Annotated in this window: 53 protein-coding genes and 1 pseudogene (1 of these 54 only partly in view); 18 read left to right on the top strand and 36 right to left on the bottom strand. The window is 69.4% G+C overall.

Annotation, left to right across the window (positions count from 1 at the left end; translation table 11 throughout):
- Nucleotides 1-813, bottom strand: the 5' portion of a protein-coding gene (locus IEY88_RS00275) for a LacI family DNA-binding transcriptional regulator (RefSeq protein WP_189152510.1). 183 nt of this gene lie to the left of the window's left edge; 813 of the gene's 996 nt are visible here — the first part of the coding sequence; it begins with the start codon at nt 811-813; its stop codon lies beyond the left edge, outside the window.
- Between the two features lie 265 nt (nt 814-1078).
- Here IEY88_RS00275 and IEY88_RS00270 point away from each other — a divergent pair, with 265 nt between their 5' ends.
- Nucleotides 1079-1618 carry an MOSC domain-containing protein gene (locus tag IEY88_RS00270; RefSeq protein WP_189152509.1) on the top strand — a complete coding sequence of 180 codons (540 nt, stop codon included), beginning with the start codon at nt 1079-1081 and terminating at the stop codon, nt 1616-1618.
- A 576-nt stretch (nt 1619-2194) separates the two neighbouring features.
- On the opposite strand, the gene IEY88_RS00265 is transcribed toward IEY88_RS00270, so the two are convergent.
- The gene (locus IEY88_RS00265) at nt 2195-2932 is read right to left on the bottom strand and encodes an alpha/beta fold hydrolase (protein WP_189152508.1); all 738 of its coding nucleotides are present in this window, start codon (nt 2930-2932) and stop codon (nt 2195-2197) included.
- Nucleotides 2933-3078: 146 nt separating this feature from the next.
- Between IEY88_RS00265 and IEY88_RS00260 the strand changes: the two genes are divergently transcribed.
- From IEY88_RS00260 to IEY88_RS00250, 3 genes are all read left to right on the top strand, one after another.
- A complete protein-coding gene (locus IEY88_RS00260) occupies nt 3079-4011 on the top strand; it encodes an anti-sigma factor RsbA family regulatory protein (protein ID WP_229692963.1) in 933 nt (310 codons plus the stop codon).
- A 61-nt stretch (nt 4012-4072) separates the two neighbouring features.
- Nucleotides 4073-5371, top strand: coding sequence for a wax ester/triacylglycerol synthase family O-acyltransferase (locus IEY88_RS00255; protein ID WP_189152507.1), 1299 nt, complete (start codon nt 4073-4075; stop codon nt 5369-5371).
- Between the two features lie 22 nt (nt 5372-5393).
- Complete coding sequence (locus tag IEY88_RS00250; protein WP_189152506.1) at nt 5394-6059, top strand: HAD family hydrolase; 666 nt, start codon at nt 5394-5396, stop codon at nt 6057-6059.
- 40 nt (nt 6060-6099) lie between these two features.
- Here IEY88_RS00250 and IEY88_RS00245 read toward each other — a convergent pair whose 3' ends face one another.
- The 4 genes from IEY88_RS00245 to IEY88_RS00230 all read right to left on the bottom strand — a co-directional run bounded on the left by IEY88_RS00245 (nt 6100) and on the right by IEY88_RS00230 (nt 9792).
- Nucleotides 6100-7368 carry a serine/threonine-protein kinase gene (locus IEY88_RS00245; protein ID WP_189152505.1) on the bottom strand — a complete coding sequence of 423 codons (1269 nt, stop codon included), beginning with the start codon at nt 7366-7368 and terminating at the stop codon, nt 6100-6102.
- 70 nt (nt 7369-7438) lie between these two features.
- On the bottom strand, nt 7439-8674 hold the full coding sequence (locus tag IEY88_RS00240) for an ATP-grasp domain-containing protein (RefSeq protein ID WP_189152504.1): 1236 nt from the start codon (nt 8672-8674) through the stop codon (nt 7439-7441).
- Between the two features lie 93 nt (nt 8675-8767).
- Complete coding sequence (locus IEY88_RS00235; RefSeq protein ID WP_189152503.1) at nt 8768-9385, bottom strand: ScbR family autoregulator-binding transcription factor; 618 nt, start codon at nt 9383-9385, stop codon at nt 8768-8770.
- Entirely contained in the window at nt 9385-9792 is a 408-nt protein-coding gene (locus tag IEY88_RS00230) for a nuclear transport factor 2 family protein (protein ID WP_189152502.1), read from the bottom strand. Before IEY88_RS00230 ends, IEY88_RS00235 begins: the two co-directional genes overlap by 1 nt.
- A 206-nt stretch (nt 9793-9998) precedes the next feature.
- Between IEY88_RS00230 and IEY88_RS00225 the strand changes: the two genes are divergently transcribed.
- Nucleotides 9999-10325, top strand: coding sequence for a helix-turn-helix transcriptional regulator (locus tag IEY88_RS00225; RefSeq protein WP_229692962.1), 327 nt, complete (start codon nt 9999-10001; stop codon nt 10323-10325).
- 197 nt (nt 10326-10522) lie between these two features.
- Here IEY88_RS00225 and IEY88_RS00220 read toward each other — a convergent pair whose 3' ends face one another.
- Nucleotides 10523-10981: a MarR family winged helix-turn-helix transcriptional regulator gene (locus IEY88_RS00220; protein ID WP_229692961.1), complete on the bottom strand. Its 459-nt coding sequence runs from the start codon at nt 10979-10981 to the stop codon at nt 10523-10525.
- Nucleotides 10982-11091: 110 nt separating this feature from the next.
- Between IEY88_RS00220 and IEY88_RS00215 the strand changes: the two genes are divergently transcribed.
- Together IEY88_RS00215 and IEY88_RS00210 are read left to right on the top strand one after the other, a co-directional pair.
- Nucleotides 11092-12237, top strand: coding sequence for an FAD-dependent monooxygenase (locus tag IEY88_RS00215; protein ID WP_189152500.1), 1146 nt, complete (start codon nt 11092-11094; stop codon nt 12235-12237).
- A gap of 65 nt (nt 12238-12302) precedes the next feature.
- Nucleotides 12303-13097: an intradiol ring-cleavage dioxygenase gene (locus tag IEY88_RS00210; RefSeq protein WP_189152499.1), complete on the top strand. Its 795-nt coding sequence runs from the start codon at nt 12303-12305 to the stop codon at nt 13095-13097.
- On the opposite strand, the gene IEY88_RS00205 is transcribed toward IEY88_RS00210, so the two are convergent.
- The gene (locus tag IEY88_RS00205) at nt 13071-14330 is read right to left on the bottom strand and encodes a PucR family transcriptional regulator (protein ID WP_189152498.1); all 1260 of its coding nucleotides are present in this window, start codon (nt 14328-14330) and stop codon (nt 13071-13073) included. The genes IEY88_RS00210 and IEY88_RS00205 overlap by 27 nt on opposite strands.
- 81 nt (nt 14331-14411) lie before the next feature.
- On the opposite strand from IEY88_RS00205, the gene gabT reads away from it, so the two are divergent.
- The 4 genes and pseudogenes from gabT to IEY88_RS00185 all read left to right on the top strand — a co-directional run bounded on the left by gabT (nt 14412) and on the right by IEY88_RS00185 (nt 20926).
- A complete protein-coding gene (gene gabT / locus IEY88_RS00200; RefSeq protein ID WP_189152497.1) occupies nt 14412-15695 on the top strand; it encodes a 4-aminobutyrate--2-oxoglutarate transaminase in 1284 nt (427 codons plus the stop codon).
- Between the two features lie 14 nt (nt 15696-15709).
- Nucleotides 15710-17002, top strand: a pseudogene (locus tag IEY88_RS00195) (aldehyde dehydrogenase family protein); the annotation flags it as partial.
- A gap of 36 nt (nt 17003-17038) precedes the next feature.
- Entirely contained in the window at nt 17039-17998 is a 960-nt protein-coding gene (locus tag IEY88_RS00190) for a LacI family DNA-binding transcriptional regulator (RefSeq protein ID WP_189152495.1), read from the top strand.
- Between the two features lie 1632 nt (nt 17999-19630).
- A complete protein-coding gene (locus IEY88_RS00185) occupies nt 19631-20926 on the top strand; it encodes an amino acid permease (RefSeq protein WP_189152494.1) in 1296 nt (431 codons plus the stop codon).
- Here the strand turns inward: IEY88_RS00185 and IEY88_RS00180 are convergent, their stop codons facing one another.
- The 4 genes from IEY88_RS00180 to IEY88_RS00165 form a co-directional block, all read right to left on the bottom strand.
- Complete coding sequence (locus tag IEY88_RS00180) at nt 20927-21433, bottom strand: hypothetical protein (RefSeq protein ID WP_229692960.1); 507 nt, start codon at nt 21431-21433, stop codon at nt 20927-20929. It abuts the gene before it with no gap.
- A 166-nt stretch (nt 21434-21599) separates the two neighbouring features.
- Nucleotides 21600-21857 carry a helix-turn-helix domain-containing protein gene (locus IEY88_RS00175; protein ID WP_189152492.1) on the bottom strand — a complete coding sequence of 86 codons (258 nt, stop codon included), beginning with the start codon at nt 21855-21857 and terminating at the stop codon, nt 21600-21602.
- 301 nt (nt 21858-22158) lie between these two features.
- Nucleotides 22159-22785 (bottom strand): UdgX family uracil-DNA binding protein, encoded by a 627-nt coding sequence (locus IEY88_RS00170; RefSeq protein ID WP_189152491.1) that lies wholly within the window; start codon nt 22783-22785, stop codon nt 22159-22161.
- The gene (locus IEY88_RS00165) at nt 22763-22942 is read right to left on the bottom strand and encodes a CsbD family protein (protein WP_189152490.1); all 180 of its coding nucleotides are present in this window, start codon (nt 22940-22942) and stop codon (nt 22763-22765) included. The genes IEY88_RS00170 and IEY88_RS00165 overlap by 23 nt, the downstream gene beginning before the upstream one ends.
- A gap of 162 nt (nt 22943-23104) precedes the next feature.
- On the opposite strand from IEY88_RS00165, the gene IEY88_RS00160 reads away from it, so the two are divergent.
- The gene (locus IEY88_RS00160; protein WP_189152489.1) at nt 23105-23473 is read left to right on the top strand and encodes an ANTAR domain-containing protein; all 369 of its coding nucleotides are present in this window, start codon (nt 23105-23107) and stop codon (nt 23471-23473) included.
- Here the strand turns inward: IEY88_RS00160 and treZ are convergent.
- The 7 genes from treZ to IEY88_RS00120 all read right to left on the bottom strand — a co-directional run bounded on the left by treZ (nt 23392) and on the right by IEY88_RS00120 (nt 33712).
- A complete protein-coding gene (gene treZ, locus IEY88_RS00155) occupies nt 23392-25080 on the bottom strand; it encodes a malto-oligosyltrehalose trehalohydrolase (protein ID WP_189152488.1) in 1689 nt (562 codons plus the stop codon). The genes IEY88_RS00160 and treZ overlap by 82 nt on opposite strands.
- Complete coding sequence (treY, locus tag IEY88_RS00150) at nt 25077-27155, bottom strand: malto-oligosyltrehalose synthase (RefSeq protein WP_189152487.1); 2079 nt, start codon at nt 27153-27155, stop codon at nt 25077-25079. Before treY ends, treZ begins: the two co-directional genes overlap by 4 nt.
- Nucleotides 27155-29260: a glycogen debranching protein GlgX gene (gene glgX, locus IEY88_RS00145; protein ID WP_189152486.1), complete on the bottom strand. Its 2106-nt coding sequence runs from the start codon at nt 29258-29260 to the stop codon at nt 27155-27157. Before glgX ends, treY begins: the two co-directional genes overlap by 1 nt.
- Nucleotides 29261-30044: 784 nt before the next feature.
- Entirely contained in the window at nt 30045-30347 is a 303-nt protein-coding gene (locus tag IEY88_RS00135; protein ID WP_189152484.1) for a hypothetical protein, read from the bottom strand.
- A gap of 94 nt (nt 30348-30441) precedes the next feature.
- Nucleotides 30442-32256 carry a 4-alpha-glucanotransferase gene (locus IEY88_RS00130; RefSeq protein WP_189152483.1) on the bottom strand — a complete coding sequence of 605 codons (1815 nt, stop codon included), beginning with the start codon at nt 32254-32256 and terminating at the stop codon, nt 30442-30444.
- A gap of 105 nt (nt 32257-32361) precedes the next feature.
- Complete coding sequence (locus IEY88_RS00125; RefSeq protein ID WP_189152482.1) at nt 32362-32787, bottom strand: RidA family protein; 426 nt, start codon at nt 32785-32787, stop codon at nt 32362-32364.
- A gap of 13 nt (nt 32788-32800) precedes the next feature.
- Nucleotides 32801-33712 (bottom strand): LacI family DNA-binding transcriptional regulator, encoded by a 912-nt coding sequence (locus tag IEY88_RS00120; RefSeq protein ID WP_189153455.1) that lies wholly within the window; start codon nt 33710-33712, stop codon nt 32801-32803.
- A 31-nt stretch (nt 33713-33743) separates the two neighbouring features.
- On the opposite strand from IEY88_RS00120, the gene IEY88_RS00115 reads away from it, so the two are divergent.
- Complete coding sequence (locus IEY88_RS00115; protein WP_189152481.1) at nt 33744-34193, top strand: peroxiredoxin; 450 nt, start codon at nt 33744-33746, stop codon at nt 34191-34193.
- Here IEY88_RS00115 and IEY88_RS00110 read toward each other — a convergent pair.
- The 10 genes from IEY88_RS00110 to IEY88_RS00065 all read right to left on the bottom strand — a co-directional run bounded on the left by IEY88_RS00110 (nt 34180) and on the right by IEY88_RS00065 (nt 46180).
- Nucleotides 34180-34683: an MmpS family transport accessory protein gene (locus tag IEY88_RS00110; protein ID WP_189152480.1), complete on the bottom strand. Its 504-nt coding sequence runs from the start codon at nt 34681-34683 to the stop codon at nt 34180-34182. The two genes, IEY88_RS00115 and IEY88_RS00110, sit on opposite strands and share 14 nt — an antisense overlap.
- Nucleotides 34684-34725: 42 nt before the next feature.
- A complete protein-coding gene (locus tag IEY88_RS00105; protein ID WP_189152479.1) occupies nt 34726-35640 on the bottom strand; it encodes a TIGR03619 family F420-dependent LLM class oxidoreductase in 915 nt (304 codons plus the stop codon).
- Nucleotides 35637-36209 (bottom strand): TetR/AcrR family transcriptional regulator, encoded by a 573-nt coding sequence (locus tag IEY88_RS00100; protein WP_189152478.1) that lies wholly within the window; start codon nt 36207-36209, stop codon nt 35637-35639. Before IEY88_RS00100 ends, IEY88_RS00105 begins: the two co-directional genes overlap by 4 nt.
- 3 nt (nt 36210-36212) lie before the next feature.
- Nucleotides 36213-37163: an LLM class F420-dependent oxidoreductase gene (locus IEY88_RS00095; protein WP_189152477.1), complete on the bottom strand. Its 951-nt coding sequence runs from the start codon at nt 37161-37163 to the stop codon at nt 36213-36215.
- Nucleotides 37164-37224: 61 nt separating this feature from the next.
- The gene (locus IEY88_RS00090) at nt 37225-37881 is read right to left on the bottom strand and encodes an O-methyltransferase (RefSeq protein WP_229692959.1); all 657 of its coding nucleotides are present in this window, start codon (nt 37879-37881) and stop codon (nt 37225-37227) included.
- Nucleotides 37882-37894: 13 nt separating this feature from the next.
- Nucleotides 37895-38653, bottom strand: coding sequence for a 3-methyl-L-tyrosine peroxygenase-related protein (locus IEY88_RS00085; RefSeq protein ID WP_189152476.1), 759 nt, complete (start codon nt 38651-38653; stop codon nt 37895-37897).
- Nucleotides 38653-40161 (bottom strand): HAL/PAL/TAL family ammonia-lyase, encoded by a 1509-nt coding sequence (locus IEY88_RS00080; RefSeq protein ID WP_229692958.1) that lies wholly within the window; start codon nt 40159-40161, stop codon nt 38653-38655. Before IEY88_RS00080 ends, IEY88_RS00085 begins: the two co-directional genes overlap by 1 nt.
- Nucleotides 40162-40701: 540 nt before the next feature.
- Complete coding sequence (locus IEY88_RS00075; protein WP_229692957.1) at nt 40702-41493, bottom strand: M23 family metallopeptidase; 792 nt, start codon at nt 41491-41493, stop codon at nt 40702-40704.
- Between the two features lie 1431 nt (nt 41494-42924).
- Complete coding sequence (locus IEY88_RS00070; protein WP_229692956.1) at nt 42925-45042, bottom strand: transglycosylase domain-containing protein; 2118 nt, start codon at nt 45040-45042, stop codon at nt 42925-42927.
- Nucleotides 45043-45139: 97 nt separating this feature from the next.
- A complete protein-coding gene (locus tag IEY88_RS00065; protein ID WP_189152474.1) occupies nt 45140-46180 on the bottom strand; it encodes a carbohydrate kinase family protein in 1041 nt (346 codons plus the stop codon).
- Nucleotides 46181-46230: 50 nt separating this feature from the next.
- Between IEY88_RS00065 and IEY88_RS00060 the strand changes: the two genes are divergently transcribed.
- Complete coding sequence (locus tag IEY88_RS00060) at nt 46231-47421, top strand: MFS transporter (protein WP_189152473.1); 1191 nt, start codon at nt 46231-46233, stop codon at nt 47419-47421.
- A 48-nt stretch (nt 47422-47469) separates the two neighbouring features.
- Here the strand turns inward: IEY88_RS00060 and shbA are convergent, their stop codons facing one another.
- The 5 genes from shbA to IEY88_RS00035 all read right to left on the bottom strand — a co-directional run bounded on the left by shbA (nt 47470) and on the right by IEY88_RS00035 (nt 52105).
- On the bottom strand, nt 47470-48072 hold the full coding sequence (gene shbA / locus IEY88_RS00055; RefSeq protein WP_229692955.1) for an RNA polymerase sigma factor ShbA: 603 nt from the start codon (nt 48070-48072) through the stop codon (nt 47470-47472).
- A 230-nt stretch (nt 48073-48302) separates the two neighbouring features.
- On the bottom strand, nt 48303-49529 hold the full coding sequence (locus tag IEY88_RS00050; RefSeq protein WP_189152472.1) for an SAM-dependent methyltransferase: 1227 nt from the start codon (nt 49527-49529) through the stop codon (nt 48303-48305).
- Nucleotides 49526-50206 (bottom strand): DUF1365 domain-containing protein, encoded by a 681-nt coding sequence (locus IEY88_RS00045; protein ID WP_229692954.1) that lies wholly within the window; start codon nt 50204-50206, stop codon nt 49526-49528. Before IEY88_RS00045 ends, IEY88_RS00050 begins: the two co-directional genes overlap by 4 nt.
- Nucleotides 50203-51441, bottom strand: coding sequence for an NAD(P)/FAD-dependent oxidoreductase (locus tag IEY88_RS00040; protein WP_229692953.1), 1239 nt, complete (start codon nt 51439-51441; stop codon nt 50203-50205). Before IEY88_RS00040 ends, IEY88_RS00045 begins: the two co-directional genes overlap by 4 nt.
- Nucleotides 51434-52105, bottom strand: coding sequence for an alpha/beta hydrolase (locus IEY88_RS00035; protein WP_229692952.1), 672 nt, complete (start codon nt 52103-52105; stop codon nt 51434-51436). The genes IEY88_RS00040 and IEY88_RS00035 overlap by 8 nt, the downstream gene beginning before the upstream one ends.
- A gap of 91 nt (nt 52106-52196) precedes the next feature.
- On the opposite strand from IEY88_RS00035, the gene IEY88_RS00030 reads away from it, so the two are divergent.
- Entirely contained in the window at nt 52197-53021 is an 825-nt protein-coding gene (locus tag IEY88_RS00030) for an alpha/beta fold hydrolase (protein ID WP_189152469.1), read from the top strand.
- Here the strand turns inward: IEY88_RS00030 and IEY88_RS00025 are convergent.
- A complete protein-coding gene (locus IEY88_RS00025; protein WP_189152468.1) occupies nt 52954-54402 on the bottom strand; it encodes a DUF1349 domain-containing protein in 1449 nt (482 codons plus the stop codon). The two genes, IEY88_RS00030 and IEY88_RS00025, sit on opposite strands and share 68 nt — an antisense overlap.
- A gap of 85 nt (nt 54403-54487) precedes the next feature.
- Between IEY88_RS00025 and IEY88_RS00020 the strand changes: the two genes are divergently transcribed.
- From IEY88_RS00020 to IEY88_RS00010, 3 genes are read left to right on the top strand one after another with little or no spacing between them, the layout of a single operon-like run.
- Nucleotides 54488-55606: a sensor histidine kinase gene (locus IEY88_RS00020; protein WP_229692951.1), complete on the top strand. Its 1119-nt coding sequence runs from the start codon at nt 54488-54490 to the stop codon at nt 55604-55606.
- Entirely contained in the window at nt 55603-56265 is a 663-nt protein-coding gene (locus IEY88_RS00015) for a response regulator transcription factor (protein WP_189152467.1), read from the top strand. Before IEY88_RS00020 ends, IEY88_RS00015 begins: the two co-directional genes overlap by 4 nt.
- Before the next feature lie 10 nt (nt 56266-56275).
- Nucleotides 56276-56851: a nucleotidyltransferase family protein gene (locus IEY88_RS00010; RefSeq protein ID WP_189152466.1), complete on the top strand. Its 576-nt coding sequence runs from the start codon at nt 56276-56278 to the stop codon at nt 56849-56851.
- On the opposite strand, the gene IEY88_RS45770 is transcribed toward IEY88_RS00010, so the two are convergent.
- The gene (locus tag IEY88_RS45770) at nt 56826-56999 is read right to left on the bottom strand and encodes a hypothetical protein (RefSeq protein WP_505744039.1); all 174 of its coding nucleotides are present in this window, start codon (nt 56997-56999) and stop codon (nt 56826-56828) included. The two genes, IEY88_RS00010 and IEY88_RS45770, sit on opposite strands and share 26 nt — an antisense overlap.
- Between the last annotated feature and the right edge of the window lie 4 nt (nt 57000-57003).

The raw sequence follows: 57003 nt of genomic DNA, 5'->3' as shown, positions 1-57003 counted from the left end.
GACCACGGACACGTCGTCGGGGACGGTCCTGCCGGACTCCCGCAGCGCCCGCAGCACCCCGACCGCCGAGAGGTCGTTCTGCGCGAACACGGCGTCGAACGGGATCCCGCTCGCCACGAGCTTGTCCACGGCGACCTCACCACCCTCGGTGGTGAAGTCACCGTCGACGACGAGATCCGGGTGCAGCGTCAGGCCCGCCTCCGCCAAAGCGAGCCGGAACCCGTCCAGCCTCGCCTGAGTGCACCCGAAGTGCGGAGGTCCGGTGACGACGGCGAACCTGCGGCGGCCCGCCGCGACGAGATGCCTCGCGACATCCGCGCCTCCCTGCCGGTTCGTCGTCGTCACCGAAGGGAACTCCGGGTGCGAGCCGCGGTCGTCGATCATGACGACCGGCAGGCCCGCCCGGTAGAGCGTGGAGATGTAGTGCAGCGCGTCCGGCGGCTCGACGACCAGCAGCCCGTCGAAAGCGTTGGCGGACACGTGGTTCGCGAACTGGTTCAGCGACTCCGGCCCGCGGTTGAGCGTGTAGAGCAACAGCCCGTACCCATCGGCCTCGAGGGTGTCGACGATGCCTTGCAGCACCTCACCCATCCACGGCCACGTGAGAGAGGGCGCGAGCATCGCGACGGTCCGCGTACGCCCCCGAGCAAGACCAACCGCACGTGCGCTGGGCACGTACCCGATCTCGTCGATGACCTTGCGAACCCGTTGCGCCGTAGAGGCGTCCACGTCCGGCTTGCCGTTCAGCACGCGTGACACGGTCGCTTTGGACACCTGGGCGCGTTGGGCGACCTCTGCGATCGTGACACGCATGCCGAACTTCCTTCCGCCGCCTCCTGGAACCGGTTCCGTAACCGGTTCCGACGAGGTGTGACGGAGTCAACAGCCTTACCTGAGGATTAGTCAAGACTCTTGCCGGAAGTTCGTGAGAGCGTTTCCACAGCAACGTGCATCGATGCAGGTAGAACACCATCGAGTGACTCGAATTGATACACCTTGATCGATTCGCCCTTCCGTGTTCCACTACTCCGTTCGGCGCACCCCCCAGCGTCTCAACTTATCGTGCACAATCGGGACCATGGGGGTTGTCACGGCGGTAAGCCGCAACGAGGAGTACACGTTCACCAAGCCCACCCGCGACAGCATCACGCTGCTCGCCGGCCTGGGCATCGAAGGCGACGTCCACCAGGGCGTCACGGTCAAGCACCGATCCCGGATGGCCCAGGACCCGACACAACCGAACCTCCGCCAGGTGCACCTGATGCACTCCGAACTCTTCGACGAGCTCCGCTCGAAGGGCTTCCCCGTAGAACCGGGCGAGATCGGCGAGAACATCACCACCCGAGGCATCGACCTCCTCGGCCTCCCCACCGGCACGCTGCTGCACCTCGGCCCCGAGGCCGTCGTGGAAGTCACCGGCCTGCGCAACCCGTGCATCCAGATCGACAGGTTCTCGAAGGGCCTGCTCAAGGAAGTGGTGGGCAAGGGTCCCGACGGACAACTGGTGCGGCGCGCGGGAATCATGTCGATCGTCCTGGTGGGCGGCGTCGTGCGCCCCGGCGACGAGATCCGCGTGGAACTCCCGGCAGAACCGCACCGCCCACTGGAAAAGGTCTGACCAGGCAACCATCACCCGCACTCGCTCACGCAGGCCAACCTCGGACCAAGCCCGGCGCGCGCCACCACCCGCACTCGCCAACGCAGGCCAACCTCGGACAAAGCCGGGCGCGCGCCACCCGCACTCGCCAACGCAGGCCAACCTCGACGCAAGCCCGGCGCGCGGTGCCAACCGGAAGCCGCAATCGCAGGCCAACCTCGACGCAAGCCCGGCGCGCGGTGCCAACCGGTCAGCCAGCAACGCATCCCAACCACCTACGGGTCCTGGCGTGGCGATGCGAAGCGAGCCGTCTGAACCTGCTCATCCATGGGTACCGGTAGGCACCTCACATGGCGATTGGGGCTTTACCTTGAGGGGGCGGGATGCCACCCTCACGGGCACGGCCGGGCGCTTCTCAGCCCGGCCTTTTTCCGGCCGTCACGCATCCCGCCAGAGGCTCAAGGTCAAGCCCCAATCGCGGCCCCTTGATCCGTCATGACCCGCCGGACCACCCTCGCAAGGCGACCGTGCCCCAGGTACGCGACCAACCCCGCTGGAACCGGCACCAGCCAACGCAAGTCGACCCGCGCGAGGCGCCTACTCATTCCCAAAGTGATCATCAAGAATCACCGAAATGGTCCGAGGCGCCTCCACCACAGCCAAATGCGCCGCATCCCCAACCACATACAACTCAGAATCCGGCAACGCATCAGCGATCTGCCGCACCAACTCGGTAGGCGTCGCCTGATCCTGAGCCGCAGCCACGACCACAGTGGGCACATCGATCTTCACCAGATCAGCCCGAAGATCCATCTCCCGCACCGCTTCAACACAGGCGAGGTACGAAGCCGGATCAACCCTCAACAACTCAGCCCGGAACCGAGCAACCACATCCGGCGGGCACAACGGCGTGAACCACCGCGACAAAACAGCATCCGCCGCCGCCTCCATCCCCAACCCCCGCACAACCGAGATCCGCTCGTCCAACCGCCCCTTGTCCGGCACCCAGGCGGTAGTGCACACCAACGCGAGCCGAGACACACGATCGGTGTGCGCCGCGAGCCACATCCCGACCATCCCGCCCAACGAGACCCCGCAGTAGTACACCTGGCGCAATCCCAAGTGGTCCAACAGCTCCACAACATCCCCGGCCAGGTCAGCGATCGAACACGCCCCGGGAACGGCCGGGCTCAGCCCGTGCCCCCGGTGGTCGAAGCGCAGCACCCGGAACCGCAACGAGAAGTCGTCCCACAGCGAAGTGGTCGTCCCGAGTGCGTTGCCGAGCACCAGGACCGGCGCGTTCTCCGGCCCGGTCAGCGTGTGGTGAGCGAGCACGGCGCCACCTCCTAGCGAGACCCCGACAACCGCGAGTCTGCCTGGGCTTTTCCCCGTCCGCACGGCGAATTCCGTTCACACCTTCACGCCTACCGACAACCACCGGCCTGGCCCCCGCCGAAACACTGTTACGGGGAGCAGAATGGATGCCTGCCGCAGCCGTCGACCGCACCGGGAAGCCGATGAACGCCGTTGCTCCGTTCGCGCACGAAGCCCTGTTCTACCGGGACGAGGACACCTTCCTCTCCGGTACGGCGAGATTCGTGGCGGACGGCGTCGACAACGGCGAGCCCGTGCTGGTGGCGGTGCCCGAGGTGAGCATCGCTCCGTTGCGCGCACGGCTGGGAGCGGTCGCGGACCAGGTGCACTTCATCGACATGACCGAGGCCGGCCGCAACCCCGGGCGGATCATCCCGGGTGTGCTGATGGCGTTCAGCGCGAGCACCCAGCGCCGGTTCCGCATGGTCGGGCAACCGATCTGGCCCGGCCGCACCGAGCTCGAGTACCCGGCGTGCGTGCAGCACGAGGCGTTGATCAACACCGCGTTCGAGGGACGGCACGGCGTCATCCTCTGCCCGTACGACGCGACGGCGTTGCCCGGTCACGTGCTGGACGACGCGCGGCGCACCCATCCCGTGGTGATCGACGGCGAGCGGCGGGTGGCGAGCGAGTGGTACACCGACCCCACCGCGCTCGCCGACATCTACAACGTGCCGTTGCCGCCGCCACCGCCCGGCGTCGAGGAGCACCAGTTCTCCGTCGGCACGCTCGCGCACATGCGCAAGCTCGTGTCAGCGCACGCGCACTGGTTGCGTCGCGAGCAGGTCGAGGACCTGGTGCTCGCGGTCAACGAGCTCGCGACGAACAGCATCCTGCACGCGTCCGGCCGCGGGGTGCTGCGGTTGTGGCGGGAGGACGACACCGCCGTGTGCGAGGTGAGTGACGCGGGCGCCGGCTTCCCGCCGTCGTTCACCGGCCTGTCGGGCTTCGGGATCGTGATGGTGAACCTGTTGTGTGACCTGGTTCGCACCCACACGAGTCACAGCGGTACCACCGTTCGAGTGTACTTGGGGCGGTAGGGAGTCACCGCCATCTCATCGCAATGCGCGCGACACGAGTACCTGTTTTCCTTGCACGGATATGACAGACCACCTCTCCCCCCTCGACATCGCTTTCCTCGCGATGGAGGGCGACTCCAATCCGTTGCACCTCGGTGCGGTCGCGACCTTCGCACCGTCCACTCCGGTGCATCCGGCCCGCATCGCCGCCGTGCTCTGCGAACGGGCGCAAGAGATCCCGCGCCTGCGTCAGCGCGCCCGCACCTCGATGCTGGGCGGCGCGCGCTGGGTCGAGGACCCCGGCTTCGCACCCGAGGACCACGTCTTCACGCACCACGTGCGCGGCCGTGATCGCTTCGCCACCCTGGTCTCCCACCTCATGGCACAGCCGCTCGACCTCGCCCGCCCGCCGTGGGAGCTGCACGTCGTCACCGGTCTCGCGGGCGGCAGGTTCGCCGTGGTCGCGAAGCTGCACCACTCGCTGTGCGACGGCATGAAGGCCGTTGGCCTGGGAATCCAGCTCTTCGACCCGTCGCGGCTGTCCATTCCGGACGCTCCGGAACCGGCGGTGAGGTCGATCATCCCGTCGCTCCCGTCGCTGCGCGGGATCAAGGACACCCTCGACATCGCGTCGAGCGTGCTGATGAACACGCGCCCGCCGACGCTGAACTCGCCGGTGCTCACCGCGTCCACCCGGCCACGCCGCGTGGTGATGTCGCGCCTGGATCTCGCGGACGTGCACCGAATCCGCCGCGCGCACGGCGGCACGGTGAACGACGTGCTGCTCGCCCTCGTCACAGGTGCGTTGCGCCACTGGCTTTCCGCGCACGGCAGCGCGGGCCCCGACTCGGTCGTCCGGGCCCTGATCCCGGTTAACCAGCGCTCACGCTCCGGCGACGGCGCCTCGGGCAACCAGATCTCCGGCTTCCTCGTCTCACTGCCGGTCGGCGAGCCGGACCCGGCGCAGCGGCTGCGGAACATCCGCGCGCAGATGGAGTCGGCGAAGGCCGCGGGCCCGGACCGGGGCGCGGGCGCGTTGCCGCTGCTCGCCGACAAGGTGCCGCCGCTGGTGCACCGCCTGGCCGCGCCGGTCATGGGCCGCTGCGCTCCCCTGCTGTTCGACACGCTGGTCACCTCGGTGCCGCTGCCGTCCGTCCCGCTCGCCCTCGACGGCGCGTCGCTGTGCGAGATGTACCCGGTCGCGCCCGTCGCCCCAGGCCACGCGGTCGGCATCGCGCTGTCGGTCTACAAGTCGTCCGTGCACGTCTGCCTGAACACGAACCAGTCGTGGATGTCGGACGCGCACTGGCTCGACAGCGTGCTGCGCCGCGAGCTCTCGGCCCTGCAGGGCACCAGGGAGCTGGTGGGTTTGCCGAGGTAGGGACGCGGGCAAACCTGACTTCATGAGCAACACCCTGGTCCTCGACGTGGACGGCACGCTGGTCGACACCAACTACCACCACACGGTGGCGTGGCTGCGCGCCTTCCGCAGCGTCGACGTCACCGTGCCCGCGTGGCGCGTGCACCGCGCGATCGGCATGGGCGGCGACAGGCTCGTCGCCGCCGTGGCGGGCGACAAGGTCGAAGAGGACCACGGCGACAAGCTGCGCGAGGCCTGGGAGCAGTACTTCGACGAGATGCTGGACGAGATCCAGCCGCTGGAGGGCGCGCACCGCCTCATCCGCGCCGCCACCGACCTGGGCCTGGCCGTGGTGCTCGCGAGCTCGGGCAAGAGCAAGCACATCGAGCACTACCTGAAGCTGCTCGACCCGGGCGACGTCCCCTGGACGACGTCCGACGATGTCGAGGACAGCAAACCGGCGCCGGACATCATCCAGGTGGCGCTGCGCGAGGTGAAGGGCGAACGCGCCGTCGTCGTGGGCGACTCGGTGTGGGACTGCGAGGCCGCCGCACGGGCGGGGCTGCCGTCGATCGGACTGCTCACGGGCGGGTTCGGCGAGGACGAGCTGACCGGCCGCGGGGCTTCGGCGGTGTACCCGGACCTGGACACGCTGCGCGCGGAACTCTCCGACCTGCCGTTCGCCGTGGTGGAAGAGCCGAACGCCTGAGACTCCCCGGCGGAGCCGCCGTAGCAGCCCGGGACGACTGCTACGGCTGAGGAACCGTCGACGGAGCCGGGACCTCCGAAGACTTCTTCTTGTTCTTCTTGTCCTTGCTGGTCGTGGTCGTCTCCCCGACCGGCACGACCTCGCTGGTCTCCACGACCTGCGTGGACGTCCCGGCGACCACCCCACCGGACCCGGGCTGCGGCGCCCCCGGCACACCGGGCGCCTCCGAGACCCCGGACGACGTCTGCACCACGGTCACCGTCGACTGCGTCACCGTCACCACGCGGGTCTGTGCATCCGGCGCCACCGGCTTGTCCGCGGCAGGAGCCTCACCCCCACCGGCGAAGTTCACCACCACCGCGGCCACCGCGGTCGCCGCGACGGCAGCGGCCGCGATCGCCCACCGCTTGCGGGACCGGGGCTCCGGCACGACCGAGGGCGCCGAGGCGGCGAACGTGACCGCCGCGTCCGGCAGCAGGGCCGGTAACCCGCGACTGGCCTCGTGGGCCGCGTTCAACGCCTCCGCGGCCTGGGCGGCGGACGGACGGCGGCTGGGCACCATGTCCGTCATCGCGGACAACAACGACACCCAGGCCGCGGGCAGGTCGACGGGGATCCTGGGCGGACGCGCCAGCCTGGCCAGCGCGGCCTCGGCGTCCCCGCCGGGGTACTCGGGCCGCCCGGTCAGGCATTCCAGCAGCACCAGCCCGAGCGCGTACACGTCGGCGGGCGGCCCGACCTCGACGCCGCGCACCTGCTCCGGCGAGAGGTAGCCCGCGGTGCCGACCAGCACGCCGGACGTCGTCACCCGCGTCACCTCCGCCACCAGGGCGAGGCCGAAGTCCGCGAGGTACGCCTGCTTCTCGGTGTCGTCGAGCAGGATGTTGGACGGCTTGATGTCGCGGTGCACGACGCCCAGGTCGTGCACGTGGTCCAGGACCGCGGCGATCTGGCCGCCGATCCGCGCCACGAACCTCGGGGGCAGCGGTTCGCGCATGCGCTGGCGCAGCGTGCCGCCGGTGATCTCGCGCATCACGAAGTACGGGCGCCGCGACACCGTTCCCGAGGCGTAGACCGGGATGATGCCGGGGCAGTCGAGCGAGACCAGCATCGACGCCTCGCGCTGCAGGCGCAGTTCGTCGTCGGGCAGGCCGGGACCCGCGAAGATCTTGATCGCCACCGAGGACGTCGTCGATCGGTCGTACGCGCGGTAGACCTCCGCCATGCCGCCGGAACCGAGGAGCGTGCCGACCACGAAGCGGTTGTCGATCACCGCCCCGGTCAGATCGCCGTCCCAAGGTGCGCTCATGGGCCTCCGCTCGCCTGCACAGCAACCTAGCGGGTCACCTGGGGTCCCAGGTACCCGCCCGTCCTGAAGATCAAACTACGATCAGCCCGGCTTCGATCTCCCGGACCACCGCCACGTCCCGTTCCAGCTGGCGCGGGTCGGTCGTCGCCAGCACCACCGATCCCAACGACGTCCCCAGGTCATCGGTGCGCGGCACCCTGGAACCCTCCCGATACGCCAGCGCATCGCTCCGGTAACTCGGCAGCAGCGAGGCCAGCTCGTCGAAACGCACTGAGTTGCCGAGCTCACCGGCCGCCGGTGACGACAGGTACACCGCCTTCACGTGCTGGCGCCGCTCGTACCGGCCGGCCGTCTCACCGTCGACGCGGTGCCGCACCATCCGCGTGATCTGGCTCTCCCCGGTGCCGAGCAACGTGAGCTCCTGCTGCTCCGCGCCCGCGAGCCGCGCACCGACCTCGATCAGCCGCGGCCCGTCGGGAGTCGTCATGACCTCCACGTGCGCGGGACCGTTGCGGACGCCGGTCGCGTCGAGCACCCGGCACACGTACTCGAACAGCGCGCCGACCACGGGCTCACCGGGCGCCACCAGCGTGTTCGACAGGTAGATGCCGAACCGGTCGCCGCGGCGCCCCTTGGCGTAGCGCCACACCGCGACCAGTTCGTGCTTCCCGTCGATCGAGTAGGTGTCGACCTCGTACTCGGTGCCCACCGCGAGTTCCCGCACGAGCACCTTGTCGTCGCGGACGTTCCGCTTGTTAACGCAGCCGAGGATCCAGTCGAACCCCACCCGCCAGTCGTCGCCGGGCATCGCCACGAACACGTCGTTCGCACCACCGCCGGCCTGCGGCTTCAGCACGATCGGCGAGTCCTCGAGGTGCTCCCGCCGGATCCAGGCGCCGACCTCGTCGACGGAGTCCGAGCTGATCTGACGCAGGTGCGGCACCTCGGCGGTGCGCAACGCGACGGCCATCTGCCACTTGTCGCGGCGGGCCGACGAGAGCGTCAGGACGTTCGACCGGCCCGGCGCGATGAGCTCCGACAGCGTCTCCGCGGCCTCGACACCGGTCTCGTCGCCCGGCACGACGGCGATCGGGTCGTGCGCGGCGAGCTTCGCGGCGAGTTCGTCCAGGTCGTGCAGCACGTGGATCTCGCGGAAGTCGTAGGGGTTCCAGGTCGACGTGAGCCCCGCGAGCGGTCTCTCGGTCGTCAGCACGGCGATCGCACTGACGCCGCGCCGCGCGAACGCGGGGGCGATGGCTCCGCCCGCCGAGAACGGATCCACCACCACGATGCTGCGTCCGGTCACCGTTGTCCTCCACGTTCGTGCCCGCGCTGAACGAGGAGGACAACCGCAGGGGCCTGAGCAGCCATTCCTGTCTCGATTGGGTCGAGACGCCCGTCACTCGAACCGCAACCTCTCCCGGACCGGCGCCGTGACGAGACAGCCGGAAGTCGCCCGCCAGAGCCTGCTCAGCCGGACGCGGAGATCGGTGCCGCCGGTCAGCGCCTGGGCCACGAACTGCAACCCGAGCAGTTCGGCCACTATCTGCTCGGCCGCGTGCCGCACGTTCACCTCCGGCCGCAGCTCGCCGTGTTCGCGCGCCAGCGACAGCAGGTCGCGCACCACGGTGACCCAGCCGATCACCTGCGCGGCGGCCGCGACGTCGAAGAACACCGCCTCCCGCAACAACTTCGCGCTCACCCGCACGGTCAGGTCGGTCTCGAGCCTGCTGACGAACTCGAACGACATCGCGATCAGCGCCTGCACCGGCGACGGCTCGACGGCGAGCACCTCGTCGCGCAACCGGTGCCACAGCAGCGACTGCTCCTCGATGATCGCGACGCCGAGCGCTTCCTTGGAACGGAAGTGGCAGTACAGCGCACCTTTCGACACATCAGCCCTGGAGCACACGGCGGTGAGGCTGGAACCGGCGAACCCTTCGCGGTCGAAGACCTCCGCGGCGGCCTGCAGCAGTCTCGTCCTCGTGTGCACGGCTCTCTCGCGTTGCGCGCTCATCACCCGGTCCGCGCCAGGCCGGTCGAGACGGCCGCGGCCAGCGTGTCGGGCATGTGCCAGTACTGCTCTATCTCTCCCAGGTGCACGGAGAGCACGGTGGTGAAGCGGGTCTCCACCGTCTCCCCGGTGGCCTGGACCCGCCAGCGCGCCGAACCGATCACGGCCGCGTCTCCTCCGTCGACGATCACCTGACGGGCCGATAGCTGCTCCAGGCCGTAGGTGGCGAACAAGGTCAGGAACTGGGCCTCGACCTCACGACGGGAGCGCGTGCCGAAAGTCCAGCGGGCGCCGTTCGGTTCGGGCGCCTCCCATTCCACGGCCGGTGCGCACAACCGCGCGATGCCCGGTGCGTCCTGCGCCGCGAGTCGCGCGAGGAACACCTGCACCACTTCCACCGTAGAGAACATTTCCCCACACTAACCAGCCGCTGGAAACGGGAGTGCGCACACCCCATTGGACCAGTTTGTTTCCTCCGAACATCCGATCAAGTGATTGCATAGGTGTCTGAACTTTCAACGACCGCCGGTATCACCGCAATGCACGGCACGAAACCATCGACTTTGAGGCACTGTGGATGTCGTCCCCCGTCATCGCAGTGAAACGGAGCAGAACCGTGCTCAAGGCAGCCCCCCAAGCCAGAGAGCACCTGGCCACCCCGCCGATCACGGCCCTGATTCCCCAGGCACGGCGCGAGCAGGGCCTCACCCAGCGGGAACTCGCGGACCTGTTGTGCGAGATCTCACAAAACGACAGCGTCACTCGTGAAGAAGTGTCGAGGTGGGAACGCGGCAAACGCATTCCCGGCCCCTACTGGCGCGCCTGGATCAGCGCGGCACTCGACGTGCCGCACGCGGAGGTCGACCGGGCGGCGGTCGCCGAACGCGAATACCGCAGGACCAAGACGGACGACCGTGCCGACCACCGGGTGAATACTTTGTGATAGTGAGCCGGCCATCGCAAGAATTGTCCTGAATTCGCTTTCGGCAACAACCTCCACTCAGGCCCGAAGCGAACTCGCAGACATCCGAGGCCGCACCTCACCGGCAGCGGACCTCAGCCGCAACCCGCACGCCGGCTTCGAGCAGCCGCTGACTCGAAGCCGGAGCCGGGGGCAGACATCGGCTCAATGGCCCTGGATCACTCCCGGACGAGGTGGGCTTGGAGGTCCTCCACGAACCGGCCGAGGAGCCGGCCGAACGTCTCCCTGTCCTCCTCGGACCAGTCGGCGACGGCCTCGGCGAACCAGCCGAGGACGGCTCCCAGATACCGTCCGGCCGCCCCGGCGCCCTTCTCCGTGAGCTCGACCAGGCGCGCACGCTGGTCGTCGGGGTCGGTGACGCGACGGACCAGGTCGGCGCGCTCCAGTTCGTGCAGGTGCCTCGTGACGTGCGGGCCGACGACCTGCATCCGTGCGGCGATCTCCCCCACCCGCAACGGCTGACCGGCCATGCGCAGGGTGATGAGCACGGTCAGGCCGGGCCGGTCGACCGGGATGCCGACCTGCTCCGCGGCCCGCTCGACGAGCCGGCTGCGGTTGAGCACGGTGCCCAGTTGCATCAGGTGCGGCACCATCGCCGCGGGGTCCAGCGCGCTCATCTCACACCTTACTTACCTAACTTAGGTATACGCTTGCCTCAGTCGCTCGCCACGGTAGCGATCATCGCGATCCGAAAAAGGATACCTAAGTTAGTTATCTGGAGGGAACCATGAGCTCAGTCCTGATCTCCGGCGCCAGCATCGCCGGCCCCGCGCTCGCGTTCTGGCTGCGCCGCCGCGGCTTCGACGTCACCGTCGTGGAGAAGTCCCACACCCTGCGCGGCGGCGGCTACCCGATCGACATCCGCGGCACGGCGCTGGGAGTCGTCGAGCGGATGGGCCTGCTCCCCCGCCTGCGCGAGGCCCACGTGGACACCCGCCGGATCACGTTCCTCGACGCGGGCGGCGCCCAGGTCGCGTCGATCAGGCCGGAGACGATCACCGGCGGGACCGGCAGCGACCTGGAGGTCCGGCGCGGCGACCTGGCCGAGATCCTCTACGACGTCGTGCGCGACGACGTGGAGTTCCTGTTCGACAACACCGTCGTCACGACGAACGAGCATCCGGACGGCGTGGACGTGACGTTCCGCAGCGGCCTCCAACGCACGTACGACCACGTGATCGGCGCCGACGGCCTGCACTCGGTGGTGCGCGAGCTGACCTTCGGGCCGGAGGAACAGTTCCACCGCTACCTCGGCTACTGCTTCGCGGGCTTCACGATGCCCAACCACCTCGGCCTCGAACAGGAAGCCCTGCTGTGGAACGAACCGGGCCGGGCCGCCGCGCTGTACGCCGTGGGCACGAACGAGACCGTGCACGGCTTCCTGAGCTTCACGCGCGCCGAGGCCCCGTTCGGCGCGTTCCGCGACCCGCAGGCCCAGCGCGACCTCGTGGCGTCGGTGTTCGCCGACGACGGCTGGGAGGTGCCGGGGATGGTCAAGGCGATGCACGAGACCGACGACCTGTTCTTCGACACGGTCAGCCAGATCCGCATGCCGCGCTGGTCGTCCGGCCGCGTCGTCCTGGTCGGGGACGCCGCCTACGCCCCGTCGTTCCTCACCGGGCAGGGGTCGAGTCTCGCGCTCGTCGGCGCCTACGTGCTGGCGGGCAACATGGGCGACTTCGGGGCGTACGAGCGCACGATCCGTCCGTTCGTCGAGGCGAACCAGGGCCTGGTCGACGTGGGCAACGCGGAGCTGTTCCCCGGCACCGCGGAAGCATTGGCCGCACGCAACGCCGCACTGCGTTCGCGCGAGACGATGCCCGCCGAGACCCGTCCCGAACACTCGGCGCTGACTCTGCCGGACCTCAGCTAGCGGCCATAAAGCACGGACAGGTTCTCCACAGGCGCCTCACAGGATCGAGCCCCAATCTGGGTCGCATGACGGACAACCACGACCGCGGCCTCCAGTTCGACCTCGCCACGCTCCTCGGGCGCAGGCGGGCGCTGACGCTGCTCGGCGGCGCAGGCCTCACGCTCGTGGCCTGCGCCCCGTCGACCACGACCAGCACCGCGACCACGACCACCACGTCCGCGGCGGACGGCTCACCGCTGGCGACCATCCCCGAGGAGACCGCCGGCCCGTACCCCGGCGACGGCTCCAACGGCCCGAACGCGTTGACGCAGAGCGGGATCGTGCGTTCGGACATCCGTTCCAGCTTCGGCTCCTCGACCCGCACGGCCGAGGGCGTGCGGCTGACGATCGACCTGACGGTGCAGGACGACGACGGCAAGCCGCTCACGGGCGCCGCCGTCTACCTGTGGCACTGCGACATCAACGGCGACTACTCGATGTACTCGGACCGCGTGAAAGGCGAGAACTTCCTGCGCGGCGTCCAGGAGACCGACGCGTCCGGGAAGCTGGAGTTCGTCAGCGTCTTCCCCGGCGCGTACGCGGGACGCTGGCCGCACATCCACTTCGAGGTCTACCCGAGCCTCGCCGAAGCGACCAGGGCCGGCAACAAGATCACGACCTCGCAGCTCGCGTTGCCCGAGACGACGTGCAAGGAGGTCTACGGCACGACCGGCTACACCCAGAGCGTGCGGAACATGTCGCGGACGACCCTCGAGCAGGACATGGTCTTCCGCGACGGCGTCGACCACCAGATGGCGACGATGTCGGGCGACGTCGCGTCCGGCTACACCGCCTCACTGATCTTCGCGGTGGAGGGCTAGCCACAGCTCCGCACGCAGGCCGGGCGAGTCGAGCGACCGTCGCAGCGCCTGCTCGGCCCTGCGCACCCGGTTGCGCAGCGTGTGCCGGTGCACGCCGAGCTCCGCGGCCGCCGGGTCCCAGGAACCGTGGTGGCGCAACCAGACCCGCAGCGTCTCGCGGGTCTCGGCGTCGAGCGGCCCGAGCAACGCCTCCGCGAACCCGTCCGGGACCTCGAGGGTGCCCGCGAGTTCCTCGAACCTCCGCACGCCCGCCTTCTTCGCCTGCTGGGCCTCGCGATAGCCGCGCGCGACCGCCGTGACGTCCACTTCGGACGATGCGAAGCCGTCGGACTCCCCTGCCAGCACGACGATCCGGCCTTCGTGCTGGGCCCAGAAGCCGTCGTCGGGTGGTTCGTCGACGAGGTGCACGCGGAACCGGTCCGGCAGGCCGTCGACGGGGATCCCGTTCAGCAGCAACAGGAACTGCCCGGCGCGAAGTTCTTTCCTCGCCGCGTCGACGGAATCGTGCTGGGCGAGCGCGAGGACGAGCAGCGACGCCGCCGTGTTGACGATCCCCGGATCGGGCCTGGCACTGCCGACCGCCAGCACTCCTCGGGCCCGGCTGCCGAGCACCTGGAGGAACACGTGCTCACCGTCGAGTTCGAACGCGATGCTGGCCAGACCGCCCGCGGTCCTCAGCCGGGCCAGCTCGGCGCTCAGGTCCGGGACCAGGCGGGGGTTGTGGGCGTGCACAGGCTGCCCGGCCGCGTCGAGGAGCACGGCCCAGCCGTCGATCCACTGGCCGAGCCTGCGCACCACCCCCTCGACACCGGCCCGGACCGCGGCCCTGGTGAGCGCGCGCTGGGCCTCGCTGGTCCTCGTCAGGGCGGCGTACTCGTCGGCGGCCAGGGCCTTCGACACCGCCTTGCTGATGGCGATGAACGGCACCTCGCGCGGCACCTCGACGAGCCCCAGGCCCGCCTCCTCCGCCGCCCGCACCAGAGAGGCCGGCACGACGTCGTGCCCCAGCCCGGTGCCGAAGCCGAGCCCGACGACCCCCGCGCGCACGAGCCGTTCGACGTAACCGTCCCGAATCGCACTGAGGCCCGTGGTCAGCAGCAGCTCACCGCCCTCCAGGAACGGCGTCGGGTCCTCCAACTCCGTCCCGTGCACCCACCCGACCGGCTTCGACACGTCCCCGGCCAGCACCGGCAGCGCCAGCTTCCCCGCGAGGTCCCGCACCGTGATGGGCATGTGCCACTTTGTACAACCAGCACGCCCCAGATCGCCATTTCAGATACTGCGCACCGCGCTGACCAGGGCCATGCTGAGCACATGACCCGACTGCGCACCGCGATCCCCGGTCCCAAGTCACTGGAGCTCCAGGCGCGGCGCAAGGGCGCCGTGGCCGCCGGGGTGGGCTCCACGCTGCCCGCCTACATCGACTCCGCCGACGACGGCCTGCTGATCGACGTCGACGGCAACCAGCTCATCGACCTCGGTTCCGGCATCGCCGTCACGAACGCCGGCAACCCCGCCCCCGCCGTCGCCGAGGCCGTGCACGCGCAGATCGACAGGTTCAGCCACACCTGCTTCATGATCACGCCGTACGAGAGCTACCTCGAGGTCTGCGAGCAGCTGAACGAGCTCACGCCGGGCGACCACGAGAAGCGCTCGGTGCTGTTCAACTCCGGCGCCGAGGCCGTCGAGAACGCGGTCAAGATCGCCCGGCACGTCACCGGCAGGCAGGCCGTCGTGGTGTTCGACCACGGCTACCACGGCCGCACGAACCTCACGATGGCGTTGACCGCCAAGAACATGCCGTACAAGCACAGGTTCGGCCCGTTCGCGCCCGAGGTCTACCGCGTGCCGACGTCCTACCCGCTGCACGACGGCCTCACCGGCCTGGACGCCGCGCGGCGGGCCATCGCCGCGATCGAGAAGCAGGTAGGCGCGGACAACACCGCCGCCGTGGTGATCGAGCCGATCCAGGGCGAGGGTGGCTTCATCACCCCCGCCGAGGGCTTCCTGCCGGCGATCGCGCAGTGGTGCCGGGAGCGCGGCGTGCTGTTCGTCGCCGACGAGATCCAGACCGGCTTCTGCCGCACCGGGTCGTGGTTCGCGCTCGACCACGAGGGCGTCGTCCCCGACCTGATCACCACGGCCAAGGGCATCGCGGGCGGGCTGCCGCTCGCCGCCGTCACCGGTCGCGCGGAGATCATGGACGCCGTGCACGTCGGCGGTCTCGGTGGCACGTACGGCGGCAACCCGGTGGCGTGCGCGGCGGCCCTGGGTGCGATCCGCACGATGCGCGAACGCGACCTCAACGCGTCCGCCCGCCGCATCGAGGAGACCGTCCTGACCCGGCTCCGGGCGATCGCGGAAAAGACCGACGTCATCGCCGACGTCCGCGGCCGTGGCGCGATGCTCGCCATCGAGTTCACCGAACGCACGCCCGACGTCGCCGCGCGCGTCGCGAAGGCGTGCCACGAACAGGGTGTCGTCGTGCTGACGTGCGGCACCTACGGCAACGTGATCCGTCTGCTGCCCCCGCTGGTCATCCCGGACGACCTGCTCGCCGAAGGACTCGACGTGCTCGAAGGAGCTCTGCTCGCATGATTCCCTTCCACACTCCCGAAGACGTCGAGAACGCCGTCACGAAGGCCGTCGCCGTCGCGCCCGAACTCGCCGCACTGCCCGCGCACCGCCGTGCGTCCGCTTTGGACCACGTCTCACGCCGCCTGGCCGAACGCGCGGAGGAGTTCGCGCAGGCCATCAACGACGACTCGGGCAAGCCGCTGAAGTGGGCGCGCATCGAGGTGACCCGTGCGATCTCCACGTTCCGCTGGGCCTCGGAGGAGGCTCGCCGCTTCTCCGGTGAACTGCAGCGCCTCGACACCGACCCGTCCGCCGAGGGCCGTCTCGCGCTGGTCCGCCGGGTCCCGCGCGGCCCGGTGCTGGGCATCGCGCCGTTCAACTTCCCGCTGAACCTGGTGGCGCACAAGGTCGCCCCGGCACTGGCCGTCGGCGCCCCCATCGTGCTCAAGCCCGCGCCGTCCACACCGAAGGCCGCGTTCCTGCTCGGCGACCTGCTGGCGGAGACCGACCTGCCCGGCGGCGCGTTCTCGGTCCTGCACCTGTCCAATGAGGACACCGCCGCGCTGGTCGAGGACCCGCGCCTGCCGGTGGTCTCGTTCACCGGCTCCGGCCCGGTCGGCTGGGGCATCAAGGACCGGGTGCCGCGCAAGCACGTCACCCTGGAACTGGGCGGCAACGCGGCCGCGATCGTCGCCCCCGACTGGCAGGACCTCGAGTTCGCGGCACAGCGCATCGCCACGTTCGCGATGTACCAGGCGGGCCAGTCGTGCATCTCGGTGCAGCGCGTCTACGTGCACACCGACCTGTACGACGCGGTCTCGGAAGCCGTTGTGCGGCACGTGAACAAGCTCGACGTGGCCGGCGACGTGGGCCCGTTGATCAACGACGCCGCGGCCGACCGCGTGGAGGCCTGGGTACAGGAGGCCGGTGCCACCGTCCTCACCGGCGGCACCCGCGACGGCCGCACCTACGCCCCCACCGTCCTGACCGACGTGGCGGAGGGCTCGAAGGTCGACGCCGAGGAGGTCTTCGGCCCGGTCGTGACGCTGACGAGGGTGGACAGCGTCGAGGAGGCGTTCGACCGCGTCAACGCCTCCCGGTACGGCCTCCAGGCAGGCCTGTTCACCACCGACGTACGACTGGCTTTCCGCGCCGCGCAACGACTCCAGGTGGGCGGCGTGATCGTGGGCGACGTGCCGAGCTACCGGGCGGACCAGATGCCGTACGGCGGCGTGAAGGAGTCCGGCACCGGCCGCGAGGGCCTGCGAGCGGCCATGGACGACCTCACCGAACAACGAGTCCTGGTCCTCACCGGCCTGGAGTTGTGACCAGGTCTACTTGACCTTGACTGCGATGATGTGCGCGTGGCCGTCACGATCAGGGATGTAGCTCGCCAGGCGCAGGTCTCCGTCTCGACGGTCTCGCGCGCCCTGAGCGCACCGGGCCTGGTCAAGGAAACCACCCGGCAACGGGTCCTGGAAATCGTGGCGCGCCTCGGCTACCAGCCGAACAGAGCGGCCCGCAGCCTGATCACCGGCAGGACCGGAAACCTCGGCATCGTGGTGCCCGACCTCCTCAACCCGTTCTTCCCCTCCGTCCTGCGAGGGGTGCAGACGAGGGCGGGCGAGGCGGGCACCTCGGTGTTCTTCTGCGACAGCAGGGAAGACGCGGACACCGAGGCCGAGCTGGTCCGCACGATGGCAGCCCAGGTGGACGGCGTGGTGCTCTGCGCGTCCCTGCTGTCCGACGAAACGATCGTGGACCTGGCGGCCCTGACCCCGCTGGTCCTGATCAACAGGATCGTCCCAGGCGTCTCGTCGGTCCTGATGGACAGCGCCAACGGCATGGACCAAATGGTCACCCACCTGGAATCCCTGGGCCACAAGAACTACGTCTACTTGGGCGGCCCAGCCGCAGCCTGGTCGAACAACCGCAGGATGCAGGGCCTCGCAGACCGGGCACACCTGCTCGGCTCGTTCGACCCGAACTTCAACGGCGGCTACAAGGCGGCAGAACAAGCACTCAAAACCGGCGCAACGGCGTTCATCGCCTACAACGACCTGATGGCCCTGGGCGCACTGGCCCACCTGGCAGCGAACAACGTCAAGGTGCCGGACGAGATCAGCGTGACCGGCTTCGACGACATCCTCTACGCGACGATGTGCTCCCCAGCCCTGACGACGGTCCACATGCCGACCGAAACAGCAGGCGAGGCAGCGGTGGACCTCCTGGCCACCCTCCTAGACGGCGGCCCGGCAGAACACCGCGAACTCCCCACAACTCTCGTGCCCCGATCGAGCACGGCACCCCCGCCGCAGGCCTGACCGACGCCACACCGTGGGAGATCCTGCCCGCCGACAGTTCGGTAGAACGGACCTCGTCACCACGGCCATTCACGCCCGAGGCGCTTTACCCTCGCGAACGAACAAGGGCGAACAAACCCACTCAGCCACCGGGGAGCCACTTCGGGACGGCTCCCCAACGCGGCCAGCAGAGCACTCCTAGTCGTACCCGCGAACGTGGCCATCCTCGTCGGCGAGATTCTCGTACCCGTCCATGCCAAGCTCCTTCCAAGGTGTCCGACCCATAAACCGTAGAGCCTCAGACGCCTCCTGTGGAGTGAATTTGCAACGCAACCGGGCTATCCCTCACAACCCGGAGGTCACGCAGAGGCTCCAGGCCATCAGCCACGCCGTGACCTGCATCAGCCAACCCCCCTCTCCCTCGATTCCGAAGTGTCAAGAACACCGCAAGAATGGGCAAGAACCTCCAAAGCAGGCAAGCCCCCGATCAATCGATACAGTGATCGTGAAAGCCCCGGACAACTGGTACGCGGAATCAAGCAGTACGCACAAAGAGACGACCTCCCGCCAGCCGGATCACGCGATGCCGCAGGCGAGCAGTCCGTCTTTCGTCTTTAGCAAGCGCACTGGGCGGTGGGGTCCCATCACGAGTCGCGCCATAGCACTTGCTGCATGCCTGGAGGGGTGTCAAGCGGACACGCTTTTCGTCCGCTTGACACCCCTCCAGGCATGTGGCCCGCTCTTGGCTCGGCTCGTGATGGGACCCCACCGCCGACGCCACCACACAACTCAACCGGCAGCCGCCCTAAGCAACAGGCGTGCCATCTACCCGCTCGTGGCGCGGGCCCCCCTGATCAGATTGCCGGGGGTCTGGGGGCAGAGCCCCCAGGGGAAGCACGCAAGGAGACCGGGCCGCCCGCAAGGCAACCACCCGCCAGGCCGCGTACCGCAAGGCACCCACCAGACCCGCTCACCGAAGCCCAGAACTCTCCGTAACAGCCCTCAAACCCGCCACCACAGCCGAAAACGGAGGCAAGAACGGCCGCCCACCAACGTCCCCCAACCACCGAACCCCACCCCCACCGATCCGAGAGGGAGGCAACGGCACCAACGTCCCCAACCGATGGGTCAACGCCCCCCGAGCCCGCAACCGGATCAAATTGACCTGAGAAGCCTCATCAGCAGACTCGGTAAGCAACAACCACCGCCCCGCCATGCCCCCAACACCAGGCAACACCACCACCGGCCCCCCAAGCATCCGCAAGGACAGGAAGCGCTGCACCTCCCCACCAACCCCAGCAGCCATCTCCACAGCGGACACCGAGTGATCAGTGGTCAGCAACAACCGGTTCTCCGACCGCAACACCAACCACCCCCACTCCGAGAACCGCTCGATAGCCCCGGAAAAGGTGTCAAGCCGCGGCAGAGTTCCAGCAGGCAAGGCCCCAGCAGGCAGGGTTTGGGCAGGCAGTCCCCCGGAAGGCAGTACTCCCTCAGGCGAGTTCATGGATCTCACCCTCACTAACGTCAGCTCGGTGTAACTCCGATCACACGATTTGACTCTCCGCCGCCATGAACTCACTATCGGCCCGCCAGCGGCACACTTGAACGGGGCTCGAGAGCGTGACTCACCTGCGGGAACGGCATGTAACCATGATCGCGCTGGGAGGCGTGATCGGAGCGGGCCTCTTCGTGGGCACTGGCGCCGGCATAGCCCTGGCAGGCCCGGCAGTGCTGATCTCCTTCGCCCTGGCCGGAACCCTGGCCCTGCTGATCCTCCGCATGCTGGGAGAAATGGCGGCCGAACACCCCAGCGGCGGCGCCTTCTCGGTGCACGCGGAAAAGGCGATCGGCCCGTGGGCGGGCTTCACGGTCGGCTGGACCTACTGGGCAGCGGTAGGCGTAGTCCTAGCAGTAGAAGCAACAGGCGCAGCCAAGATCGCGTCAGGCTGGGCACCAGCGGTCCCGCAATGGACCTGGGTCCTGATCTTCATGACCGCGCTCACCGCCGTGAACCTCACCAACGTCCGCAACTTCGGCGAGTTCGAGTTCTGGTTCGCAGGCCTCAAAGTAGCCGCGATCGTCCTCTTCCTGGCCCTGGGCGCAGCGGCCATCGCAGGCCTGCTCCCGAACGTCGACTCCCCCGGCACCAGCAACCTCAGCGACTTCCTCCCCAACGGCTGGTCAGGCGTGATCGCCGGGTTCATGGCCGTGGTGTTCGCGTTCGGCGGCCTGGAGGTCGTCACGATCGCCGCCGCCGATGCGGAAGACCCCAGGCACGCCATCAAAAAAGCAGTCCGGACGTCCATGACCCGGCTGCTCGTCTTCTACCTCGGCTCGATGGCCGTAGTCGTGACACTCCTGCCGTGGAACGACTCCGAGGTAGGCGCCAGCCCGTACGTCGCGGTCCTCGACAAGATCGGGATCCCGGCGGCCGCTCAGATCATGAACGTCGTCATCTTCGTGGCGCTGCTGAGCGCCATCAACGCCACCCTCTACGGCGCCGCGCGCATGCTGAGCTCGCTGGCCGAACGCGGCGAGGCACCGAAAGCCTTGCTGCACAAGAAGAACGGCGTGCCGCGCAACGCGGTGCTGGCGTCCACGGCGTTCGGCTTCTTCTCCGTGCTCCTCAACTACCTGTGGCCGGACACGGTGTTCCTGCTGCTGCTCAACGCGGTGGGCTCAGCACTGCTGGTCGTCTGGGCGTTCATCGCCGTCTCGCAGATCCGGTTGCGCCGCACCACGACGAACCCCGCGGTTCCCATGTGGGGTCACCCGTACCTGTCCTGGCTGGCGCTGGCGGCGATCGCCGCGATCATCGTGCTGATGCTCAGCGACGAGCAGGCCCGCGGGCAGATCCTGTCCACGGGCGTGCTCGTCGCCGTCATCGCCGCGGTGGCGCTCAGCAGGTCGGCGCTGCGCCTGCGCGGCCACGACCGGACGCGGTGATCAGCCGGTGACGTTCTTCAACCGGTAGGGCTTGTACTTGGTGTTCTTCAGGCCGTACGTGAGCACGCGGTGGTCGGTGCCGTGGCTGCCGCGCTGCTCGTAGGCCATGTACTGCGACTTGTCCGCCTTCGTCCACTTCTCGAAGATCACGACGTGGCGGAAGTCGTCGCCGGGCTCGTCGACCGGGTCGATGAAAAGATCACCGGGCTTCAGGTCCGCGATCTTGATGGGCGTCGTGTACTTGCTGGTCGCGAGAGCGACCGTGTTCGGCCCGCCCTTGGGATTCGCGTTGCCCAGGGTCGCGGCCATCGAAACGAAGCCCGAACAATCCTGCCGGTACCCGTCCTTCCAGTACTTCGACATGCTGTACGGCACCTGCTTGCCGTTGTTCGCGGTCAGCCAGACAGCCGCCCGCTTGAGCAGGTTGGCCCTGCTGATCTGCGCTTCTGCCGTTGCGGACGCCGCCGGAGCACCAACGAGGGTGAACGCGAACAACGCAGCGATCACAGCTGAAATGAATTTCACCGTTTCCCCCTGCATCGAGAAGAGCGAATCTCGCGGCTCCACCGGAGCACGGGGCGGGAAGCGAAGTCAAGGATCGTTCCGGGAATTGCCGGAGTTCTCCGACTTTAGTGTTAACCCGCTCAAGCCGAAGGCCCCACCATCGGGGGAACTAAGCCGATCGGCTTTGCGGAGTCAGCACTTCGTTGATGGAATCGAGCGAGATCCCGAGCGCACCCGCGAGCGCGGCGATGGTGAAGAACGACGGCGTGGGGGCGCGTCCCGTCTCGATCTTGCGCACGGTCTCGGCGGACAGGCCGGCGCGGGCCGCGATCTCGACCATGCTCTCGTCGCCGCGGGCGTCCCGCAGCATCTGACCGAGCCGCCTGCCGCGCTCCCGTTCCAGTGACGTCAGGGGGATGCGCACCATGCCTGCGGATTCTACGCGAAACAGGCGCCCGAGGTGACGTGAGAAAAGTCCGTTGCGAGGCCCGGCGATCCCGACGTAGGTTCGCAGTACACACGAGAGGAGGTGGTCCGAAGTTGTACAGCAACAGGACTCGTGAGGTGGCTGTCCGATAGGACCGCCTTGTGGTGACGCCTAGTCGTAAACCCAGGCAGCCACCCGACCCCCGGACTTCGAGCGCTGGTCCCGCTCGACCTGCGCTGCAGGAGTCGTCCGGGGGTTGTCCCGTTTCAGGACTGCTTCCGCACGGCAACGCCCTGAGCGGCTAGGACTTCTGCACGGCCTTCAGATCGGCCACGAAAGCGTCGAACGCCTCGGTGAAGTTCTCCGCCCGCACCACGGACGACGGGTGCACCGTCACCCCGACCCGCAGGCCCTCGTGCTCCAGCACCTCGCCGCGGTGCTCGGTCAGCTTGAACGACGGCCCCAGCACCGCCTTGGCCGCGACGGCCCCCAGCACGACCACGATCCGGGGCTGCACCACCCGGATCTCCTCGCGCAGCCACGGGAAGCACGCCACGACCTCACCACGCCGAGGCGTCTGGTGGATCCGGCGCTTCCCCCGTTCGGTGAACCGGAAGTGCTTCACCGCGTTCGTCAGGTACGTCTTCGAACGATCCACGCCCGCGGCCTCGAACGCCTTGTCCAGCAACCGCCCGGCCGGGCCCACGAACACGTGACCGTCGGTGTCCTCGCGATCACCGGGACACTCGCCCACCATCATCAACCGCGCCGGTACGGGCCCCTCGCCGAACACGGTCTGCGTGGCGTCCTGGAACAGGTCGCACCCGCGACAACCCTTCGACGCAGCATGAAGCGCCGCCCAGCTCTTCCCCTCGGGGACGAACTGGGCGGCGCCCGCAACCTTCTTACTTGGCTGACTTGAAGGCATCCTTGACCTTCTCGCCGGCCTGCTTGAGTGAGCCCTTGGCGCGCTCGGCGCGGCCCTCGGCCTGCCACTGCTCGTTGTCGGTGGCGTCGCCGACGGCTTCCTTCGCGCGGCCCTTGAGCTCTTCCGCCTTGTTCTCGAACTTCTCATCGGCACCCATGCAACACGGTTACCCGGCGAGCACCGCCCGAAACAGTTGATAAGGTGATCACTCGCGGTTGAGAACCCAGCCGCAAGCCGATGTGACGGCTTGCTCTGGGTGTGCCCGCCCTTCGCAATGCAGCTCCAGAGCCCGTCGTCACACCGGCATGCCGCTGTGACCATGACGACGCGAAAGGAGTCGGCGGTGTCGTCCGCGAGAATCACCGCCCTCGAGGCCGAGGTGGCGGGGCTGCGCAAAGCTCTGGTGTCCCGGACAGTCATCGGGCAGGCCACGGGCCTGATCGCCGCACGCAAACCCTGCACACCCCAGCAGGCGTTCCAGCTGCTGGTGCACATATCCCAGCACCACAACATCAAGCTGCACGTCGCCGCCGACCGGCTGGTGATGGCGTTCGTGCACGCCCAACTAGGACGACCTGTCGACCTGGCCGACCAGATGCTGTGGGATCACGTCGACGCGACCACCGCGAACGAGTCCGGTGGGAGCGACGACGGGATCGCCGAGGAAGTCAGCAGCACTTCTCCCTGAGGCAGCGGGACGGGGGTCGTGCCGAGGTTCACCACCACGCGGGTCGTACCGCGGTGCAACACGAAGCACTCCCCGTCCTGCTCCACCACGAACCTGTCGAGCCGCGGGTCGGCCAGCTCCGGGCGGGAGCGGCGCAACGCGATCAGCGCGCGATAGGTGTCCAGCACCTTCCCGTGCTCACCTTCCCGGACCTCGTCCCAGCGCAGCCGCGAGTTCTCGACGGTCTGCGGCGACATCGGGTCCGGAACGTCCGATTCACCCCACCCGTGCCGCGAGAACTCACGCCGCCGGCCGGTGCGAACGGCCTCCGCGAGGTGCTGGTCCGGGAACGACGCGAAGAACTGCCACGGCGTCGACGCGGCCCATTCCTCCCCCATGAAGATCATGGGCGTGTACGGCGAGGTGAGCACGATCGCCGCCGCGCACAACAACTTCCCCGTGGACACGGTCGCGGGCAGCCTGTCCCCCGTCGCCCGGTTGCCGACCTGGTCGTGGTTCTGCGTGTACGCCAGGAACCGGTGACCGGGGATCAGCGCGGTGTCGACCGGCTTGCCGTGGTGCTTCTCCCGGAACGAGGACCAGGTGCCGGCGTGGAAGAACACCTTCTCCAGCGTGTTCTTCACCGCCCCTGGCGCCGCGAAGTCCTCGTAGTAACCGAACTTCTCACCCGTCAGTGCGACGTGCAGGCAGTGGTGCAGGTCGTCCGACCACTGCGCGTGCAGGCCGTAGCCGCCACCTTCGCGCGCCGTCACCAGCTTCGCGTCGTTCAGGTCGGACTCGGCGATCAGCGTGAGCGGACGGCCGACGGACGCGGAGAGTGCGTCCACCTCGACGGCCAGCTCCTCCAGGACGTGTGTCGCCCGCTGGTCCGCCAGCGCGTGCACGGCGTCGAGCCGCAGCCCGTCGACGTGGAAGTCCCGCAACCACTGCAGCGCGTTGTCGACGACGTACCGGCGCACCTCGTCGGAGCCCGGCCCGTCCAGGTTGAGGCCAGGACCCCAGTCGTTGCGCCCGGCGAAGTACGGCCCGAACTTGTCGAGGTACGCGCCGGACGGCCCGAGGTGGTTGTAGACCACGTCCAGCAGCACGGCGAGCCCTCGGGCGTGACAGGCGTCCACGAACCGCTTGAAGCCGTCCGGGCCGCCGTAGGGCTCGTGGACGGCGCCCCACAGGACGCCGTCGTAACCCCAGCCCTCGACGCCGTCGAAGCTGTTGACCGGCATGACCTCGACGAACGAGATGCCCAGGTCCACCAGGTGGTCGAGCTTGCCGATGGCCGCGTCGAACGTGCCCTCCGGCGTGAACGTGCCGATGTGCAGCTCGTAGATCACGCCGCCCGGCAACGCCCGGCCGGTCCACCCGCTGTCGGTCCACGCGAAGTCGTGGCGGTACACCCGGGATGCCTCGTGCACCCCGTTCGGCTGCCACAGCGACCGCGGATCCGGGTACGCCTGACCTTCGATGACGAAGGCGTAGTCGGTGCCCTCCGCCCCAGGATCGATCTCGGCGGAAAACCACCAGTCGCCGTCGCGCTTCATCTCGTGGTCGAAGCCGTCGACGCGCACGTGCACCGACTCGGGCGTCGGCGCCCAGACGGAGAAGCTCACTGGTCCCCCTGCACGAGCAGCGCTACCGGATAGGTGTCGAGCAACGAGGCCAGGTCCGCGGTCGCGGTCCGCCCGGTGAGGACGTCCGTCCACTTGGTACCCGGCAACGGCAGAACCGTGTCCTGCCAACCCTTCTGCTCCAGCCCGACCGGCAACCGCGTCGCCACCGTGATCACGCCGGAGCGTTCGAACGCCAGCACGTGCTCGGCGGCCGGGCCCTCGGCGTGCAGCGGGCGGTAGCCGTGCAGGCCGCGCTTGCGCACGTGCAGGGCCTTCTGCACCACGAGGAGCTTCGCCGCGCCCGAGTCGTCGACCTCGGGCAGCCAGCCGGACTCGATGCGCGCCAGCATCTCCCGGCGCACGTCGTAGTCGACCGGCCGGCGGTTGTCCGGGTCGACCAGGGAGAAGTCCCACAGCTCGGTGCCCTGGTACACGTCCGGCACGCCGGGTGCGGTGAGCTGGACCAGCTTCTGTCCCAGCGAGTTCGACCAGCCGGGTGCCTTCAGCCGTTCGGCGAACGAGGCGACCTCGGGTTCGTTCAACACCTTGGCGGGCCACGCGGCCACCTCGGCGTCGAACTCGGTGTTCCGGTCGACCCACGACGTCTTGATCTTGGCTTCGCGGGAGGCCTTCTCCAGGTACTGGCCGAGGCGCTCCTCGGTGAGCGGCCACGCGCCGACGACCGACTGCCACGCCAGGCGGTTCAGCGTCGGCTCGGAGATGCCGTGCTTCGCGGTCATCGCGGACTCGAACGCCAGGTACTCGTCCGGGATCTCCGCCAGGACGGCGAGCCGCGCCCGGACGTCCTCCGAGCGCTTGGTGTCGTGCGTGGACAGCGCCGTCATCGCGGCCGGCTCCGCGGACTCACGCCGGGCCGCGCGCTGGTGGAACTCGTCGACGGGCAGCCCGAAGCGGTCCGGCGAGCCGCCGACCTCGTTGAGCGCCACGAAGTTCGTGTACCGGTAGAAGGCGGTGTCCTCGGTGCCCTTCGCGACGACCATGCCGGACGTCTGCTGGATCCTGGTCGCCAGCTCACCGTGCGGGTCGGCGCGGACCTGCTCGTCCAGCGCGCGCACGGCGGGCGACTTCGACAGCGCGACCGCGGTCTCCCAGTGGTGCAGGCCTTCCGGGAGGTACGACCGGTACACCGGGAAGTTGACCATCACCTCGGCGACGGCGCGGCAGGCGTCCTCGAACTCGACGCCCTGCACGAGCCGTGCGATGCGGCGCACCTCGGCCACCAGGATCGAGTCCGCGACCTGCTGCCGCGACGTGTGCTCGACCGTGTGGAAATCGCCCGCGAAGGCCTCGGTCGGGGCGATGAACACGCCGCAGATCTCGCGCAGCGCGTCGTAGCCCGTGGTGCCGTCGACCGGCCAGCTCTGCGGCAGCGCCTCGTCCGGCCCGAGGATCTTCTCCACGACGAGCCAGCCGTCGAAGTGCTCGCGCAGCCGCCGGAAGTAGCCGCCGGGGTCGGCGAGCCCGTCCGGATGGTCGATGCGCAACCCCGTGACACCCCACGACAGCACCGCGCGGTGCGTCGCCTCGAAGACCTCCGGGTCCTCGACCCGGATCGCCGCGAGCTCGGTGATGTCGAAGAACCTGCGGTAGTTGAGCTCGGTGTTGCCCCGCCGCCAGTTCGCCTTCAGGTAGTGCTCGTGGACCTCGTCCTCGGCGTCCTCGCCGAGCACCGGCAACAGCACCTTGCCCGAGGACCAGTCGATGTCGAAGTACCGCGCGTACTCGGAAGCCTGCCCGTGTTCGAGAACGTCCTCCCACCACGGGTTCGGCACCACCATGTGGTTCGGCACGATGTCGACGACCAGCCCGAGGTCGAGCGACTTCAGCCGGTCCTGGAGGGCGACCCGCTCGGTGTCGCCACCGAGTTCGGGCCGCGCCCGCGTCGGATCGGTGACGTCGTAGCCGTGCGTCGAGCCCTCCCGCGCGTCGAGCATCGGCGACGCGTACAGCGCGCCGACGCCCAGCCGCGCCAGATAGTCCGCGATGCCGGTGGCGTCGGCGAACGTGAAGGACGGGGTGAACTGGACCCGGTACGTCGAGGACGGCGCGCCCATCAGCCGACCCGCTGCAACACGACGAGCGACCGTGCGGTCAGCGTGAGCTGCCCGGACGCCGCCACCGGCTTCTCGTTGCCGCCGACCTGACCGGTCGTGGTGTCCACGACGACCCTCCACTCAGGACCGTAATCCGCTTCCGGCAACGTCACCTCGATGTCCTCGTAGTGCGCGTTGAACGCCATCAGGAACGAGTCGTCCGTCACGCGCATGCCGCGCGAGTCGAGGTCGGGGATGCCCTCGCCGTTGAGGAAGACGACGATGCACTTGCCCAGGTCGTCCTCCCAGTTCTGCTCGGTCATCTCCTCGCCCGCGGGCGTGAACCACGCGATGTCGCGCAGCTCGTCACCCTTGCGGATCGGCCGGCCCGCGAAGAACCTGCGGCGGCGGAACACCGGGTGCGCCTTGCGGAACTTCGCGAGCTCCGAGGTGAACTCGGCGAGCTCGGCGTTGGCCTCCAGCAACGACCAGTCGACCCACGAGACCTCGTTGTCCTGGCAGTACGCGTTGTTGTTGCCGTTCTGCGTGCGGCCGAACTCGTCGCCGTTCACGATCATCGGCACGCCCTGCGAGAGCAGCATCGTCGCCATCAGGTTGCGCCGCTGGCGCCGCCGGAGCGCGAGGATCTCCTCGTCGTCCGTCGGGCCCTCGACACCGCAGTTCCAGGACCGGTTGTGGCTCTCCCCGTCCTGGTTGTCCTCGCCGTTGGCCTCGTTGTGCTTCTCGTTGTACGACACCAGGTCGTTGAGCGTGAAGCCGTCGTGCGCCGTCACGAAGTTGATCGACGCGTACGGGCGGCGGCCATCGTCCTGGTAGAGGTCGCTGCTGCCCGTGATCCGGGAGGCGAACTCGCCGAGCGTTGCCGGCTCGCCGCGCCAGAAGTCGCGCACGGTGTCGCGGTACTTGCCGTTCCACTCCGTCCACAGTGGAGGGAAATTGCCGACCTGGTAGCCACCGGGACCGACGTCCCACGGCTCCGCGATCAGCTTGACCTGCGACACCACCGGGTCCTGCTGCACGACCTCGAAGAACGTCGCCAGCCGATCGACGTCGTAGAACTCCCGCGCCAGCGTCGCCGCCAGGTCGAACCGGAAACCGTCCACGTGCATCTCGGTGACCCAGTACCGCAACGAGTCCATGATCAGCTGCAACGTGTGCGGCGACCGCACGTTCAACGAGTTACCCGTACCCGTGTAATCCGTGTAGTACTGCGGGTTCTCGTCCTCGAGCCGGTAGTACGACTCGTTGTCGATACCGCGCATCGACAACGTCGGCCCGAGGTGGTTGCCCTCCGCAGTGTGGTTGTAGACCACGTCGAGGATGACCTCGATGCCCGCCTGGTGCATGGCGCGCACCATGCCCTTGAACTCCTGCACCTGGTTCAGCGGCAACGCCGAGTAGCCATCGTGCGGCGCGAAGAACCCGATCGTGTTGTAACCCCAGTAGTTGCTGAGCCTGCGCTCCGCCAGAGTGTGGTCGCTGATGAACTGGTGCACCGGCATCAGCTCGACCGCGGTGACCCCCACCTTGATGAGGTGGTCGATCATCACCGGATGCGCGAGACCCGCGTACGTGCCGCGCAGCCGCGGCGGGATCTCCGGGTGGTCGATGGTGAGACCGCGGACGTGCGCCTCGTAGATGACGCTCTCGTTGTACGGCGTCTTGGGCAGCCTGTCGTTCGTCCAGTCGAAGAACGGGTTCACCACCACGGACTTCGACACGTGGGGAGCGGAGTCGGCGTCGTTGCGCTCGTCCGGCGACCCGAACTTGTACCCGTACAGCGCCTCGTCCCACGCGAGACCGCCCGAGATGGCCTTGGCGTACGGGTCGATCAGCAGCTTGTTGGGGTTGCACCGCAGGCCGCGGGCGGGGTCGTGCGGGCCGTGCACGCGGTATCCGTAGCGCTGACCGGGGCCGACGCCCAGCAGGTAACCGTGGTGGACGAAGCCGTCCACCTCGGGCAGCCTCACGCGTGTCTCTGTGCCGTCGTCGTCGAAGAGGCAGAGCTCGACGTACTCCGCGACCTCGGAGAACAGGGCGAAGTTCGTACCTACGCCGTCATATCCAGCGCCAAGCGGGTAGGGCCTTCCAGGCCAGGGTCGCACGATGCTGTTGCTCCTCGTTCACAAGCGGCGGGCTACCGACAGACCATATCCGGGCGGTGAGGTGCTTGCACCACACCGATTCCGGTGGTCCAGGTCCTCGTCTGACCCGGTTGCCCGGTGCGAGGTGGACGCTTCCCGGCCACCGGCCCGCGCGGCGCGGGTCCTCCGGTCGGCTCCACGTCCGTTCGAGCCTTGCGGCTCCAGGTCTCCGGCCTCTCCAGCACCTGTCTGCTCACCACCAACGCTCCGAGGTTGCGTGCGCGTTCGGATCTCGACCGACCACTACCCCGCACGACTCGCGGCGAAACACCCGGATGTGCGGCGGCAGCCCGGTTTTCACCACCCCGCAACGCGAGCAGGTCTTCGACGCGGGAACCAGCGAGCTGCCGCGACCTGACGACCACCCCGCCGGCGCGTTTCGCACGCCGGTCGGCGCCGGAACCCGGCGGCAGCCCGGGCGAGTCGGCGGCTGCTCCGCATCCGGGACGCGGTAGGGCCCTCGACCACGTCGACCACGAGGTGGTGGACGCCGTCGCGGTGCTGATCCGCCTGTCTGGTTCGACGCGCCCCAGTCGAACGCGAACCTCTCGGCGCCACAGTGCGCGGACAGTGCCCGCGCCTGCGTCGGGTCGAATGCGAGCCGGTGTGCCTGGTGGACGATCACACTGCGAACCCTACGAGTGGGCACCGACAATTCCGGGCCCATGCGGAAGGGTTCTCACGAGAGTGGGAGCGGCTTAATTCGATCGTGTGATCGTCATCCACAGGCGATTACCGAATGCAGTCAAACTCCTTCGTGCGCCAGCACGAGTTGACCGCGGGCGGCGGTCAGCAGCGTGCGTGCCTCCTGGATCTCCACGTACTTCAGGTGTTCACAAGCGGCCTCCGCGCACGCCAGCGCGAGCTGCAGGGCGGTGTTGTCCTCCACGGGACCTGTGCCCCGCAGCGCGTCACGCAGCGATTCCTCCGCGCGCCGTGCCCCGACCACCGGGTCGCCGAGTGCGGTCGGCCTCACCGAGGCGAGAACCTGTTCGACGGCCAGTTCAAGCACGCCGGTCGATGTCCGCGTGCCCACGGCTGAGCTCATTTGGTACGCCACCTCCAAGAACGTTCGTCTTCCGCCGTCCGGTGACGGCCTTATCGTACTCCCCAGGTCTATGACCTGCCGTTGCGCAAAAGTTTCATCTTCCGCGGTTGCGGAGTGGCCTGGTGACTTCCCTGACTCGTGGGAAAAATTCGTCCAGCGCCACCGGAAGGGGAATTCTCCAGTTCGGGTGCTCGTCGATCGTGCCCGGCACGTTGGGCTGCCGGGTTTCCCGCAGAGCGTCCTGGGGTGAGGTCAGGACCAGCGCGCAGGGAGACTGCGCGAGCAGCTCGTGGGCGCCCTCGACCCTGTCCGCGGGCTTGATGCCCTCCTGGCGCATCAACGCGTCGAAGTCGGGGCCGTCCGGGCCCGCGAAGAAGGTCGCCGCGGTCGGCAGGTCGTGCGTGGAGATGCTGGCCATCTGGTTGGGGTTCCACTGCGACGGCGGGATCAGCGGCTCGCCCTCGGCGTAGTAGTCGCGCTGGAAGTAGAGGACGGCGCTGGTCAGCATGCCGTTCTCCTGCAGGGTCTTGGTGACGATCGGCTCGACCGTGCCGAGGTCCTCGCCCACCACGACCGCGCCGGCCCGGTACGCCTCCAGCGCGAGCACGCCGAGCATGGCGTCCGCGTCGTAGTAGACGTACGTGCCGCGCGACGGCGGCTCGCCCGGCGGGATCCACCAGAGCCGCCACAGGCCCGCGACGTGGTCGATGCGGATTCCGTCGGCGTGCTGCAGGACGCTGCGCACCACCTGCCGGAACGGCCGGTAGCCGGTCTCGGCGAGCTTGTCCGGGCGCCACGGCGGCAGCCCCCAGCCCTGGCCGTCCGCGCTGAACGCGTCGGGCGGCGCGCCGACCGTGACGTCGATGGCGAACACGTCGGGGTCGGCGAACGTGTCGGCGCCGCCGGGGGCCACGCCCACCGGGAGGTCGTGGATGACGCCGACGGCCATGCCGGCCTCGTGCGCGGCGAGCCGCACGTCCTGCAGCTGACGGGTGCAGAGGTGCTGCAGCCAGGCGTAGAAGGCGACCCGGTCCGCAGGCGGCTCCGGGCGGTCCTCCGGCCACTCGCGCCAGTCCGCGCCGTGGATCTCGGCGAGCGCGCAGTACGTCGCGAACTTCTCCAGCTCGGCATCCATCTCGACCTCGCCGCCGGGGAAGAGCAGCTCGAGGGCCTGCCTCTTCGCCTCCCAGACGGCGTCGTAGTCGATCAGGTCCTGGTTCTCGGGCTTGAGGTCGCGGACGAGCTGCCGGGTGCGCGGGCAGGCCGACAGGAACTCGGCGGTGTCGGTGACGCGCAGGTACAGCGGGTTCGCGAACCGGCGGCTGGTCGGCGAGTACGGCGAGCGCTCGACGGGGTGCGTCGGTGCCGGGGCCTGCACGGGGTTGACGAGCACCACGCCGGCGTCGAGTTCGAGGGACGAGCGGCGCGCGATCGTGGCGAGGTCGGCGAAGTCGCCCATCCCCCACGACTCCTTCGAGCGCGCGGCGTAGAGCTGCAGCATCCAGCCCCAGGTGTGCGGGACCTCCGGCAGCGTCCTCGGTGCGACGGCGAGCGTGACGGTCTGCTCCGGCGTCACCACGCGGTGCCAGCCGAGCGGGACCGAGTCGGGGACGTGCCGTTCGACGGCGAACGACGTGCCGTCCTCGAGCTCGATGGTCGCGGGACCGCGCAGGTCGTACGTCTCGTACTCGCGGATGACGATCGTGGGCGGGAGCTTCTGCTCGGCCCGGCGCCGCTCGACCTCGGCGAGCTCGCGGGCGACCGAGTCCTCAGTGGACGCGTCGACCCCGAACTGGGCGAGGACCTTGACGACGACCTCGTGATCGACGACGACCTCTTGCTGGTCCGCGTTCTCGTACCGAGTGGCCACGCCCCAAGCGTCCGCCAGCCGCGCCACCAACTTCTCCACAACTACAACCTATGTCACAGCCCGGTCCGCATTACCAGAGCAAATGGTCCCTGGTCACCCGAAGGGTGCAGGCCGGTCGGGACACCTACGCAGAGATGCATTCACTTAGACATCCGATGCTTCTCGTGGAACAGCCACGACGGCTTCGACCTCGACCAGGAAGTCGGGCCCGAACAAGGCGGCGACCTGAACCAGCGTGCTGGCCGGGTTGGGCACGTCCCCCAGCACGGGACGCAGGATCTCGTCACGCACGTCGCGAATGGTCTGCACGTCCGAGGCGTCGATGACGAACCAGGTGAACTTGACGACATCCGACCAGTTCGCGCCCAAACCTCGAATGATGTGATGAAGATTGCCCAGCGCCTGCCGCGTCTGCGCCGCCAGGTCGTCCACCCCGACCACGCAGCCCCTGGCGTCGACCGCGACCTGACCGGAGACGAACGCGAGCGTGCCGGTGACCGTCACGGCGTGGGCGTAGCCGGGGGTGGTGGGCAGGTCGGGGAGCTCGGTCAGGCGCTCTGGGACGGGCATGGCGCCACAGTACTCAGGCGACCGGCCCGCTGGAGTTGCGCACGACCAGCCGCACCGGGTGCTCCGCCGGTTCGATCTCCCCGCCCCTGATCAGCGTGAACAGGTCGGCGACGGCCCGCTCCCCCTGCTCCTTGGCCGCCCCCTCGACGGAGGTCAGCCCGACGACGCGGGTGAGCTCCTGCCCGTCCAGCGACACGATCGACACCTCGTCCGGCACCGCGCGCCCGTCCCGCTGCATGCGCAGGAAGATCCCGACCGCCGCGGCGCCGTTCGAGCTGATCACCGCGGTGGGCAGGCGTTCGCCGTCGAGCAGGACGTCGACCACCTGCTCGCCGCCGTCGACGGTCGGCGAGCACCACACCGTCCACTCAGGACGCACGGAGAGCCCGGCGGCGACCAGGATCTCGTCGTACGACTCGTCCACGCCGTCGGCGAGCACCAGCGCCACGTCGCGGTGCCCCAGGGTCAGCAGGTGCGAGACAGCGGTCTGCAGCGCGTGGCGCAGATCGGTGTCGTCGACCGTGACGTGCGGGACCTCCAACGACTCCAACGCCGTCCGCTCCGCCGAGGACAGCGACATCGACAGCAGCAGCACACCGTCCACACGGCGGCCCAGCGGGAGCTCGCCGAAGAACTTCGCGCGCCCGTCCGCGTCACCCAGCACGTAGAGCAGCACGTCGTAGCCGGCCTGCCGCAACGCGCCCTCCGCGCCCGCGAGCACCGGGCTCACCTCGGACGTCAGCACCGCGATCGCGTACCGGCGGCCACCGGCCAAAGAGGAGGCGTCGCGCGCGATCGCGTACTTCATCCGCCGGGCGATCTCGCTCACGTGCTGCCTGGTCGCCTCGGACACGCCCGGTTCGCCCCGCAGGGCACGCGATACGGTCGCAGCGGACACCCCTGCGGCCTTGGCCACGTCGGACATGCTGGTCACGGCCCGAGCGTATTGGAGATCCATGAAGCCCGGCGACCTCGCCCCCGACTTCTCCCTGCCCGACCAGGACGGCACCGAGCGCAAGCTCTCCGAACTGCTCGGGAACGGCCCGGTCGTGCTGTTCTTCTACCCCGCCGCGATGACGTCCGGGTGCACCGCGCAGAGCTGCCACTTCCGCGACCTGGCGAGCGAGTTCGCGCAGGCGGGCGCGCAGCGCGTCGGCATCTCGCGCGACGACGTGGCGACGCAGAAGGAGTTCGCGGAGCTGAACGGCTTCGACTACCCGCTGCTCGCCGACGTGGCAGGCGAGGTCGCGGAGCTGTTCGGGGTCAAGCGCAGGTTCGGGCCGATCCCGGTCAAGCGGCACACGTTCGTCATCGGCACCGGCCGCGAGATCATCGAGGTGATCAAGAGCGAGTTCTCGATGAACGCGCACGCGGACAAGGCGCTGGAGGCACTCAGGAGTCGGTGATCGTCAGCACGCCGTAGGGCCCGGAAGCCTTGCCCTCGCGGACAGTCGCGCCGTCGACGGTGTACTTGCCGTGCACCTCGGCGCCGTCCGGGCCCGCGACCACGACGAGCATCACGGACTTGGAGGCGGTGTCCGCGGGCACCTCGACGGTGCGCGTCCACGGCAGCGTCACGCTCGACTCGTTGTGGATGGACGTGCCGACGGTCGCGGTGACGTTGAAGGCCTTGCCCGTGCCGGTCACCTCGAACACGACCACCCGTTTCGCCGGTGCGGCGGGAGGTTCGGGCACCACCGCGGGCGGCGGCGCGGGCTCGGGTTCGGCGGTCTGGACGGCGTTGCGGGCCGCGTCGAACACCCGAGGCCCGTACACCACGCCGCCGACGGCCAGCAGTGCGAGGACGAGCAGGAAGATCCACGGGCCTGTCCGCGTCTTGGGCGCGTCGCCGTGCAACGGCGGTGCGAGGCCGTACTCCGGTGGCTGGTGCGACATGGGACCCCCTCACCGGAGGTGTCGATCTCCCCTGAGCCGTCGTTACCTCCGGAGAGCGGCGAGCAACTCCCCCGCGAGGTCCAGGTACTCGTCGACTGATCCCGCGGTCTGCTGGAAGTCGGCGAACATTTCGTCCACGACCCCGTCGACCGTCCGCGCGTAGTCCGCGAGCTGCCCGACGGTGCCGGTGTGCGGCACGTGCGCCGGGTCGGCCTTCTCGGTGGTGACGTGCGGGTTGATCCGCAACGGGAACCGCAGCGCGTCCGGGTCGCGGCCGTACGACCCGGCCTGCTTGCGGATCGACGCGATGGTCGCGGTGAGCGCCGGCAGCGGCAGGCCGACGGCGAGCCAGCCGTCCGCGCGCCGCGCGACGCGGGTGAACGCCGCCGGTACCAGTCCCGCGAGCAGCACGGGCGGACGCGGGCGTTGCACGGGCCTGGCCCTCACCACCGACTCCGGCACCGTCCACAACGGACCTTCGTGCGCCACCAGGTGACCGTCCGCCCAGAAGGCGTCCAGCACGTCGAGCGTCTCCTCCAGCCGGGCACCGCGGCCCGCCCACGGCACACCGGCCGCCTGGTACTCGTCGCGCGACCACCCGGCGCCGATGCCGAGGTCGATCCGGCCGCCGCTGAGCTGGTCGAGCGTGGTCACGGTGCGGGCGAGCAGCGCGGGTGGCTGCCAGAGCGCGTTGAGGGTGCTCGTGCCGAGCCTGGCCCGCGAGGTCGTCGCCGCCACCGCGGCGAGCAGGGTCAGCGGGTCCAGGAAGTTCTCGTACTCGGTGGGGACGACGCCGTCGCGGCTGACGTAGCGGTCGCGCGGCGCGGTCGGGAGCAGCAGCCGGTCGCCCACCCACAGGCTGTCGAAGCCCATGGCCTCCGCCTCGGCGGCCACCCGCAGCGTGACGGCCGGGTCGGCGAAGCGGCCGTACTGGGGCAGGGCGAGGCCGACCCTCATGCCGCCAAGCCCGCCAGCACGAAGTCCCCGATCTCCCCGGCCAGCTGACCTGGTGTCTTCGACCCGTCCGGCCGGAACCACATCGGCAGCTGGTTCACGACCCCGAGCGCGATCCGCACCACCGTGTCGGCGGGGACCAGTGAGCTGAACTCGCCGTCCGCCTGCCCCTTCTCCACGACCGCGAGGAACGTCTCGTGGTAGCGGCGGCGTTCGGCGCGGAAGTCCGTCATCCGCTCCTCGCCGAGCCGGTGCAGCTCGCGGACGAACACCGCCGTCTCGTCGACCCGTTCGGCCGTCGACGAGACGAGCGACGCGAGGATCTCGCGCACCGTCTCGCCTGCGGGCAGGCCGAGCCCGATGATCCGGTCCATGTCGGCTGCCTGGGCCGTGATCAGCAGCCGGTAGATCTCGAACAGCAGGTCGTCCTTGGAGCGGAAGTAGTGGTAGAGCGCGCCCTTGGTGATGCCGGCGGCGTTGACGATCTCCTGCACCGAGGTCGCGTCGTAGCCCTGCGACGCGAACAGGCGCACGGCCGCGTCGATGATCTTCTGCTCGGTCGTGCTGGACATCGGTCACCTCTTGGGTGCGAGCGCGCGCACTTGCTCGACCTGGTCCCCACCGGTCGGGAGCAGCGCGATGATCGGGGTGTCGACGCCGTTCGCCTGGTACTCGGCGACGCGGTCACGGCATTGGTCGGGCGACCCGTGCACGACGAGCGCGTCCACGACCTCGTCCGGGATCGACTTCGACGCGGCCTTGCGGTCGCCCGCGGCCCACGCCTCGTGCATCGGCCGCAGCGCCTCGCCGCGGCCCAGCCAGTCGTGGAACGCCGCGTAGGCGGGCACGGTCAGGTAGGTGCTGATCAGCATGCGGCCCAGCGCCCGCGCGGCGTCGGCGTCCTCGGTCGGGCAGACGAAGATCCGTGCCGCGAGCTCGGCGTCGCCCAGTTCCGCGCGCACCTGCGGCACGTCGGAGGCGGCCAGCCAGTTCGTGATCGCGCCGTCGGCCTCGCGACCGGCCAGGCGCAGCATGTTCGGGCGCAGCGCCGCGAGCATGATCGGCACCTTCTCCGCCGGCGGGCGCTCCAGCTTGAACCCCTTCACCGAGAACGTGTCGTAGTCGGCGGAGACCTTCTCGCCCGCGAGCGCGGCCTTCAGGAAGCGCAGCGTGTCGCGGGTGCGTTTGAACGGCTCCTCGAACGGGATCGCGTTCCAGCGCTGCACGATCGCGGGCGACGACGAGCCGATGCCCAGCACGAACCGGCCACCGGTCACCTCCGCGAGCGTCGCGGCGGTCATCGCCAGGGTGGCGGGGCCGCGCGTGTAGACGGGCGCGATCGCCGGGCCGAAGCGCAGTTCGGAGGACCACTGCGCGGCCAGGGCGAGCGGCGTGAACGCGTCGGTGCCCGTCGTCTCGGCCGACCACACGTCCGTGTAGCCGAGCCCGGCGAGCTCGGACACCAGCGCGCGGTGCTCCAGCACCGGCACGCCGATCAACGGCAGCGTGATTCCCCAACGAGCCATGAACGCCTCCAGGTGAGCAGCTTCGCCGCCACCCTACCGACCGGTCGGTATGCCCACAACCTCACCGCTTGCGGGCCATGGTCAGCCCGTCCGCGATGGGCACGAGCACCGCCTCGACGCGCGGGTCGGCGCGCACGAACCTGTTGAAGGCGTCGATCGCGGCGGCGTTGCCCTCCGGCTGCTCGGCGGCGGCCTCGCCGTAGTAAAGGGTGTTGTCGGCGAGCAGCAGGCCGCCTTGGCGGACACGCGGCACCAGCAGGTCCCAGTAGTGGACGTACCCGACCTTGTCCGCGTCGATGAAGACCAGGTCGATGACGGGTTCCTCCGGCATCTCGGCCAGCGTCTGGGCGGCCGCGCCGAGTCTCAGCTCGATCCGGTCGCGCACGCCCGCCGCCTGCCACGCCTCCTCGGCGATCGCGGTCCACTCGGCGGAGACGTCGCAGGTGATGACCTTGCCGGACGGGGGAAGTGCCTGCGCGAACGCCAGCGTGGAGTACCCCGTGTACGTGCCGACCTCGACCACGGTCTGCGCGCCGGTGAGCTTGACCAGCAACGACAGCAGCACCGCCTGCTCGTGCGGGATCTGCATCTCCGCCGAGTCGCCGAGCTCCAGCGTGCGGGCGATGAGCTTCTCCTGCACCGCGCTGGGCCGGCCTGCCTGCTCGCGCACGTAGCGGTAGATCTGCGGGGTCATGACCACGGCCTTGAAGTCGTTCACGCGCGGCCTTCTCTCATAGTCGGGTGGCGAACGTCCTGAGTGTCTCGCCGTGCTCGCTCCTCAGCGGGTGTTTCGCGAGGTCGTGACCGATCGCGGACAAGACGGCGGCGCGGTGGGCGCGGTAGCGGCTCACGCACACGTTCTCCCGGCTGACGAGGAAGAACTCGTCGAACCGGGCGCGCTCGGCGTCGGTGGTGGTCGTGCGCGACCGGCCGGACTCGCGCAGCAGCGACGGGCCGCCGGGCACGAGCCTGCGCATGACCTCCATGTGTGCCACCAGGTTCGCCTTGCTCGCGGAGGAGAGCGGTTCGGCCGCCACAGGCCCCAGTGCGGCACGAGCCCGGCGCAACAGGTCTGGCAGGGGCTCGTAGTCACGTGCCCACCGCCCGCTGAACGCCGGGTCGAACGTCACCATCATCGGCCGGATGACGTCCTCGTACATCTCACGGGAACAACTGCCCGAATAGGCGAGCATCACCGAGTACGCGTCGTATCCAAGCGCAGCGAGGCGGACTGACCGCGAATCAGGCTCACGTATCAGCCGATCGAGTGAAGCCGAAAGAAACTTCCAGACCAGGAACGCGCCGTGATGGCCGAGGAACCACCGGTGCACCGCGTGTTCCACCGGATCCTCCGGTGTGCGGATGGAGATCGGGAGCTGGAAGCAGCCGTCCGCGCACGGAATCAGTTCCGTGCCCGGCATCGGCATTCGCAGCACCGGCAGGTCCACCCAGGTGTGCCCCCACGCGGGGAGACAGACGGGAGCACTCATCAAACACCCTCCACTTCGGACACGAGGGCGTCGAGGACGTCCGCCACCCGGCCCAGCGAGACGTCCAGCGGCCGATCTTCCACGATCGGCGGCACCTCCAGCGCCAACCGGTCGAACACCGCCGCGAGCCGGGGCGCCTGCGGGCGGCGCGCACCGACGTGCACGGCCTGGCGCAACGCGATCGCGACCCCGGCGTGCAGGTACCGCAGCAACCTCGCCTGGTCCAGCGCGGTGAGCGCGGCCTGGGTGCCGAACGGGACGACGTCCTGGTTGTGCAGGTTCGTCGGCAGGCTCTGCATCGAGGCGGGCGCGGCGGCCCTGCGCATCGCGGCGACGGTGGCGGTCATCGAGAGCTGCACGCCCTGCAACGCGTGGTGCTGACCGGGCAGCGGGCTCAGCATCGGCGGCAACCCGTTGGTGCGGTGGGGATCCACCAGCAGGTCCAGCTGGCGTTCGGCCAGGTTGCCCAGCTGCACCAGGGCGACGTTGAGCTGATCGGCCGCGAAGGCGCTGGGCTGGCCGAAGAAGTTGCCGCCGTGCACGACCTCCCCGGTCTCCGGGAAGAACAACGGGTTGTCGCTCACGCCGTTCAGGTCGCGGCGCACCACCTCGTCCGCGTGCCGCACGCTCGTGCGGGCCGCGCCGATCAGCTGTGGTGTGCAACGGATGCTGTACGGCTCTTGGAGCGACCGCTCACCGGATGGCCTACTGCCTTCGAGCCACGTCCTGATGGACGCACCCGTTTCAGCGACGTCCGGATGCCCGAACGCGGCCAGTAGTCCAACCGACGTGAACTCGGTGCCGCACCCCAGGACGTCGGTCATCAAGGCGGACAACAACTCCGCCGTCCGGCGCGCACGGACCGCCTGCGCGACAGCGAGTCCGAGCGCCGCGGCCGTCACCGAGGTGCCGTTCACCAACGCGAGCGCGTCCCGTCCGTCGAGCACGAGCTCGACCAGCCCGGCCCGTGTGAGCGCTTCCCCGGCGGGCATCAGTCTTCCTTGGAAGAACGCGTTACCGTTACCGCGCAACGCATGTGCCACGTAGGCGAGCGGCTGGAGATCACCACTCGCGCCGACCGACCCCAATCGTGGTACCGCTGGGGCGAACTCGGTGTCCAGCATGGCAGTCAGCGAGTCCACGACCTGCTGGGACACTCCGGATCGCCCTTGCGCCAACGAGAAAAGCCGGGCGAGCACGGCCGCACGAGCCACGGCTGGCGGTAGCAGCTCACCGTGGCCGACTATGAGGTGGATTATGGTGTTGTCGCACTGGCTGGCGCTGTCCGCGCGGCCCGCGAACTCGACCAGCGGGCCGAAACCCGTTGTGACACCGTAGATCGGGCGTCCGGAAGCGCTGACTTCGAGCACGAACTCGCGACAGCGCGCGATCCGCGCGCGCACGTCCGCCGGCAGTGCGACGTGCAGCGGGTCGCGGGCGAGCTCGAGCTGCGCCGGTTCGAGGTGCGAGGCCAGATTCAGGGCAGCAGAAGAGGTTCCGACAGGCACGACGCCTCCTGAGGACTGTGGGGAGCCACTCGCGACGATCCCGGTTGACCAGTCAGCGAGTAAGGGCCTTATGTACGCACTAAGCGAGGAAAATTTCTCAGCTCCGCGCAGGCACCTTCAAGCCGCCGGCGAGGTGATCGAACTCTCCGCGCACGATTCGGCCCAAAAGATCGGTGGACTGGTCCACTGGGGTGAACCTGTCGTCACCGCAAGAGAATGTCCTTTCACACCAACGACAACGGTGATCGGCAGCCTCACCGCGAGCCGTCCCGCAGCGGACGGCGCGGGATCTTGCCTGAAACGGACCTCTTCAGCTCTCGCACGAACCCAACCTGGCGGATCTTCGCGCAGGGCGCCACCCCGGTCCCTGCGGCTCGTCCGTCACGACGTCGCCTTGCGTGACCACGAAAGTCTTGCCGTTGACCCGATCGGGCGCACTGGCTTTCCTTGTGCCACACGCAAATGCGGCCACGCCGCCGTGCATCGTGCACGACGGCGTGGCCGGAGACTACCGGGAATTCTAGTGATCAGGCGGCCGAGTTACAGGCTCACACCGCGCTCGGCGAGCCAGCCGACCGGGTTGATCTTCTGCCCGCCGGCGGCCCACACCTCGAAGTGCACGTGCGGCCCGGTCGACTGCCCGCGGTTGCCGATCGTCGCGATCTGCTGCCCGGCCTTGACCTTGGCGCCCTGCGGCACGTCGATGGTGTTCATGTGCCCGTAGACGGTGACGGTGCCGTCGTCGTGCTGAACACGAACCCACAGCCCGAACCCGGAAGCGGGCCCGGCCTCGACGACCGTGCCGTCCATGACGGAGACGATCGGCGTGCCGATGGCGTTCGCGATGTCGATGCCGTTGTGACTGGTCCCCCACCGGGCACCGAAGCCGGACGTGAACGACCCCTGGGCGGGCCGCACGCACTTGGGCCGCTTCGCCTCTTCCGCGGCGGCGACACGGGCCGCCTCGACCTTGGCGGCCTCCTGACGCTTCGCGTAGGCACCCTCAGCGGACTTGAGCGCCTCGGCGACGTGGAACTGCGCCTGGATCTGCTCGGCCTGCAGGAGCTTGCGAGCCTCGGACCCGGTCTCGACGGAATGAATCGTCTGCGGCCCCTGCTGCTGCGGCGGCGCGGTCATCGCCGCAGCGAGGTTCTTCGTGGCCGCCACGGGGGCGATGATGCGATCAACCGGGCTGACGGTCGTAGCCGCCTGGGCGAAACCGGCGCCGGCGAGGGCGCCCGCGGCGACAACCACCGCGACGGCCTTCTTGCGGTCCAGGTCCACTCTGGTGATGACGTCGACCAGAGGACCCTTCGCTCGATGCCGTGCCAAAACTGCCTCCATGCACTCGGGGGAGTTCGGCAACCGCGCTGCGCCAGGTGTCGGGGGCCTGGCTGCGGGCTTCGGGGGCCCGGTGGTGGACTGGACCGCTTCGGGGGCGTTCCGTGTCCTTGCGGTTATCGAACCGTGACATGCGGCGCAGAACGTAACCTCGCGTGACCGGCGCGGGCAAGCGAAGTGGGGGTTCAGGTGATTAGGCCCACTGTTGGTCACTTTGGGTAGTCGAGCCGTTTAGGGCATGGTCAACGGGTTTTGGACCAATCCCTGTGGTGGTGTTTGTACTGGTCAGTCGCTTTATCGTGAAAGGTTTGCTGGGTGGTGGGGTGGGGATGGGGTGGGATTGACGGTCACTTCGGGTGGTTGGGGTCGTTTGGGCGCGCGGGGTTCGGCTGAAGGGCTCTGGAGGGCCGGGGGTGCGGGTCAGCTTGCATTGACTTGTCGCGTTCCAGCGGGGTGGCCGCCTGCCATGCGTGAAGTCGCCTTGCGAGGGTGGTTGCGTAGGTCAAGACGGGCCGGTGCCGGTCATCGCCGCTGCGCGACGATAGCGATTGGGGCTTGACCTTGAGCCTCTAGCTGGATGCACATATCGGCCTTAAAAGGCCGGGCACTAAGAGCCCGGCCGATCCCTGCAACGGTCGCATCCAGCTCCTCAAGGTCAAGCCCCAATCGCCGAGCTGGGCACGTCACCACCGCTTGCCCGGTAGTCCTAGGTAGGTACGCCTCGGCTTCGCCATTGCCGTTGGCGGAACGGGGCTCGGCTTCGCCGTTGCCTGTTGTGTTTGGAGGGACGCCTCGGCTTCGCCGTTGCGTTGAGCGGCAGGGTGGCTCGGCTTCGCCGTTGCCCTTTGCGCGCGGGACTGTCAGACCTGCTGGCTAGGTTGGGTCGCGGGGGACTCCAAATCAAAGGGGACGCCTGCGCAAGCATGCGCAAGCACATGACGTAGTCACGTCGGGCCCAGCTCAGTTGAATCCGGCCCGGCCTCTCCTGAGCAATGCTCCCGCCCTGGCTCGCGGCCAGCCCTTCCCGACCTGGCCCGTTCGACCTGGCCTGCCCGACCCAGCCGTTCCAACCCGGCCCTGCCCTGCCCGGTCCCGCCCTGCCCAACCCGGCTCGGCCCTGCCGAACCTGGCCTGCCCGACCTGACCCACCGACCTCTCCCAGCCGCCTGCCCACCCCATCTGCGGCCCAGCGCCCCACCCAGCGTTCCCACCCAGCAATCCCCACCCACCGGCCGCCCAACCCACCGCCGCCCAACCCGGCCCTACCGCCCAACCCACCTATCGCCCAACCCACCTGCCGCCCACCCCGGCCCTGCCGCCCAACCCACCGCCCCCAGCCACACCGGCGCGGCTCCCTCCCCCACCCAGCACAAAGGGCCGCCGGACGCACCTGGCGTCCGACGGCCCCTGGCCGAGCAGTGCTTACTTGTACCTGGCCGCGGCCGGAGGCAGCGGCGCCACCGGCAGACCCTCGTGGATCACCTTCATCGCGTTGAACCAGGTGGGTGCCGCGACCTGGCCACCGAACACGCCCGACTTGCTCGTGCCGCACAGGCGGATCGGGTTCGCGCAGATCACCTCGGGGCGGTTGCCGTCGGCGTAGGTCATGACGGCGCCCGCGTACTGCGGGGTCGCTGCCAGGAAGGCGACCGACTTGTGCTCTTCGGTGGTGCCCGTCTTGCCGATGGTCGGGCGGGTCCAGGCGCTGCCGCGGGCCGCGTCGGCCGCCGTGCCGCTGCCGGTGGTGTCGTGCGACATGCCCTGGGCCAGCGAGTTGGCCAGTTCGGTGTTCACGGCCTGCTCGCAGGGCTGTTCCTTGAGCTGCATCGGCTTGCCGTAGCGGTCGAGGACCTGTTCCACCGGGCTCGGCGGGCACCAGGTGCCGCCGGAGACGATGGTCGCTGCCACGTTCGCCAGTTCGAGGACGCTGGTCGCGCCCGGGCCGAGGGTGTAGGAGCCCGCGTTGTTCTGCTTCGTCCAGTCGCCCTGCGACGGGCCGTTCGACTTGTCCTGCTTCAGGGGTTCGCCGGAGCGGTTCGCGCCCTGGAGGGTTTCGCGCATGCCGAGGCGGTAGGCCATGTCGACGGTCTGGCTGAGGCCCGCCTTCTCCTGCAGGATCACGAAGCCCGTGTTCGGGGACTGCGCGAGGGCCTGGGTCAGCGTCATCTTCTCGCCGTAGGGGCCCGCGTTCTCGACCTTCCACGGCGCGCCGCCGTTGGGGTAGACCCTCGAGTAGTAGACCTTCGGGACGTCCATGGGCTTGTCGATGCCGATGACGTTGCGTTCGAGGGCCGCGGCGGCGGTGAAGACCTTGTTCACCGAGCCGGGGCCGAACGGCAGGACCTCGGCGGGCACGGGACGGGCCACCTGGCCGAGCTCGGCCTTGTTTCCGTAGTCGCGGGAGGCGACGAGGGCGCGCACGCGGTGCTTGTCAGTGCCCGGCTGCACGACGGACATGACGTTCGCGATGCCGTTCTGGGTCTTCGGCACCTGCTGCTCGGCCGACTGCTTCGCGGCCTTGGTGGCCTTCGGGTCCATCGTGGTCTTGATGGTGAGGCCGCCGCGCTGCAGTTCCTTGTTCGTGATGCCGGCGGTGCGCAGGTAGTCGAGCAGGTAGTCGCAGAAGAAGCCGTAGATCGGGCCGTCACCGGCGCCGACGCAGCCCTTGGGCAGGATCTGCAGGTCCTCGACGATGCCCATCGGCTGGGCCTTGAACTCCTCGGCCTTCTTCTTCGCCTCGGTCTCGTCGGAGCCGAACGCGCCGTTCTCGCGCATCTTGTCGATGACGATGTTGCGGCGCTCCAGCGCCTTCTCCGGGGAGGCCCCGGGGTTCAGCGACGACGGGCGGTTCGCGATCGCGGCGAGCAGCGCGGCCTGCGGAACGGTCAGCTTGTCGGCGGTGGTGTTGAAGTACGCCTTCGCCGCCGCGCCGACGCCGTAGGTCTGGTTGCCCAGCGGCACGATGTTGAGGTAGCCGGTGAGGATCTCGTCCTTGCTCATCTGCTGCTCGAGCTGCAACGCGACGCGCGCCTCGCGCATCTTGCGGCCGATGGTCGCCTCGGTGGCCTTCTCCCAGGCCTCCTGCTCGTTGTCGGCGCCGAGCACGAACGCCATGTAGTTCTTCACGTACTGCTGGGTGAGCGTCGACGCGCCCTGCGTCGCCCCACCGTCCACACCGGCCTTGGCGGCGGCACGGGCGATGCCCTGCCAGTCGACGCCCTGGTGCTCGAAGAACCGTTTGTCCTCAATGGCCAGGATCGCACCCTTCATGGTGTCCGCGATGTCCTTGGACTCCAACGGGATGCGGTACTGGTCGTAGAGGTAGGCGATCGGGTCGCCGTTCATGTCCTGGATGGTGGTGACGAGCGGCAGCTCCCCCTTCGCGAGGTCACCCGACGTCTGGTCGACCGTGTCGGCCGCGCGGTTGGACGCGAGCCCGAGACCTCCGACGAACGGGAACACCATCGCGGCGAGGAGAACGCCCGCAGTCAGGCACAACCCCAGCAACTTGACCAAGCCTGACGCGCGTGCGGCGAACAACCCGCAACTCCTTCCGAGCAAAACCCCAGAGACTCTCTACCTATAAGTCGCGCGGAAGGCCCATGAGGTTGCGTCCGCTGATCGACTGTTTTCCAACCTACCGGAGCAACCGCAGCCCGATCGTCGGGCTGGCCCTGCGCACCTCGACGCCCGCGTGGTCGGGAAGCAGGTCGTCGAGGAACCCGTACCGCGACAACTCCTCGTCCGGCCGCCTGCTCACCGTCCGCCACCAGACCGCGATGTCGCCCCAGCCCGGAGCCGACAGCGAGCCACCGAAATGTTGCACGGACAGCGCGGCGCACAGGTTCGCGAACCGCACCCGGTGTTCGAGCGGCCACCCGGCCAGAGTGCCCATCACGAACCCCGCGCCAAACACGTCACCGGCACCTGTCGCGTCGAGCTGCGCGACGTTCAGGCCCGGCACGTCCACGCACTCGCCGGTGGCGCTGTCGACGGCGACCGCTCCGCCGCCCCCGCGTGTGACGACCACCACGGGCACGTGCTCGGCGAGCTTGCGCGCGGCGGCCTCCGGGGTGTCGGTGCGGGTGTACCCCTGCGCCTCCACGTGGTTCGGGAGGAACACGTCATATCCGGCGAGCCTGCGCAGCAACTCGGGCGACCACGCCCCGGTGCGGTCCCAGCCGATGTCGGCGAACAACAGGGCGCCGTTCTCCTTCGCCGTGCGCACCCACTGCTCGTCCTCCGCCTGGATGTGCACGAAGCAGGCTTTGGTCGTCGGTGGTGGTGAGAAGAGGTCGTCCGCGATGACGGGCGACTTGTGCCCATGCGTGACCATGCTGCGGTCACGTTCCATCGCCATGGACACCGTCACGGGCGAATGCCACCCGTAGAAGCGACGACAGTAAGAGAGGTCGACGCCTTCCTGGTCCGCCAGCACGTCCCAGCAGAAGTCGCCGTACGCGTCCTCGCCGAACGCCGCCGCGAGCGCGGTCTTCAGTTCGAGCCGGCGCAGCGCCACCGCGAGGTTCGCGATGCCGCCGGGGCACGACCCGAGTCCGTCGGCCCACACCTCCGTTCCCGGCTCCGGCGGGCGCGGCAGGCCGGTGAAGATGATGTCGAGGAACACGGTGCCGGTGAGCAGCACGTCGTAGGCGGGTTCGGCGCCGGGGTCAGCCATGCGTAAACCTTGCCACCCGCGGTCGGTGATCATGCGTTAGAAACGTCCGCATGGCGGAGCCGCTCAGGAAGAACGTTCAGTTCCAGCTGCTGTGGCTGGGCAGCGCGGTCTCGCAGCTCGGCACCCAGCTCACGACGGTCGCGGTCCCCCTGCTGATCTTCGCGGTCACCGGCTCGCTCTTCTGGGCCGGCGTGATCGCGGGCGTGCGGGCGGCGGCGCTGGTCCTCGCCCAGATGCCGGCGGGCGTGTGGGTGGATCGCTGGGACCGCGGCAGGGTGCTGGTCTGGAGCCAGACCACCCAGGCCGCGGCGGTCGCGGTGATGGCGGTCAACGTCGTCACCGGCCTCGACTCCATGCCGTTGTTCCTGGTCCTGGCGGCGGTGGACGGTGTCTGCACCGCGTTCACCGGGCCGGCCCGCGCCACCGCGATCAAGGAGGTCGTGCCGCCCGCCCAGCTCAGGGCCGCGTACGCGCAGGAGGAGGCGCGCACCCACGTGGCGTACCTGGTCGGCCCGTCCCTCGGCGCGCTGCTCTTCGGCCTGGGCCGCTCGGTCCCGTTCGTCGGCGACGCCCTGTCGTTCCTCGTCGCGGCCGTGTGCGCGTGGTTCGCCAAGATCCCGCCACGCACCGGGCAACGCCCACGTCAGCGCATGCGCCAGGACCTGCGCGAACCGTGGACCTGGCTGTGGCACCAGCGCGGCCTGCGCAACATCATCGCGATCTTCCTGGCCCTGAACCTGCTCGGCTCGGCCTCGCTGCTCCCGGTCATGGCGCTGGTCAAGGAGCGCGGCGGTCCCGACTGGCTCGTCGGCCTGGTGCTCACGGGCATCGGCGTGGGCGGCGTCCTGGGCGCCCTGCTGTCGCCCAGGGTCACCATGACGCCCGGCAGGCTGGTCGTCGCGGTGCTCACCCTGTTCGGCGCGAGCATGATGGCGATGGCGCTCCCGTTCGGCGCTTGGTGGCCGTTCGTGCCTCTCATGCTCACCGCGATCGGCACGCCGATGCTCAACGTCTCCGTGGGCGCCATCTTCACCGAGTTGGTGCCCGACGAGCTGATGGGGCGCATGGACGCCCTGCTGAACTTCGTCACCCGTGGGCTCACGCCCATCGCTCCGGTGGTCGGGGCGCTGCTGGCGGATCTCGTCGGCGGCGCGGTCACGTTGCTGGTGCTCGGGGCGTTGGTGCTGGTCACGGCGGTGGTCGGGGGGTCCAGCGATCTCCGGACGGCACCCGTGCACTGACGCCGGAGACCGTCGACGACGGCGCGAACGCGCCGATCATCGAGCGCGTCAGCCTTCCTCGGCGATCATCTCCCGCATCCGGGTGAGCGCCCGGTGCTGTGCCACCCGCACGGCACCGGGGGTCGACGCGACCGCCAGTGCGACCTCCTCCGCGGACAGGCCCACGGCCACCCGCAGCACGAGGATCTCGCGCTGGCGGGCCGGGAGCTTGTGCAGCAGGCGCGTGACCTGGGCCATCATCTCGCCGTTGACCGCGTGCTGCTCCGGACCGGTCTCGAGCGACGGGCAGTCCGGCAGCTCCGGCACGACCTCGGCGCGGTTGCGGACGGCACGGCGGCGCGCGTCGGCGACCTTGTGCGCGGCGATGCCGTACACGAACGCGAGGAACGAGCCGGGTTCGTAGCGGTACTTCGACAACGCGCCGAGCACAGCCACGCACACCTCCTGCGCGATGTCCTCCGCCGAGACCAGCGTGCGCTCGCGGCCGCCGACACGGGCGCGGCAGTAGCGCACGATCAGCGGCTGGATGCGGCCGAGCAGGTGCTCGACCGCCCGTCTGTCTCCGGCGAGAGCGGCGTCGACGAGGTCGGCGAAGTCGGCTTCGGCGAGCCACTGGTTGGAGACCGGCGCTTGGCGCACCCGACGGCGCATGGGCACCGTTGGCGAATCCCAAGCCTCCTCGGCACTGAGGACGCCGACACCGCCACCGGTTCGCACGGCTGTGGGCATGACCATCCCGGCGACCTCCTCCACTACAGCGACACTAGGGGCTTCACTGAAGAAGAGACCGCAGCGAGCCGATTGATACCGCCTGCTTCAAAGAGGACCACGAAGTCCAGTCGGGTGGGGCGAGCAGCACCCTTATGGGGTAGAACGTGGTCCTAACGGCCCAGTCTTTCGGCCATGCCGAACTGCTGCACCCCGAGGTATCCGACGCGGAAGCCTGCCTCCGAGTAGGCGAGGTAGAACTCCCACATCCGGCGGAACGTGTCGTCGAAGCCCTGGTCCCGCACCTCGTCCCAACGGGTGAGGAACGTCTCGCGCCAGCGGCGCAGCGTCTCGGCGTAGTCGTCGCCGAACGACCGGGTCTCGGCGATGCGCAGCCGGGTGTGGTCGCGCACCGACTCCTCGATCGACCGCACCGACGGGATGAGCCCGCCGGGGAAGATGTACTTGTGGATCCAGGTGTAGCTGGCCTTGCTCGCGATCATGCGGTCGTGCGGCATGGTGATCGCCTGCAGCCCGACGCGGCCGCCAGGGGCCAGCACGCGGTCGAGCATCGAGAAGTACTCGGGCCAGTACTCGGCACCGACCGCCTCGATCATCTCGACGCTGACGACGGCGTCGTACCGACCGTGCTCCTCTCGGTAGTCACGCAGCTCGACCGTCACCCGATCGTGGAGACCCGCCTCCCTCACCCGAGCCAGCGCCAGCTTGCGCTGTTCGGCGGAGATGGTCAGCGACGTGACCGTGGCACCCCGCTGCGCCGCCCGGATGGCGAGCGCGCCCCAGCCCGTGCCGATCTCCAGCACGCGGGAGCCGGACCGGACGCCGGCGTAGTCGAGCACGCCGTCGATCTTGCGCAACTGGGCCGTGCGCAGGTCGGCCTCGCCGCGGTCGAACAACGCCGACGAGTACGTCATCGTCTCGTCGAGGAACACCGCGAACAGCTCGTTCGACAGGTCGTAGTGCCGGTGGATGTTCTGCCGCGAGCCCGCGACGTCGTTCACCTCGGTCTGGCGCCGCTCCGCCCACCGCCTCATCCGCTGCAGGCCGGGCGGGATGAGGGTCGAGAGCTTGGCCGCGAACACCGCGAGCACGTCCGCGAGCTCGTCGGACACCCAGTCGCCCACCATGTAGGCCTCGCCGAAGCCGATCTTGGCGTCGGCACCGAGGCGGTGGAAGAACTCGCCGGGACGGACGAGCCGCATCACCGGGCCACCGGCTCCCCACGTCCGGCCGTCGGGGAACCGCACGGTGACCGGCAACGAGCTCACGGCGTTGCGGAACAGCGACTCGGCGATCCGGGCGCGCATCGGCGACCGCGGCGCGGTGAAGAGGCCTGGCCAAATGCCCTGGTTGGGCTTGGGCAGGGACAACGTGCTCATCCATCGCTCCTGGGGATGATCGGGACGCGCCTGAGGTAGAGCGCGATTCCGTGACGGCGGATCAACGCGGACACGCGCTGGGGCATCAGCGGACGGCGCAGCAGCATGCGCAGTCCCGAACTGCGCTCGCCCTTCATCGTCGCGCTGAAGGTCGTCTTCCCGTTCTGCCGCAACGCGATCGTCACGGACAGCTGGTCCCCCGGCTTCGGCAGCCTCATCACGTAGTGGCCGTCGACCTCGAGGAACGGGGAGACGTAGAACTCCTTGTCGACCGACGCACGCCCCTTGTCGTCGGTGCGCAGCAGATAGCAGTGCCGTCCGCCGTAGGTGTTGTGCACTTCCGCGACGACGCACACGAGCTCTCCGGAAGCGTCGTGGCACCAGTACACGGAAAGCGGGTTGAAGACGTAGCCGAGCACGCGCGCGTTGGCGAGCATCAGGACCTGTCCGCCGCCGAGGTCGATCCCGCGCCCGGCCAGCCATTCGTCGAGGTTCTCCCGGATGGTCCTGTCCGGTGACCCGAGGTGGTCGCGGGCCTGGAACCTCGCGAACGGCCGCGCCCACAGGGGAAGGCGCGGCAGCCCGTCGAGGTCGACCAGCCACATGTAGGCGCGGTGGCTGAACGTCCGGTCGAGCAACTCGCGGCGCTGGTGGGTGATGAGGACGTCGTAGATCACCAGTCCACCCCGAGGTGCTGGGCCGCACGCACGCCGGACGCGCAGCCGTCCTCGTGGAAGCCCCAGCCGTGGTACGCACCGGCGTAGGCCGTCGTGCCGGTGTTGATCTCGGGCAGACGTCGTTGCGCGGCAACGGACTCCGGCGTGTAGATCGGGTGCTCGTAGACCATCTTCGCGAGCACCCGGTCCGGGTTCACGTCGTGCGGGTTGAGCGTGACGACGAAGTCGCGGGGTTCGTCGAGCCGCATCAGCCGGTTCATGTGGTAGCTGACGAGCACCTGGTCGCTCGTTTCCCGGCAGGCCCGCTTGTAGAGGTTCCACGACGCCCGCGCGCCGGTCGCCCGCGGCAGGATCGAGGCGTCGGTGTGCAGCCACGTCTCGTTGCGGGAGTACCGGAAGGCGCCGAGCACCTCCTTCTCCTCGCGCGTCGGGTCGGCCAGCAGGCCCAGCGCCTGGTCCGGGTGCGTGGCGATGACGACGTGGTCCACGGTGTGCGGCACGTTGTTCTCGTCACGGATCTCCACCCCCGCGGCGGTGCGCGTCACGGCCCGGACGGGCGTGCCGACGTGCACGGCCTTGAGCCCCCGGACCGCCCGTTCGACGTACGTGCGCGAGCCGCCGGCCACGGTCTTCCACTGCGGCGTGCCGCCGATGGCGAGCATCCCGTGGTTCGCGAGGAACTCGAACAGGTACCAGGCCGGGTACTTCATGCTCAGCGCCGCGCCGGACGACCACACCGCGCTGACCAGCGGGACGATGAAGTGGTCGATGAAGTACCGGCTGTACCCGCCGATCGCGAGGAACGCGCCGAGCGTGACGTCGTGCGCCTCCTCGTGGGCGAGAACGCGCTGGGCGTGCTTGTAGAACCGCGTGACCTCGCTGAGCATCCGCAGGTAGTCGAGGTTGATGGCGTTCTCACGGCGGGCGAACAACCCGGGCAGCTTCTTCGCGCCCGCGTACTCGAGGCCGCAGCCGTCGCACCGCACGCTCATCGACATCTCGGAGTCCTGAGTGGACACGCCCAGCTCGCGGAAGAGCCTGATCAGGTTCGGGTAGGTCCGTTCGTTGTGGACGATGAACCCGGAGTCGACGGCCGTGCCGCCGATGTCGTGCGTGTGCGCGTGGCCGCCGAGCCGGTCGTCGGCCTCGAACAGCGTCACGTCGTGCTTGCGTTGCAGCACATAGGCGGCCGTGAGCCCGGCAACCCCTGCTCCGATGACGGCGACCTCAGCCACGCGAGCCTCCCAAAGGCACGTCGAGGCCTCGCGGCGAGACCTCCCGCATCGCATTCGCGATGTCGGGTGCCACCGGTTCGAGCCCGAGTTCACCGTGGACGAAAGCCACGACCAGCCGGGACCAGTCCTTCGCCCTCTTGAGCATCGCGTGCCCGTCGCCGACGACGCTGAAGCGCGCGACCCGGTCCGTCACGGTCTTGGCCTGCCGCGCGAACGCCAGCGACCTCGCCGGGTCCGTCATCCGCTCCATGTCGCCGTGCGCGATGAGCAGTGCCTTGCCCCTGAGCTGCTCGAACGGCTCGCCGGGCACGAGCCACGGCGCCAGCGCGCACACCGCGACCACGTTCGGATGCCCGGCGACGCGCAGCGCGGTCCGCCCGCCCATCGAGTGCCCGACGAGCACGACCGGCCTGCCCGGATGCAGCTCCGCGATCCTGTCCAGCGCCCACTGGGCGTCCTTCACCGGATCGAGGTCCGGCGCGTTCCAGCCGCGCACCCGGTAGCGGAGGGTCCAGACCTCGACGCCGGGGGCGCGCAGCGCGCGGGCCAGCGGGACCATCCGCAGGTACGCGAGGTTGAGGCGCCGGACCGGATCCGTGCCGTGTTCCCGTCCGCCGTGCAGCACCAGCACGACGGCATTCGTCTCGCCCCGTGGCTTCGCCACGTCCACTTGCGGATGCACACTTGATGTTCGTGAGGCCACGTCAGTCGGCTCGCCCGATGAGAGCCAGCTCACACAGGTAGTGTTCGAACTCGTGATCGAACACCTCAGCATCGAGACCGGGGCAGGGTCCTTCGACGCCATCGCGTCCGGTCCCGAGGACGGCCGCCCGGTGCTGCTGCTGCACGGCTTCCCCGAGGCCGCCATCGAGTGGGAGCACCAGGTCGCGGTCCTCGGCGTGAACGGCTTCCGCGCCGTCGCACCCGACCAGCGCGGCTACTCCCCCGGCGTGCGCCCGGAGCAGGTGTCCGAGTACACGGTCACACACCTGGTGGGCGACGTGATCGCGATCGCGGACTCGCAGGGCTGGGACACGTTCGACCTGGTCGGCCACGACTGGGGCGGCGCCGTCGCGTGGTGGACCGCGATCGAGCACCCCGAACGCCTGCGCACCCTCACCGTCTTCTCCACGCCGCACCCCGGCGCCCTGAAGACCGCGCTGCAGACCGACGAGGAGCAGGCGATGCGGTCGCAGTACATGCGCGACTGGCGTGAGCGCAGCACCGAGAAGCGCATGCTCGACAACAACGCCCACGCCCTCAAGCAGATGTTCGAGTGGCGGATCCGGCCCTCGCACGTCGAGGAGTACGTGCAGCGGCTGTCCGAGCCGGGCGCGCTGACGGCCGCCTTGAACTGGTACCGCGCGGGCAGGCCAGACGGCGCCGCGGACAAGGTCAGCGTGAAGACGATGTACGTCTGGAGCACCGAGGACGTCGCGTTCGGGTCGTTCGCGGCCTTCGAGACCGAGAAGTGGTGCACCGGGCCGTACCGGTTCGAGATGGTCGAGGACGTCAGCCACTGGATCCCCGAGGAGATCCCGGAAGCGGCGTCGTCGCTGATCCTCGAGAACCTGGGTTAGCCGGCCACAGCACTACCGCCACGTACGCGCCGAGCACCGCGAGTCCTGCCCACCCCGGCAGCGGGAAGTACCCGGCCGACGGTGCGTAGTGCGCCGTGACCTGCGGATACTCCACTACCGTCTGCTTGACGGCGAAGCCCGCGGCCGGGGTGATGCGCAGCAGCCACTCCGCGACCGCGTCGGGCAGCAGCGGAACCGACGTGACGGCGTGGGGCAGGGCGATCAACGCCAGTCCGGCGACGATCGCCGCCCAGCCGCGGCGCAGCCACACGCCGAACCCGTACGAGAGGACCGCGCACAGCGCGAGCACCGCGGCGACGCCGGCGACCACCCGCACTCCGGTCCACCACGACGGTGCCGCGGCCGCGACGACGATGCCGGCGGCGACCAGACCGGTGACGAAGGTGGCCGACCCGACGACGGCCGCCCGGGCCGCGACCACCTGCCGGGAGGACGTCTCCTGAGCCGTTCGAGCGCCATGACGTGCCGCCACGACGAGCACGACGACCAACGCGATCACCAAGCCGGACAACGTCTTCTCGACGCCGTGCACTCCTCCTTCACCGATCGGCCCGATGTCGCCGGTGCCGCTGACCGTGACGACGCCGTCCTTCTCCACCGCGCCTGACGCGATGTGGAACTTCTCCCAGTCCGTGTGGTTCATCTCGCCGACCGGCCTGCTGTCCCACCGGCCGGTGCCGCCCTCGACGGTGACGGTGTCGAAGACGCCGACGGCCTGGGTGAACCGCACCTGCTCGATCGTGCCGCCGAGTCCGGTCTCCCGGAGCGTGAGGTCGCCCGGCGAGGTGGCGAAGAGTCCGACCTGGACGGTGTCCGGGAGGCCTGTGAGCTGCGCGGTCCCGACGACGTGCCACTGCTCGCCGTCCGCGGACTCCGACCCGGTGATGGTGTCGCCGGACCGGGTCAGGCGCAACCAGACCGGCGACTGCGCCGAGACGCCGCCCGCGCGTCCGGCGACGTCGTGCTCGTAGTCGTGCTGGAAACGCACGCCGTGGGCGCCGGTCATCGCCAGCGCCGCGTAGCGCGAACCCTGCCGCACGCCGTCCTTGACGATGATCCCGGCCTTCGCCCACGGGACGAGCCCGGCGACGATCTGGTCGTGACCGGGAGGCGGGTAGGTGATCGTCCCGGTCATCGACGTCATCCTGACCGTGATGGCGCCTTCGCGACCGAGGTCCTGGTGCCGGAACCAGAACCTGTCGCTGACGGCGGAGCACGGGCCGTCGCAGGACGACCCATTGCTGGGGGCGAACAGCAGGCCCAGCCCGATGACGGCGAGGGCCGCGACGGCCAGGGAGATCAGGCGACCGGGAGTGCGGAACGCGGTCCACTCCCGGCGGAGAAGTGCGGTGATCGACATGGCGCTGGTCTACCGATCGGCCGGTAACACGGCCCGAACCCGCCTTGTCATGCCGCTGTTAGGTCCTCCCGGGCATGCTGACGACATGAGCAGAACCGCCGGTGCCAGGTTCACGATCCTGTACGCCGCCGTGTTCCTCGCGTCCGGCGTCGGGCTGCTGGTCCTGACCTTCCTGCTGTCCGGCGGCATGAGCGGCACCGCGCCCGCCGGGAACCCGCCCGCCCAGGACGCGGCGCGGCAGCAAGTCCAGCAGTTGCAGCAACAACTGGCCGAGGTGCACGCCCAGCAGGCACGCCAGCTGCTGGCCGGATCGGTGCTGGCGCTGGTCGTGATGGCGGTCGTCTCGCTGGTGGCCGGCCGGGTGCTGGCCAGGCGGGTGCTGCGGCCGCTGCGGACGATCACGAGCGCGACGCGGCGCATCTCCGCGGACAGCCTGGACCGGCGGCTGGCCGTCACCGGTCCCGCCGACGAGGTGAAGGGCCTCGCCGACACCATCGACGAACTGCTCGAACGGCTCGAGGTGTCGTTCACCGCGCAACGCCGCTTCGCCGCCAACGCCTCCCACGAGCTGCGCACTCCCCTGGCGACGATGCGGGCGTCGCTGGACGTGGCGGTCGCCAAGCCCGATCCGCCGGCCTCGACGGTGGCGCTCGCGGACCGCCTGCGCGTGCAGCTCGACCGGGTCGACCACCTGCTCGACGGGTTCCTGCTGCTGGCCAGGGCTCGGCACGGCGTGCCGGCCGACGCCGCCCCGGTCGACCTCGGCGAGCTCGCTGACGACGCGCTGCACGAGCTGTCCGCCGCGGCCGGCGCGAAGGGGCTGACCGTGACGGTGGACGTACCTCCTGGAACGGTCGCCCTCGGCAGTCCGGTGTTGCTGGCACGGCTGGTGGGCAACGTCGTCGACAACGCCGTGAAGCACAACGAGACCGGCGGATGGGTCAGGATCACCGGCTCCGCGGACGAGGAGACCGCGGTGCTGGTCGTCGAGACCGGCGGGCCCGTCCACGACCAGCGGGAGGTCGACCGGCTGGCACAACCGTTCGAACGGCTCGGCGGGGAGCGCGTCGGCTCGTCGGGTCTGGGACTGTCCATCGTGGCCACCGTCGCCGCCGCGCACGGCGGCCGGCTCGACCTGCGCGCACTGCCGGGCGGCGGCCTGGGCGTGTCGGTCACGCTTCCGGCCGCGAAGGTGCCGGCGTGAGGGTCCTGGTCGTCGAGGACGACCAAGCCCTCGCCGAGGTCGTCGCGGAAGGACTCCGCGACCAGGGCATGGCCGTCGACCTCGCGCACGACGGCCTGGTCGCCGCCGGCCTCGACCTCACCCCGTACGACGTGGTGCTCCTGGACCGGGACCTGCCGGGACTGCACGGCGACGTGCTGTGCCGGATGATCATCGAACGGGCCGGGCGGCCGATGGTGCTGATGCTGACCGCGGCGGGCGCGCCCGGCGACCGGGTCAGCGGCCTCACGCTGGGTGCCGACGACTACCTCGGCAAGCCGTTCCACTTCCCCGAACTGGTCCTGCGCGTCCGGGCGCTGGCCCGCCGCAGACCGGACGCGAGGCCCCCGGTGCTGCGCGTCGGCGGGATCGAGCTGGACCCGGTGCGCCGGACCGCCGTGCGCGACGGACGGCACCTCGCCCTGTCCGTGAAGGAGTTCGCCGTCCTGGAGGCGCTGCTCGGGGCACATCCCGGCTTCCTGAGCGCCGAGGCCCTGCTGGAGCGGGTGTGGGACGAGTACGCCGACCCGTTCACCAACACCGTGACCGTGACGGTGGGCCGGTTGCGCCGCAAGCTGGGCGAGCCGCCGATCATCGCGACGACGCCGGGAATCGGCTACCGGATCGCCGGGACCGACTAGATTCGACGGCATGCGCGTGGCCGGTCTTCTGCTCGCCGCGGGGGCCGGCCGCCGGTTCGGTTCCCCCAAGGCCCTCGTCCCGTTGGACGGCAAGCTCTTCGTGGACTCGGCCGCGGAGCTCCTGAGAGCCGCCGGGTGCGCCCCGGTGGTCGTGGTGCTCGGCGCGCAGGCGTCCGAGGTGCGGCAGCGGGCGGAGCTCCAAGGCGTGACCGTCGTCGACAACCCGCACTGGGACACCGGCATGGGCTCGTCGCTGCGCACCGGCCTGCACGCGGCCGGCAGCGCGGACGCGGTGCTCGTCCTGCCCGTGGACACTCCGGGGGTCACCGTCGCGGCCCTGCACCGGCTGATGGCCCTGGCGGAGCCGGAAGCGCTGGCCAGGGCCACCTACGACGGTGAGGTCGGGCACCCCGTGCTGATCGGGTCGGACCACTTCGCGGGCGTCATGGCGTCGGCGGCCGGCGACCAGGGCGCCCGGGACTACCTGCGCGCGAACACCGTCCGCCACGTCGAGTGCGGTGACGTGGCGGACGGCGCGGACGTCGATCAGCCCGAGGACCTCAGGCGACGTACCGGCGGAGCTTGATGCCCGACGAGACGTTCGAGGCGCTCAGCCAGTGCAGCCCGCCACCCGCGTAGGCGGGGTCGGACACGGCGAACTCGTTGCCTCCCGCGCGGTAGCCGACGATCGTGGCGTAGTGGCCGCCGGAGTAGTTGCGGCCGTTGAGGCGGATGACG

This window comes from Lentzea pudingi (genome assembly GCF_014646255.1).
GTDB lineage: Bacteria > Actinomycetota > Actinomycetes > Mycobacteriales > Pseudonocardiaceae > Lentzea > Lentzea pudingi.
Note: the sequence above shows the minus strand (reverse complement) of the source record. Positions and strands in the feature narration are given on the sequence as shown.

Bases quoted from the DNA above. Each gene is read 5' to 3' on its own strand.
- IEY88_RS00270 (WP_189152509.1), top strand. From the start codon at position 1,079: ATGGGGGTTGTCACGGCGGTAAGCCGCAACGAGGAGTACACGTTCACC.
- IEY88_RS00260 (WP_229692963.1), top strand. From the start codon at position 3,079: ATGCCTGCCGCAGCCGTCGACCGCACCGGGAAGCCGATGAACGCCGTT.
- IEY88_RS00255 (WP_189152507.1), top strand. From the start codon at position 4,073: ATGACAGACCACCTCTCCCCCCTCGACATCGCTTTCCTCGCGATGGAG.
- IEY88_RS00250 (WP_189152506.1), top strand. From the start codon at position 5,394: ATGAGCAACACCCTGGTCCTCGACGTGGACGGCACGCTGGTCGACACC.
- IEY88_RS00245 (WP_189152505.1), bottom strand. From the start codon at position 7,368: ATGAGCGCACCTTGGGACGGCGATCTGACCGGGGCGGTGATCGACAAC.
- IEY88_RS00235 (WP_189152503.1), bottom strand. From the start codon at position 9,385: ATGAGCGCGCAACGCGAGAGAGCCGTGCACACGAGGACGAGACTGCTG.
- IEY88_RS00230 (WP_189152502.1), bottom strand. From the start codon at position 9,792: ATGTTCTCTACGGTGGAAGTGGTGCAGGTGTTCCTCGCGCGACTCGCG.
- IEY88_RS00220 (WP_229692961.1), bottom strand. From the start codon at position 10,981: ATGAGCGCGCTGGACCCCGCGGCGATGGTGCCGCACCTGATGCAACTG.
- IEY88_RS00215 (WP_189152500.1), top strand. From the start codon at position 11,092: ATGAGCTCAGTCCTGATCTCCGGCGCCAGCATCGCCGGCCCCGCGCTC.
- IEY88_RS00210 (WP_189152499.1), top strand. From the start codon at position 12,303: ATGACGGACAACCACGACCGCGGCCTCCAGTTCGACCTCGCCACGCTC.
- IEY88_RS00205 (WP_189152498.1), bottom strand. From the start codon at position 14,330: ATGCCCATCACGGTGCGGGACCTCGCGGGGAAGCTGGCGCTGCCGGTG.
- gabT (WP_189152497.1), top strand. From the start codon at position 14,412: ATGACCCGACTGCGCACCGCGATCCCCGGTCCCAAGTCACTGGAGCTC.
- IEY88_RS00185 (WP_189152494.1), top strand. From the start codon at position 19,631: ATGATCGCGCTGGGAGGCGTGATCGGAGCGGGCCTCTTCGTGGGCACT.
- IEY88_RS00175 (WP_189152492.1), bottom strand. From the start codon at position 21,857: ATGGTGCGCATCCCCCTGACGTCACTGGAACGGGAGCGCGGCAGGCGG.
- IEY88_RS00170 (WP_189152491.1), bottom strand. From the start codon at position 22,785: ATGCCTTCAAGTCAGCCAAGTAAGAAGGTTGCGGGCGCCGCCCAGTTC.
- IEY88_RS00165 (WP_189152490.1), bottom strand. From the start codon at position 22,942: ATGGGTGCCGATGAGAAGTTCGAGAACAAGGCGGAAGAGCTCAAGGGC.
- IEY88_RS00160 (WP_189152489.1), top strand. From the start codon at position 23,105: ATGACGACGCGAAAGGAGTCGGCGGTGTCGTCCGCGAGAATCACCGCC.
- treY (WP_189152487.1), bottom strand. From the start codon at position 27,155: ATGGGCGCGCCGTCCTCGACGTACCGGGTCCAGTTCACCCCGTCCTTC.
- IEY88_RS00135 (WP_189152484.1), bottom strand. From the start codon at position 30,347: ATGAGCTCAGCCGTGGGCACGCGGACATCGACCGGCGTGCTTGAACTG.
- IEY88_RS00125 (WP_189152482.1), bottom strand. From the start codon at position 32,787: ATGCCCGTCCCAGAGCGCCTGACCGAGCTCCCCGACCTGCCCACCACC.
- IEY88_RS00120 (WP_189153455.1), bottom strand. From the start codon at position 33,712: ATGTCCGACGTGGCCAAGGCCGCAGGGGTGTCCGCTGCGACCGTATCG.
- IEY88_RS00115 (WP_189152481.1), top strand. From the start codon at position 33,744: ATGAAGCCCGGCGACCTCGCCCCCGACTTCTCCCTGCCCGACCAGGAC.
- IEY88_RS00110 (WP_189152480.1), bottom strand. From the start codon at position 34,683: ATGTCGCACCAGCCACCGGAGTACGGCCTCGCACCGCCGTTGCACGGC.
- IEY88_RS00105 (WP_189152479.1), bottom strand. From the start codon at position 35,640: ATGAGGGTCGGCCTCGCCCTGCCCCAGTACGGCCGCTTCGCCGACCCG.
- IEY88_RS00100 (WP_189152478.1), bottom strand. From the start codon at position 36,209: ATGTCCAGCACGACCGAGCAGAAGATCATCGACGCGGCCGTGCGCCTG.
- IEY88_RS00095 (WP_189152477.1), bottom strand. From the start codon at position 37,163: ATGGCTCGTTGGGGAATCACGCTGCCGTTGATCGGCGTGCCGGTGCTG.
- IEY88_RS00085 (WP_189152476.1), bottom strand. From the start codon at position 38,653: ATGAGTGCTCCCGTCTGTCTCCCCGCGTGGGGGCACACCTGGGTGGAC.
- IEY88_RS00065 (WP_189152474.1), bottom strand. From the start codon at position 46,180: ATGGCTGACCCCGGCGCCGAACCCGCCTACGACGTGCTGCTCACCGGC.
- IEY88_RS00060 (WP_189152473.1), top strand. From the start codon at position 46,231: ATGGCGGAGCCGCTCAGGAAGAACGTTCAGTTCCAGCTGCTGTGGCTG.
- shbA (WP_229692955.1), bottom strand. From the start codon at position 48,072: ATGCGCCGTCGGGTGCGCCAAGCGCCGGTCTCCAACCAGTGGCTCGCC.
- IEY88_RS00050 (WP_189152472.1), bottom strand. From the start codon at position 49,529: ATGAGCACGTTGTCCCTGCCCAAGCCCAACCAGGGCATTTGGCCAGGC.
- IEY88_RS00025 (WP_189152468.1), bottom strand. From the start codon at position 54,402: ATGTCGATCACCGCACTTCTCCGCCGGGAGTGGACCGCGTTCCGCACT.
- IEY88_RS00020 (WP_229692951.1), top strand. From the start codon at position 54,488: ATGAGCAGAACCGCCGGTGCCAGGTTCACGATCCTGTACGCCGCCGTG.
- IEY88_RS00010 (WP_189152466.1), top strand. From the start codon at position 56,276: ATGCGCGTGGCCGGTCTTCTGCTCGCCGCGGGGGCCGGCCGCCGGTTC.